The sequence below is a fragment of the Aestuariivirga sp. genome (assembly GCF_044239095.1).
In the GTDB taxonomy this organism is placed as follows: domain Bacteria; phylum Pseudomonadota; class Alphaproteobacteria; order Rhizobiales; family Aestuariivirgaceae; genus Aestuariivirga.
The window spans coordinates 1-47,632 of record NZ_JBIICB010000003.1; the positions used below are offsets into that span (position 1 = coordinate 1).

Here is a 47,632-nt window from a genome sequence, read left to right on the forward strand (position 1 = left end):
CGAAGGGAATGGCGAGGCTCTCGAAGCCGCCCCAGCTATAGCCCATGCCGAACAGGCTGAGGCGGTCGAGGAAGGCTTCGGCGGCCGGCGTGCCGCAGGGCTTCAGCACGATCGAGAACAGGCCCGACGCGCCGCGGAAGTCGCGCTTCCACAATTCATGGCCCGGCGCGTTGGAAAGTGCGGGGTAGAGCACGGTCTCGACCTCGTCACGGCCGCGCAGCCATTCGGCCACGTCGATCGCGTTCTTCATGTGGCGCTCGAGGCGGACGTCCAGCGTGCGGATGCCGCGCAGCGTCAGGTACATGTCGTCGGGGCCGGCGAACTGGCCCATCTCCTCGTAGGCGTTCTTGAACCGCTCCCAGGCGGGCTCGCTGCAGGTGACGGTGCCCATCATCGCATCCGAATGGCCGACGAGGTATTTGGTGGCCGCCTGGATCGAGACATCGGCGCCATGCGCGAAGGCCTTGAAATAATGGCCCGCGCCCCAGGTGTTGTCGATCATCAGCAGGGCTCCGGCCTTGTGCGCGGCCTCGGCGATGGCGGGAATGTCCTGCACCTCCATGGTCTGGGAGCCGGGGGATTCGGCATAGACCACGCGGGTGTTGGGGCGGATCAGGTCCGCGATGCCGCGGCCGATCAGCGGGTCGTAGTAGCTGGTTGAAATGCCAAGCTTTTTCAGCAGCCCGTCGCAGAGTTGGCGGGCGGGCTGGTAGACGGTATCCACCATCAGCAGATGGTCGCCCGCCGCGAGGAAGGCGAGGAGGGCGGTGCTGATCGCTGCCATGCCGGATGGCGTCATCTTGGCCCGGTAGCCGCCCTCGACCATGGCGACGGCCTCCTCGACCGCGCGCGAGGTGGGTGTGCCCCGCCGGCCGTAGACATAGGGCTGGGAGCGGTCATGCAGCGATTGGGCAGTGGGGAACAGCACGGTCGAGCCGTGGTAGACGGCCGGATTGACGAAGCCGTGCTCCGCATAGCCGCGCCCCGCCGTCACAAGGCGCGTTTCGGGCGAGAGGGCGGAGGGATCGGGTTTGGATTTCGACATGATGGACAACCAGTGTTAAGCTGCAGCGGTAGCATGGGGAGGCCCGGTGGGGAACCCCGCAGAGGGAGCGGCATGTCACCCATCGGGTACATCGTGCTGAAGATATTGCGTGGCGGGGCACTGGCCTCGGCCGGGTTCGTCGTGCTGGTGATCGCCATCGAGTTCTGGAAGCACGGGGGCGACGTGACGGCGCTGACCCCCGGGTTCATGGTGCTTCTGGTGCTGGTGCTGGCGGGCGCGCTGTGGCTTGCCCGCGCCATCGGCCGGGAGCTGGCCCGGAACGGCTCTTGAACCGCCGCCGCCGAGTGGCTACCAAGGCGCCAGTTCTGAGGTGAAGAGCATGATGGAATCTGCGAAGCGCGTGGCCGAGAAGAAGGACTGGATCAAGGGCGCCACCGGCGACTGGGAGATCGTCCTGGGGCTTGAGGTCCATGCCCAGGTGCTGGCCAAGTCCAAGCTGTTCTCGGGCGCGTCCGCCGAATTCGGCGGCGAGCCCAATGACCATGTCTCCCTCGTCGATGCCGCCATGCCGGGCATGCTGCCCGTGATCAATGAATTCTGCGTGGAGCAGGCGGTGCGCACGGGGTTGGGCCTCAAGGCCGCAATCAACCGCCGCTCGGTGTTTGACCGGAAAAACTATTTCTACCCGGACCTGCCGCAGGGTTACCAGATCTCGCAGTACAAGCAGCCGGTGGTGGGCGAGGGGTCTGTGCACGTTGACGTTGATGGCCGCTCCGTCGAGGTCGGCATCGAGCGGCTGCACCTCGAGCAGGACGCGGGCAAGTCGCTGCACGACCAGCACCCCAGCATGAGCTTCGTGGACCTTAACCGCTCCGGCTGCGCGCTAATGGAGATCGTGTCGAAGCCCGACATGCGCTCGGCGGACGAGGCCAAGGCCTATGTGACGAAGCTGCGCCAGATCATGCGCTATCTCGGCACCTGTGACGGCAACATGGAGCAGGGGTCGCTGCGCGCCGACATCAACGTCTCCGTCCGCCGCCCGGGCGGCGACTTCGGCACCCGCTGCGAGATCAAGAACGTGAACTCGATCCGCTTCATGGGCCAGGCCATCGAATACGAGGCACGCCGCCAGATCGGCATTCTGGAGGACGGCGGCTCGATCGACCAGGAAACCCGCCTGTACGACGCAAAGAAGGGCGAGACCCGCTCCATGCGCTCCAAGGAAGAGGCGCATGACTACCGCTATTTCCCGGACCCCGACCTGCTGCCGCTGGAGCTGGACGAGGCCTGGATCGGCGGCATCAAGGCGGCCCTGCCGGAACTGCCGGACGAGAAGATCGCCCGCTTCATGAAGGACTATGGGCTGACCGCCTATGACGCCCAGGTGCTGACCTCCGAGCGCGCCTCGGCCGATTTCTTCGAGCAGGTCGCCAAGGGCCGGGACGGCAAGATGGCCGCCAACTGGGTCATCAACGAGCTGTTCGGCCGCCTCAACAAGGAAGGCAAGAGCGTTGAAACGACACCGGTTTCCGCCGCGCAGCTGGGCGAGATCGTCGACCTGATCGCCGAGGGCACGATTTCCGGCAAGATCGCCAAGGACGTGTTCGAGATCGCCTGGAGCGAGGGCGGCTCGCCCCGCGCCATCGTCGATGCCCGGGGCATGAAGCAGGTGACCGATACCGGCGCTATCGAGAAGGCCGTGATGGACATCATCGCCGCCAATCCGGACAAGGTGGAGCAGGTCAAGGCCAAGCCGACCATGCTGGGCTGGTTCGTGGGCCAGGTGATGAAGGTGACCGGCGGCAAGGCCAACCCGCAGGCAGTCAGCGACTTGCTGAAGGACAGGCTGGGAATCTGACGGGCAGGGGTTTAGTCGAAAAATCAATGTGTTACATGTTTATCCTGGTGTCTTTGATGAACATCACCCGGATGGTTTGACTGGCGCCCCTCAGCCGGTTTCTGGCGAATTTCCAGTTTCATCAGGCATTTAGTTTCAGTCTTCCTTTCCGGAAATTCTCCGCTATAGTCCGTACCCGGAACTTTTTGATTGAGCGCCGGGAGGGGCACAAGCATGGCGAAGACAGCCAAAAAGGCTGCGAAAAAGCCTGTCGTGAAGAAAGCTGTGAAACCGGTTGCGGCAAAACCGGCGGCCAAGCCTGCCGTGGTGAGCAAGAAGCCCGTGGCCAACGCCGCGCCTGTTGCCGACAAGCAGCGCTTCACCCTTTACGGCATGCTGGGCTCGGGCCCGACCTACACCATCGGGTTGATGCTCTCGCTGTCGCGCCATCCCTTTTCCTACATCCACGTCAACCTGCGCGAGGGCCAGCACAAGCAGCCCGACTACCTGGTGAAGAACCGCTACGGCCAGGTGCCGGCCCTGCGCGACGGGCAGGCCTATTTCGTGCAGTCCGCCGCCATCCTCCAGCACCTCGCGGATGAATTGCACCGGTTCGACGGCAAGACCGATCAGGAGAAGAACCGCATCCGCGAATGGCTGTTCTGGCAGTGGGACAAGCTGGCGATCCCGGTTTTCCGCCTCCGGGCCAGGGCGCGCGGACTGCGCCAGTTCGGCGATGAGGTGCGCATCATGTATGACACCGAGGCCAAGGCGGCCCTGGCGCTGCTGGAGAACGAGCTGGGCCGGGTCGAGTGGATCGCCACCAAGCGCCCGACCATCGCCGACATCGGTATCTATGGGGTGCTGCGCTATGCGGCGGAAGCCAATATCGACCTCACGCCCTATCCGAATGTCACGGCCTGGAAGAAGCGTTTCGAGGCGCTGCCAGGCTTTGGCGCGCCCGAGCAGATCCTGCCCATGGAGAGCAGGCTGCTCTGACCTGAACCCCTGAACCGGAGCGGAGTTGCCCAAGCGTTCTGACAGGGAGGTGCTGACCGGCAAGGCTCAGCCAGACCCGAAGGCACCGCGGAAACTCCGCCGTGCCGCGGGTGAAATCGAATGCATTCTCGGCGTGATGCTGGGCGTGTCGGGCCTCATCCTGTCCAGGGCCGGGCATCTCTGGATCGGGTTCGATGTCTTTTCGCAATTCACGCTGCATTTCGCGCTCATCACCGGGGCCTTTCTGATCGGCCTGCTGATCCGGCGCGCCCGGCTGCCGGTGGCCATGCTTGTGGTTCTGGCCGGGCTGGTGGCAATCGGCGCCTGGCCGCATGTCGAGAGCCGCAGCCCGCGCGCGCTCGCCTCCGTGAGCGGCGGCGAGCGGGCGCTGCGGGTGGCAAGCTTCAACACCTCCTGGCTCAATGAGGATGCAGACAAGGTCCGCGCAGAAATCGAGCGCATCGACGCCGACGTCATTGCGCTGATCGAAGTAAACCCCGCGGCGCGGCGGATCCTGGCGGAGCTGAGGCGGCGCTATCCCCACCAGGCAGACTGCTTTGCGATCAGCAATTGCAATCATGCGATCCTGTCGAAGCTGCCGATCCTCGCCAGCGAGGCCCGTGGCCAGTGGGGCGGGCCGCCCTTTATTCTGGCGAGGCTCGGGCCCGAGGCGGGCGGGCTCAGCGTCTTAGGCGTTCACACCAGCCGGTTTCCCTACGCGCGGGAGCAGTTCCGGCAGGTCAACGCGATCGCTGGCTTGCTCGAAAAGCTGCCCGGCCACAAGCTCGTGATGGGTGACTTCAACGCAACACCGTTCTCCCGCATGCTCGCGGTGATCGAGGCGGGGGCCAATCTTCGCCGCATCAGCTTCCTGCCCACATGGCCCGCTCAGGCGAACCTTCCGCAGATCGCCATCGATCACATCTTCCTGTCTCCCGGCCTCCGCCTGCTCGAGGCGGCGCGCATCGGCGAGGCGGCAGGCTCAGATCACTACCCCATCACCGCCCGCATCGCCGTTCCCTTGCAGCCGTAAACACGGGATTCACCCTGTTTCTTTACGCGGTCTTGTCGCTGTCCAGGGCAGAGTGAACCGGATCCTGGGATGGAGTTGAGGGGAGTGCCGCGTATGGAAGCTTTTTCTTTGGCTGAGGCCCGTGCGGCCGGCCGTTCTCCGCATTCAGCCAGCGCGGAGGAGCTCTTCCATCTGGGTCTGATCCACTCCCTGGGGATCGACGGTCCGCCGGACCTGATTGCCGCGCAGACCTGGCTGAACCTCGCCGCCATGAAGGGGAGCGCCCAGGCGCGGATCTGCCGGCGCGAACTCGCTGCCGAAATGTCGCCAGAGCAAATGGCCGAGGCGCAACGCCAGGCCAGCCTGTGGATCGCCCCGCACCCATGAAAAAAGGGCCGGATTACCGGCCCTTCCGCATATCATTCAGGTCTGCAACCGGTCAGTAGTCGAGGAACTCGTCGCCGATGTTGCGGGGCTCGGTCTGGTAGTGGTTGAGCCGCGTATCAAAGCGCTTCTCGCGCAGGTCGCGCACGTAGTTCTCGGTCTGGTAAATGTCGAGCTGCGCGTTGATCCGGTCCTGCTCGCTGCCGATCGGCGGTATCTGGTCATCACCCGGCGCATAGTTCTGGCCAAGCGGAATGAAGTTCTCCATCGCCAGGACGGGCGCTGAAGACAGGGCGAGAACGGCACAACCGAGAATCAGAAAACGCATGGTCAACTCCAATATCGCTAACTATAGAACACGACCGAGGTTAAGGCACCAATAATCCGCGCCGCCAAAAGGAAACGGCCCCGCGCGGGGGCCGTTCCGGTTGTGCGAGCCTCGTGGCTGCACAATCAGTCGTTGAAGCCGACCTCATCGATCAGCTTGGCGGCGGCTGGCTCATGCTTGGCCACTTCGGCGACGTTCAGCTTGTCCGGCGTGAAACTGCCCCATGACTTGACAATCGGGTCCAGTCCCACGGCCGGGTTGACGGGATACTCATAATTGCCCTGCGCATAGAGCATCTGCGCCTCGTCGCCCGCGAGGAACTCCATAAGCTTCAGCGCATTGTCCTTGTTGGGGGCATGTGCCGTCAGCATCATGCCGGAGATGTTGACGTGGGTGCCGAACTGGGGCGAGGAGGGGAACACGATCTTCACGGCCTCAGCCCATTTCTTTTGTTCGGGCTCCTCGGTGTTGGTCAGCATCTTGCCCATGTAATAGGTGTTGGCCAGCGCGAGGTCGCATTCACCTGCGAACACGCTCTTGGCCTGGGCGCGGTCATTGCCGCTGGGCTTGATGGCGAGATTGGCCTTCACACCCTTCAGCCACTCGCGCGTCGCGTCCTCGCCCTTGTGGGCAATCATCGCGGCGAACAGGGCGATGTTGTAAGGGTGGTTGCCCGGGCGCATGCAGAGCTTGCCCTGCCATTTCGGGTCGGCCAGTTCCTCATAGGTGATCGCGGTGATCGGCGCGCGCTCGGTCGAAGCATAGATCACGCGGGCGCGCATGGTGAGGCCGAACCACTGGTTGGCTTCGTCGCGCAAATTGGCGGGTATCTTGTCGCGTATCGCCGGAGAGGTGACGGGCTGCGCCAGACCCCGGTTTGCGGCCTCCACGAGGCGGCCCGCATCCGCCGTCAGCAGTAGATCGGCCGGGCTGTTGGGGCCCTCCTGGGCCAGTCTCTCGACCAGGCCGTTCTCGGCGAACACCACCCGCACCTGGATGCCCGTCTTCGCGGTGAAGGCTTCGAACAGCGGATTGATCAGCGCAGGCTGCCGGTAGGTGTAGACATTCACCTCACCATCGGCGAGGGCAGGAGCGGCGGCAGCGCCCGTCAAAAGAAGGGACAGGCAAAAGCCTGCCACACTGCGGCGGGTGATCGGCATGGGCGGAACTCCTCGTTTTCTGTCGTCGATGAAACTTTCTATGCAGCAGGTGCCGGAGGTTGGTCAACAAAAACCGACAAAAATACTCGGAATTAGAACTGCTCTAAACTGGCGGTGGCCCGCAGGACGGTCTATCCTGCCTGAGGGACGCGGCGCGGAAAGGTCAAGACATGGCATTCGAGGAACTGAAGGCGCAAATCGGCCTGCTGCTGGGCGAAATGAACGAGCAGCCAAAGGACCTGCACGAACTCTACCAGCAGATCCACCAGGAACTGAACCAGCTTCGCGCCACCGGCATGGCCCTTCCGGCGGATCTCGTGGCGCTGGAGGAGCGGCTGCTAAAGGAGTTCCCGGTGCCGCCGCAAAAGGACTGACTTCCCCGCTACGGCAGGCTTGCATCGCCCGTCAATTCGCGGCAAAAGCCCCCGCAGCAGGAGACGTGGCCGAGTGGCTGAAGGCAACGGTTTGCTAAATCGTCATACGCTGTCAAGGCGTATCGAGGGTTCGAATCCCTCCGTCTCCGCCACTTAGCCCTCGGGCAAATCTCTCTCCCCGAAATTTGAGCGTCGAAAATCCCCAGTATTTGCGGGCTTCTTTGCGAAAAGCTCCTGACTGCCGGAATGGCCGCCAGGCCGATTTTCGTCTCTCTCGGCCCCGCGTTCTCCAAAGCTCCTGACTGCCCGAAAAAAGTACGGCGGCGATAAACCGTTGAAATACAGTAGTTTTCCCGTAGACTTGTCGCCGTACTTTGCGTCTTTCATTCGGTACGCGCAAGGCTCCCTGATCAAACCAGCGATAATGCGGATCTACAGTATTAAAAGTGGGGAAACTACTCTGCCGCGGCAGACTACGATGTAGGTGGCGCTGCAACCTCAGGGAGGTGACCTCACGATAGCCAGGGCGGAAGCTCGAAGGGTTGTTCGACAAATGGTTCCGGGGCGATAAGCGCAGCAGGTTCATCGGCCCCTCGGAGCTGATAAAATAGATGTGGGAGGCCCAGCGATGGATCCTGTGTTGCGTCCGGATAGGGCACCGCCGCCTGCCAGTTGGGATGATAGCGGATCATGCCGGCCACACTGCGATAGGGAATGTCCAGCAGAGCCTTGGCGATACGGCGGTTGGTCTTCATGTCGCCGGGCTCGCCCACGCCACCCGCCACGGCTGCGGCGATCGCGTAGTGATGGAGGGAACAATAGGGCTGGCAGCCGATCTCCGGCGTTGACTGTGGCCCGAAGCGGGCGCGGTAGCTTGCGGCAAATCTCCTGCCGAGCTCATCGCGAGGCAAGCCGATCACGGTGCAGGTGATGACGCCGCGGCCCTTTTCTCCGGTGATCTCCGAGAACACCCGGTGCAAGGCGCCGTATTGTAGATAGAGCAGGCTGTTGAGCGGCCGCTCCATGAATTGGAGATGAAACCGCGCCAGGTCGCCCGCATGGAAATGGGTCATCGCCAACACGGCGGGATCATGGTGGCGTATTCCGTCAAGCACGCTGCACCAGTCACTGTTGACGGGGTGGATCTGCGGCGGATGCGGAAGCTCCCAGCCGAACTTCGTGGCCGCACCCGCCATGGCATTAGCGATTACGATGCTATAGGGCTTGGGGCCCGATAGGATCGCGATGCGCCGGTTGCGAGGCCGCCAGCGGCCGCTGTCGCGCAGCCAGGAAAGGAACTTGATGAAGCCTGGGCCATACCAGTATTCGGCAGGGTCGCTCATGAAGCAGCCAAAATAGCGGCGCGGGTCGCTGGCTATCGTATCGTGGTGCTGCACCAGCGTGTTGTGATGCATGTAGATGATGCCTGCGTCGGCAATGGGCTCATATTCCGCATTCTGCGGGCCGATGTTGTAGCCATTGATGATAGCCGACACGCGATGGCGGGAGATAAGCTGCCGGGCTGCGCGCACTACCTCTCCCGCCGTTTGGTTGCCGGTATCGACGAACACGGTCTCAAGCGGGCGGCCGAGGATGCCGCCTCTGGCATTCACCTCCTCGATGGCGAGGATCAGGCCGTTGCGGAACTCCCTGCCGTCATTCGCCGAGGATCCGGTGAGAGGAACCATGCTTCCGATCATGATCGGTGCAGCACTGGACATGTTCTAGGGAACCTCGCCCATCAGCTCAGGCTCGAACAGCAGATTGTGCATGACGACCCGCAGAGACGGCGGGCTCACAGGCTTGATGAGAAGGGGGAAGCCCTGTGACTTGATGCTGCCCACCACGTCAGGCGCGGTTTCTGCCGTCATGACCAGGGCAGGGCAAGGCTTCTCGAGAACGTCGTTGATCTGCCCGACAAGATCCGTGCCCTGGATGCGGCCGCGCAGACGGTAGTCGGTGAGGATGATGTCCGGCTGTTCCGGCAGCGCCATGACGGCCTTGGCCGCATTGTCGAAATCGTCGATCGTCACGACGCTTAAGCCCCAGCGTTCCAGCATCGCCGTCAACGCCTCGCGGAGCATCTTGTCGTCCTCGAGGACGAGGCAGCAAAGCCCCGCGAATTCGCCGCCTATCCGCTCGCTGATCTCGGGTTCGCCCGTGCCGCTGTGCCAGACGTTGCCGATGGGCGCATCGATGAAGAAAGTCGTGCCATGTCCCAGCGCACTGTCGAGGCCCATTGGATGGCCAAGTATGTCCGACAGGCGGCGCGCGATATTGAGGCCCAGGCCCAGGCTATGGCTGGCATTGGGCTGGCTGTCGCTGACGCGGTAGAACTCCTCGAAGATCGCCTGATGGTGTTCGGGCGCGATGCCGATTCCTGTATCCGCCACTATGATGCGCAGGTGCCGCCCGCGCCGCCTGCAGCCGACCAGCACGCGACCGACATCCGTATAGCGGATGGCATTGCCCACGAGATTGGAGAGGATGCGTTCCAGCAGCACCCTGTCGCTCACAACAGCAAGCTTTGACGGCACGATGCGCAGGTCCAGCCCCTTCTCGCGCGCCCGGTGCGCGAACTGGATGTTGAGCCGCGACAAGACGGAGGAAACCTGGAAGGTGCCGATGGATGGCTCGATCTTGCCAGCGTCGAGCTGCCCGATGTTGAGGAGCGAACCGAGCAGGTCCTCCATTATTGCAACCGACACCTCCATTGCGTGAAGGGCGTGCTTGCGCTCTTCCTCGCTCTCGGTCACGAGGCAGGAGTAGACTAGGATCTTGAGCGAGGCGAGAGGCTGGCGCAGGTCATGGTTCGCGGCCCTGAGAAAGCGCGACTTGCTCTGGTCCGCCGCGGCGGCCTTGTCGCGGGCTTGGGTCAAAGCCTGCAGCGTGCGCCGGAACTCGGTCACATCCTTGAGCAACGAGACTGCGCCGCCCTCCGCAACGGGCGAATCGACGGCCGCGAGAACACGGCCGTCGGAACACACGAGGTGCAGGCCGCCCAGCGTTGCAAGTGGCTTTGCCTTCACGGGGCCTGAACCCAGCTCCCAGCCGATCAGGGCGCCGTGGCGCTGGGCCTTCTCAAGCAAATCAGCGGCCTTCAGTCCCATGATGGACTCGGCGGGAAGACCGAGGTCATGCGCAAAAGCCATGTTGCAGGTGATGACCCGTCCATCGTCCGACCACAGGCAGACGCCCTGCTGCAGATGGCGCATGGCGATGGCGTCAGGGTTCATGTCGCGGGGGGACGGAAGCTCCGCGCCGGTCGCCATCAGCTGCCGCCGGCCTGTCCGTAGCGCCGTGAGGCATAGAGAATCGCAGCCTCGCGGTTGCGCAGCCCGAGCTTTCGCATGGCATTGCCAAGATGCACGCGCGCCGTCTGTGCCGTGATGCCCATTGCCTCCGCGATCTCGGCGACGGCGTGGCCGCTGCCCAGGAGCTTCATCACCTCGTCTTCACGCTCACTGAGGCGCGGGCCATCCGCTTCCGTTCCCTCGTCGGCGGCCTGTTCGGAGGCTCTGAGCCAGGAGCGCGTGAGCAGGTCGCGCGGGAAATAGACTTCGCCGTCGAAGATGCGGGTCAGCGCGCGGCGGATTTCCTCGGCATTGGCCGATTTCGGAATGTATCCGATCACGCCATTCTGGATCGCCTGCCGCACATAGTCCGGATCTTCGTGGATCGAGATAACGGCCACGGGAATATTGGGGAAGCGGCGGCGCAGGAGCTCGAGTCCCTCGAAGTCCTTCACGCCCGGCATCACGAGATCGATGAGGATCAGGTTGACCGGCGCAGGGCTGTCGAGGATCGTCACGGCCTCCTCGAGTGTCGCTGCTTCCTTGATCTCGACGCTCGCATCGATGCCGCGCGCCACCTGCTTCAGCGATTCTCGAACCACCCAGTGATCGTCGGCAATGAGGATGGTCATCGCCAGAGTTGGCTTGCGGAGGGGTGCGGTCATCGGAGGCTCACTCATCGGAGGTTCGCGGACGGAGGCTCTCTAAAAAAGATTAGGTCTGTTCACTAGTGCCACTCATGGACACGGTCAGGAAATCCATGCCTGATTTTGTAACAATATAGCTAAAACTAAAGCGCGCGTCTAGACGAAACCATATGGAGGTCGATCAGCGTCCCGTAGGGGTTACCGCTTGGAGACTATTGTTAACCAAGGGAAAATACTCGAAAATTCACAGTCTTTTCGGCGTTCCCTTGAGGACTGCCCACAACCGCGCACCTTCAAGATGCTTGACAAGGTTGTTGTGCGCAGTTTTATTGGACGAAAAGTCGTAAGTCAACTCGCGGCACGCTCTAACGTAAGCTCTAGATTTTTCATCTAGAAGTGGAGCGATAAAACAGAGGAAACGGATATGACGCGCAAGACCAGAAGGGATTCCAAATTGTTTACCGGCACGTCGCTGACGCGGCGGTCGGCTCTCAAGGTTGCCTTGGGCGGAGCGGCGATGACGCTCGCTGCACCGAAGGTGATCGCATCTGGCAATGACAAGATTCTGATCGGCGTGCCCTCGTCGCTGTCGACCCCCTATGGCGTCGCGGACGACACTGATCACCTGAACGGCACCACCCTGGCGGTGGAGGAGATCAACGCAGCGGGCGGTGTGCTCGGCCGCGAGATTGAACTCTTTGTGCCGGACGTCGACAAGCTCAACCCCGAGAGCTGCCGTGCGGCGATCGCCGCCTGCATCGACAAGAAGGTGCATGCCATCTCGAACGCCTTTGTCTTCGCGCCGATCCCGGCGATGGACGAGTCCGTCAAGTACAAGGCGCCCTACCTTCAGGGCAACACGCAGCGCAGCGCGACGGAGGCCTTCAAGGCCGATCCCATCAAGTACAGCCACGTCTTCCAGACCGATCCTTCCGAAGTCAACTACGGCTGGACCTATCCCATCTGGCTGAAGAAGATGGAAGATACCGGCGTGTGGAAGCCGAAGAATCGCAAGATCCACATCGTGGCCGAACAGGTGGGTTACTGCCAGACCATCCTCAAGGCGGCCAGGGAGGCCATTCCCAAGTCGGACTTCGAACTTGCCGAGGTCACCGATATCCAGTACCCGGTCAATGACTGGGGCCCGGTGATCCAGAAACTCAAGGAAGTCGATGCCGGCGCGATCATGATCGACCACTGGGTCGCCGCCGAATATGCCGCCTTCTGCAAGGAGTTTATCAACGATCCCGTCGAAGGCTCGCTGGTCTATTTGCAGTATGGCCCGTCGCAGCCGGAGTTTCTGGCGCTTGGCGGCAGCGCCACCGAAGGCTTCTGCTGGAGCACCGTGCTTGGCGTCTATGGCGACAAGATCGGCCAGGAGTTCCGCGAGAAATACGTCAAGCGCTTCCCCAAGTTCGAAGGTAACATGGGCCTCGTCTACACCGGCAACGGCTATGACATCGTCCAGTATCTGAAGCGCGCCTGGGAAGCCACCAAGAACCCGGAGGACTTCGCCGCCAACTGCAAGTGGATCCGCGAGAACCCCTACCGCGGTGTCTGCGGTCTGATGGATATGAACAACGAATACCAGGAAGCCCTTCACTTCCCGGACAACGGCTTCGGCAACCAGGCTGCCGAACTCGAAAAGGGCATGGGCCAGCTCTTCGTGCAGGTCCAGGACGGCGCCCACAAGATCATCTGGCCGGACGAGACAGCGGAATCGAAGCTGCGTCCCTCGCCTTGGTGGTAATGCGAGTGGTGATCTGAAAGATGCCGTACGACGCGTCCGGCCCGATCTTTTCCTGCAGCGACGTCTCGCTCGATCTTGGTGGGCGGGAGGTCCTGCGGGACATCGGCTTCGACCTCAAGGCTGGTGAAGTGCTTGGCATCATCGGGCCCAACGGTGCCGGCAAGACAAGCCTGCTTGAGATACTGTCCGGGCGCTATGTGCCGAAGACTGGCCGCATCACCTACCGCGGCGAGGACATTTCGAAGCTGCCGCTGTTCGCCCGGGCGCGCCTCGGCATTGGGCGAACCTACCAGACACCTATCGTTCCGGAAGACCTGACGGTCGGCGAGACTCTCAAGGCCGCCCGCCAGGCCTTCAAACCCTGGCTCACCCGCTTCGATGCAGAGTACGGCGCCAATCTGGTGCATTTCAGGGCGCCTTACGACAAGCCGAATTCGTCGTTAAAGACCTTCGAGCGCCGCAAGCTGCTGCTGTCCTGCCTGTTGATGCGCAGGCCCCAAGTGCTGCTGATGGACGAGCCCGCCGCTGGTCTGATCAATGCTGAGATCGACGAGATCGACCAGATCCTCCGCATGCTGTCGAAGGAGATGAACGTCGCGGTGCTGATTGTCGAGCACCGCATCGAGCTTCTCGAATCCATCGCCGACCGCGTGATCGTCATGGATGCGGGTGAGGTCATCGCTCAGGGCGAGCTTGCCGACATCATCAACAGCCCCGCAGTGCGCGCTGCCTATTTCGAGGCGCATTAAATGCGAGGAACGCGATGACCGAAATCCTCAAGGTTGAAGGCCTCTCAGCCGGCTATGGCCCCCTGCGCGTACTGCACGATCTCGACCTCGTCATACATCCGGGCGAACGCGTGGGCATCGTGGGCCTCAACGGCCATGGCAAGACCACGCTGTTCTATGCCATCGCCGGTCTTACCGGCTGGCAGCGCGGCTCGATCATCCTCAACGGCAATCAGATCGGGCGCACGCGCAGCCAGGGGCCGGGTCGCTACACACACCAGATCGTGCGGCAGGGGCTAGCTATCATGCCGCAGGGTGACGAGATCTTCACCGGTCTCACGGTGGAGGAGCATCTCGACTCCGGTGCCTTCACGCCCGAGGCCTGGCGCACACGCAAGGAGCGTAAGGAGCGGGTTCTCACCATCTTCGATCCGCTGCGCAAGCTGATGAAGACCCCCGTCGGCCGTTTGTCGGGCGGCGAGCGGCGCATGGTATCCATCGGCCGCGGGTTGATGACGGATGCCAAGCTCTATCTCGCCGATGAGCCGACACTTGGCCTCGCACCAAAGATCGGAATGTCCGTGATGTCGGCACTGCTTGCCATCGACCTTAAAGACAGCGCCATGTTCATCGCCGAACAGAACGTGGCTCTTCTCGAAGGCAAGGTGGACAGGATCATCGGCATGCACGCCGGCAAACTCAAGGGCGAGGCATCCTCCTCGTTCCGGATCAGCGGAAGCGCGTGAGGGCTTTCGCGGAAACGAACTTGGCAACGGAGAGACTGGATTGGATATCGCCTTTCTCCTGACGAACGCCATCGTGGTGGCCAGCATCTATGGCCTGATCGCGATTGCCGTGTCGATCACCTGGTCCAGCCTCGGCCTGGTCAACCTCGGCTATGGCTTCATATTCTCACTCGCGGGTTATGCCGCGTGGCTGGTGGCAGACAATTTCTCTCACAACCCCGTGCTAATCGCGGGAGCAGGTATCCTGGGCGGCGCGCTGACAGGTGTACTGATCTGCATCATCGTGTTCATTCCGCTGCATGACAAGCCGGCCTTCACCAGTCGCGGCATGATCGCGACGCTCGCCATCAGCCTCATCGGCAGTCAAATCCTGCTGATGATATTCGGACCCACGGCCAAGTCGCTCCCAGAACTGTTCGGTCGCTGGAAGCTGAAATTCTCTGGCATCACCTTGAGCGCCGACAAAATCGGTATCGTAGTCTGTTCCGTGCTGATGCTGGCCCTGGTCGTGATGTGGATGCGAAGCAGTCGTCGCGGCCTTGAGATCCGTGCGATGATGATGAACCCGCACGCCGCCTCGATCGTCGGCATCGGCATCCGCCGTACAGGCATCTATGTCATGGCGCTTACGGGCGCCATGGCGGGCCTTGCGGCGGTGCTGCTGTCTCAGACCTATTACATCTCTCCCTTCTCAGGCCTGACGCCGCTCATCAAGGGGGTATCAATTGCGCTCTGCGGCGGCCTGGGCTCGGTGCAGGGCGCGGTCATCGCGGCGATCCTGCTGGGCCTCGTCGAGGCTATGACTAACAAGTATCTGGGCGGACAATATGTGCTGATCACCCAGTTCCTCGTCATCATCCTGGTTCTCATCGTAAGGCCTCGTGGTATCGCGGGCCTGCTTGACAAGGCGCGCGAGCAATGAAGGACACTAACCAAGAGACCCAGGCAGACTCCGCGTCTTCCTACACATGGACAAATCCCCTCGCGGCTTGGGGCACCGCCACGGTGAACGAGAAGGTGCCGTCGATCCACGTTCCCGATCCTGCGGATGTGTGGCGCCAGACAACCGCGTTCAAGGTGAAAACCTATCTTGTCGGCCGCCTCAAGTATTTCATCGTGTGGCCGACCCATCGCAAGCGTACCTGGAACAGGCTGCGCTGGTGGCCCACACGCCGCAACATCCTGAACATCCGTGCGCATTACAATCCGAAGACGGACGTTTCGGAAAAGAAGATCCTTGACCGGCGGCCGATCTACTGGCTCTTTGCGCTGATTGCCATGCTCGTAGGTCCCCTGGTGTTTCCGGACAACCAGATGAACGCGCTGCTCACTGCGGGCGCCACCTTCGGCATCTTCGCGGCGATAAACATCTGCTGGACACTGATCATCGGTACGGCGGGCATCTTCTCTCTCGCCTCCTATGCGGTGGTGGGAACGGCGGCCTTTGTTACCTCACTGCTGTCGGTTCAATATGGCGTGCCATGGTTTGCGCTGCCCTTCATCGGGGCCGTCATCGGACTGCTCTTCGGCGGTCTCATCGCCTTACCAGCACTGCGGCTTGACGGCTTCTACTTCGCGCTGCTGACTCTCGGCCTCAACGAGCTCTTCCGAGTATTCTTCACGACGTCTAAGCAATTTGGCTCCGCCTCGGGCGGCCTTTACGGCGCCGACTCCTTCATCAGCGAGGCGTGGTCGCCTATGACGCAGTCAGTTGTGGCCTATTACAGTTCTTTCCTGCTGATGTTTGCCACGCTGTTCCTGTTCCGCTTCATAAATGGTAAGCAGCTGGGCCGCGTGCTACGCATGGCGCCCGAGAAGCGTGAGGCCTTTGCCGCCGCCTGTGGCGTCGACTATCGGCGGGCGCGCATCACCATCTTCATGCTTACCTCGATTGCGTTGGGCTTCATTGGCGGCTTCTACGCAGCGCAGTATCGCGGTGTCGCCTATGCGATCTTTGATTTCAATACGGTGCTGCTGGGCCTTGCCATGATCACTATCGGCGGCATCGGTAAGGCAGAGGGTGCGGTGCTGGGCACGCTGATCGTTATTTTCATGCGCGACGTGTTGATCGAGTGGGGCCCTTGGCGCTATGTCGGCATAGGCATGGCTATGCTGCTGGTCGTGCTCTTTCTCAACAATGGCTATTTCGGCATCCGCAAGCAGTTCAATGCTTGGCGCGCCAAGAAGCGGGGTGAGTGGCGCTCGGTGCGCGCGGAGAAGGGCGGCGAGGTCCTGCCTGAGGAAGCAACCGAGATCCGCGACAAGGATTCGATATATTTCCGCCGCTTCGACAAGATGCAGCGCGACTATCTCAAGACGCTGATCTCGCCGCAAATCATCGAGGAGCATCGCCGCCAACCGCTGGGCCAGCACAGTGAGGCGCTGGAGCGCGTGCTGCTCTACTTCCGCCGCGCCAAGATGGACGATAAATATGCGCTCCACCGTGCAGGCCCCAACGGACCCTACAAGATCATCGCCTTCTCCGGTTCGCGTGGCGTGTCCCCGCGCCTCGTCGATGACCGGGAGTTCCCGACGTTGGACGAGGCTTATCACGGCATCTTCATGCGCCGCGTCCACGACTTGATGGAGTCGTAAACATGGCCGAGGTGAAGCGAGGGCCGTTGCAGCGCCCGGACCAGGACCAGGAGGCGCGCGAGATGTGGGACCGGATCACGCGGGACTACCTCCGCAGTGTCGTCAGCCCTGAACTCATTGCCGAGCATCGCCGCAGCCCAACCGGCCACCACAGCGAGCCCTTGGCGCGGCTTCTCGCCTGGTGCCAGCGCCGTCCTCTGTCCGAGCAATATGCGGTGAGAGCGGAGTCCGATGGCACATTCCGCATCGTGTCGATGACGGGCCGCCGCGGCGTTGCGCCCAAGTACATCGGCGAGGCGCGATTCGCCTCTTTGGAGGAGGCACGCCATGGCGTGCTGCTCCAGCACATTAGCGATCTTACAGGAAAGTAGACATGGCCCAGCAGAAGATATTCGGATACGCCGATCGCCTCTCAGTCCGCCCGGGCGAGGAGATCGCATTCCATGTCAATGCCGATGGCACGAACGAGGCGACCGCACAGCTAGTGCGGCTGATCCACGGCGACACTCACCCTGCAGGCCCCGGCCACATCGAGCAGGAGATCGACCATCCGATAAACGGCAAGTGGGTGGTGAAGAAGCAGTTCACGCAGCTCGGCAGCTATCTCGAGGTGAACGATCCCAAGAACGTGCTGGCAGAAGAGGGTCCCATCACGCTTATGGCCTATGTGTGGCCGACGCTGTCACAGAACGGTCGACGCCAGACCATCATGGGCCGTTGGGACACGCTCAGGAACAAGGGCTATGCGCTGGGCATAAACCCGTCCGGCAATCTGGAATTCTGGGTGGGCGATGGTCAGGAGGTCGATTACGTTTCGGGCGAACTGCCGATCCTGCCGCATGTCTGGTACTTCGTCGCGGCGTCCTATGATCCGAAGACGGGGCGGGCGGAGTTGTACCAGGAAGGTACGGTCAACCGGTATAACTCGCTCTATGGCCGCGTCGTGCCGGACGACTATGCCACCCATGTGGTACAGCACTTCCGCTTCCGCCACGTGAACGGCGAGGGTATTCCTTTCCTTATCGCCGGCGCGCTCGACGCGCATGAGATGCGAGGCACCTTCGTCAACGACATGTATGCCGGCAAGGTGGACCGCCCTGCCATCTGCAAGGGCACCATGACCCGCGAGCAGCTGGACGAGTGCTGGAAGGGTGCAATGCCGCCTGCCGAGGCAATCCTCGCCTATTGGGATACGACCGCTGGCTACACCGCGAATGGCATCGGCCATCTGGTGAAGGATATCGGTCCGCATGGCCTTCATGCCAAGGGCGTGAACCACCCGGTTCGCGCCATGACGGGCCATAACTGGAACGGCAAGGACGATTGCTTCCGCATCTCGCCGGAGCAGTATGGCGGTATCGAATTCCACCCCGACACCGTCACCGACTGCCGCTGGGAGGTCACCAACAAGATGGTGATCCCGGACAATCTCAAGAGCGGCATATATGCCATCAGGCTGCGCGTCGGGCCCGGTGTGAGTATTGCCGAGGAATACATAGTCTTCGTGGTGCGCGCAGCGAAACCAGGTGGCCAGCTCTGCTTCCTTGTCCCCACCGCAAGCTATCTCGCCTATGCCAACGAGAGCCTTAGCTTCGATGCACACATCGTGCAGCCAATGACGGGCCAGCCGCCGGTCGTTACCGATCTCGACGTCGAAACCTACGAACATCGTGAGTATGGCTTGTCTACCTATGACAGCTACGAGGATGGCGCCGGCGTTTGCTACACCTCCTTCCGCCGTCCCATCGTCAACATGCGGCCCAAGTATCGCATGTCGAGCATGGGCATCACCTGGCAGTTCCCGGCTGATCTCTCGATTGTCGCCTGGATTGACAAGATGGGCTACGAATGTGATTTCGTCACCGACGAGGACCTGCACCGAGAGGGGCTCGATGCGATCAGCCCCTATGCTTGCCTGATGACGGGCACACACCCCGAATATGTATCTGAGCGCATGCTAGACGCGCAGGAGGACTACGTCGCGCAGGGAGGCCGCCTAATCTACATGGGTGGCAACGGCTATTACTGGGTCATCGGCTTCGATCCCGAAGACACGGCCTGCATGGAAGTGCGAAAGCTCGACTCCGGTATGCGCGCCTGGGCCGCGAAGCCCGGCGAACATTACCTGCAGACGACGGGTGAGAAGAGCGGCCTCTGGCGCAACCGCGGCCGCGCGCCGCAGAAACTCACCGGCGTCGGCTTCATAGCGGAGGGTTTCGAGACCTCCACACCTTACCGCAAGATGCCGGATGCCTGGCACCGCACGGTTTCCTGGATCACTGAGGGTGTCGAGGGCGAGATCATCGGAGATGTGGGTCTCGCCTATGGTGGCGCCGCCGGTATTGAGCTTGACCGCTATGACCTGAGCCTCGGCACGCCCCCGCACACACGCATCATCGCCTCGTCGGGCGGCCACTCGGACAATTACGTGCTGGTCACAGAGGAACTGCTCTATGCCTATGCTGGCCTCGTGGGTTCGCTCGACTACCGCATCCGCGGCGACATGACCTATTTCCCCGCACCCAACAACGGCGCGGTGTTCTGCACCGGCTCCATCGCCTATGGCCAGGCGCTGCCCGCCAACAACTTCAACAGTAGTGCTTCGCGGGTTCTGCAGAATGTTGTCGATGCCTTCCTCATACGGGGCAAGTTGCCTGGCGGGCAGTGGACCGTCGACGAGAAGCAGTGGCGCTAGCAACGACACGGTCAGAGGCAATATAGATTTCCGGCAAACCGCCGGGGCTATGTTGTCGCCTGTGAGCAATTTCCAAGCCGTTGGTTTCAGACTCTGATCGGGTCGCTCGAAGTCGTTGATTTTGCGGGAAAGCGGGCCGTGGGCTCTGGTTTCCTCGCAAATTCATTTCTCGGTTCACGGCTGCTGCAAGGCGTGATCCACTCTGCCGGGAGATCGGTGGAGGATTCGGTGATGAAGCCATGTGCCCGTCTCAACGCAAAAAGACGCATCGACCTCGCCATCGTCAGCCCCTCCGGCTGCCGCCCTGCCAGTATCGCCTCTACGATTTCCGGCGCCATCAGCGTCATTCCAAGCACCCGGCTGACGTAGGACGGGTTGATGTTCTCAGCCTTGGCGATTTCCGGGATGGTCGAGAAGTCGCCGGTTTCCAGCAGATTGCGCCAGCGGAAGCCGCGCGCCAGTGCCTTGAGGAGGGCGCTGTCAATGTGCGTCCTCGACATCGGTTCCGTTGTAGTGCCATCCGGCGTTACGATGAGCTCTTTGCGAAGGTGACCTCGAAGGTAACCATCCGAACGCTGTCATGCGGGCGACTCTCTGATCTGCCATTACCGTTGTCGAACTACATAACCGTTTTCATCAGCTGGCAAAGAAAAGATGAACGTGAATTCTAGGTCCAATCAGATCGGGTCGGTCAAGGGTGTGAAGTCTGGCTGCGATCGCTAGACTACACGAAACTTCGCAAGAGCCTCCTCGTTGACGGAGATGCCCAAACCAGGCCCAGTTGGCGGTGGTATCCTGCCGTCAACCACGGCCAGTTCCGTACTGCACAAGTCCCGCCTCAATGCCGAGTCGGCGAGCTCCTTGGGCAAGAACTCGATAAAGGTACAGGTGGGCGAAACCGCCGCAAGATGCGCGGAAGCCGCAATACCGATTGCCGACTTCCAACAATGCGGAACGACTGCGAGACCCCGGTCGCGTGCATGAAGCCCCACGCGCTTGGCCTCAGTGAGACCTCCTACCCGGCCGACGTCCGGTTGGACGACATCGACGGCACGGGCATTCATGAACTCAAGAAACTCGAAACGGGTGTTCTGCCACTCGCCGAGCGCGATCTTGACGGGCGAGGCATGGCAAAGCTTTGCGTAGCCTTCCACGTCGTCGGATGGCAACGGAGTCTCGACGAAGTAGATGTCCTGGTCAGCAAACATCTCGATCGCCCGCAGCGCTTCCTTCCAGTCTGGCCAGGCGTAGGCGACGTCGACCATCAGTGTCATGTCGGGGCCCACCGCCTTGCGCACGTCTTGCACCATGCGGGCGCATTCCCGGTCGTCCGGGATTTGCAGCGAGTTGTGGGAGTAGGGCCCCTTCAGGCAGATCTCGAGTTTGGCCGCACGGAAGCCGAGCTTCTGGGCTGCTAGTGCACGCTCCCGCAGCACACGGCCATAGGTCTCGAGGTCGTCGCCCTCGGGGAGGAGCGAAGCATAGGGGACGATGTTGCGGTTGGTGGCGCCGCCCATCAGCTGCCAGCATGGCTTCTCCTCGATCTTGCCGACGAGATCCCACAGGGCCATGTCGAGGGCGCCGATCGCACAAATGCCGAGGCCACGGCGCCCGGTCATGGCGGAACCGCGGTACATCTTCTCCCAAAGGCCCTCGACGTCGCGCGGGTCTTCACCGATCAGCATCTCGGTGAGGCCGAGGCCCATGATGTGCGTTCCCGGCGCTTCGATCATCGCGCGCGCCACCCAGGGGTTGGTGTCGGTCTCGCCGATCCCTACATGGCCCTCGTTGTCATGGATCCGGACCACCAGATTGTCCTGCGCGGACGAGCAGGCATCGGCCCGGTAGTCGGGCACCAGCAGGACAAAGCATTCGACCTTGGTGATCTTCATGGGGATCCCTCTCCTCTATGGGCGGGCATGGTGGCCAGCCTTTGCAGTTCATCGATTGAATGATGGCAACGGATCCGGAGCCGCGTGCCCGTCTCGCGCCAAAGCGGCGGGGTGGTGCGGCAGAGGCCGGCTATCTCCACAGCGCAGCGACCCGCATACGCACAGCCGCCGTTGTTCTCCGCCGCCGGAAGTTCAGCCCTGCGTGGGGACTGCGGCTTCTTGAGCGGCGTGGGAACCGCCTCAAGCAGCGATTGCGTATAGGGATGGAAGGGTGGGGCGAACACCGCCTCGCGCGTGCCGATCTCCATGATTTCGCCGCGGAACAGTACGCAGACGCGGTCCGCCAGCATCCGCACGACCGCAAGATCGTGCGAGATGAACAGCATGGCGACTCCCAGTTCAGACTTGAGGCGCTGCAAAAGCTCGAGAATGCTGGCCTGGACGGAAACGTCGAGCGCCGAGAGCACCTCGTCGCAGAGCAGGAGGTCGGGCTCGGCGATGAGGGCGCGAGCAATCGCCACGCGCTGGCGCTCGCCACCCGAGAGCTGGTCCGGATAGCGCGCGGCATAGCCCGCATCAAGGCGGACCTCTGCAAGCGCTGCGATGACTTTCTCGGCCTTGCCTGCCTCCTGCTCCGGAAAGTAGAAAGCGAGGGGCCTTGCGAGGCTCCGCCCGATCGTGGCGCGCGGGTTGAGCGAAGCGTCCGGGTTCTGGAAAATGTACTGGACGAGGCGGCGCTGCTCCGGCTTCCTGTCCCGCACCAGCCCCTCGAGCGCCACCCCTCGGAGGCGGATCTCGCCATTGGCGGGAGCGAGCATGCCGGCGATAGCCCTTGCTAGCGTGGACTTGCCGCTTCCCGACTCTCCGACGAGCGCTACCGTCTCACGCTTGTTCACGCTTAGGTACACGTCCTTCAGCGCTTCGAAGCTGCGCTTGCCGGAGCCATAGCGCACGCTGAGACCCTCGACCGCCAGCAGCGGCTCGGCCTCCCTCTTCTGTGCTGCGGGCGGCAGGCCGGATGCCACGGGGTTTGTGTCAACGGGAAGCTCGCCGATCCGCCAGCAGGCCACTTCATGAGCGGGACCTGCGGGGCTCAGCGCCTGTACCTCCTCGAAGCAGCGCGGAAGAGCGAAGTCGCAACGTTGTGCGAACGGGCAGCCCTTCGGAAGGCTGTCCCGATGCAGCAGTCCGCGCAGCGGCTTGACGTTCCGGCCATCGCCGTCGATCCGTGGCAGTGCCCCAATCAGCCCGCGCGTATAGGGATGGCGAGGTTTGGAGAACAGCTCCACCGTCGGCGCGATCTCCACCATGTGACCGGCGTACATGACGCCGATCCGGTCCGCGATCTGCGATAGCAGCCCCAGATCATGGGTGACATAGAGCATCGACATGCCAAGCCGGCCGCGGAGGTCCACTAGCAGATCGACGATCTGCTCCTGCGTGGTGACATCGAGCCCCGTCGTCGGCTCGTCGAGCACAACGAAACGGGGCTCGCATGCTAGCGCCATCGCGATGCAGACGCGTTGCTGCTGGCCGCCCGAGAGCTGGTGCGGGTAGCGCCGCAGGAAGGTATCGTTACTAGGCAGTCCCACGAGCCCGAAGAGCTCGCGCGTCCTGCCTCCGGTGCTTCGTCCGTGCGCGGTGAGTATCTCCTCGATCTGCACTCCCACTCGCATGCCGGGGTTGAGGGCCGTGGTGGGGTTCTGCGGCACGAAGCTCACTTCTGCGCCGCGCAGCGCGTCGAGACCGGCGCGGTTGAGGCCCAGCACGTCCGTGCTGCCGAGCCTGATCCTGCCAGCGTCGGTCCTGAGCGATCCATGGCGAAAGCCGAGGAGTTGTAGCGCCACCGTGGACTTTCCGCAGCCCGACTCCCCGACGAGCCCTAGAACCTCGCCGCGGCGGACGTCGAAGCTGACGCCCTCTACCACGCGGCGCCACCCGAGGCCCTGCCGGTAGGAGACGGAAAGATCCGACACCTGGAGGAGGACGTCGCTCATCGGGTCCCCAGTTTCACTGTTCTGCCGAGTACCCGTGCCAGGCCCTCAGTGAACAGGTTCAATCCTACGACGAGCGAGGCGAGCGCGAGCCCTGGGCCGAGAACGGTCGCCGGCGAGACGATGATCAGCGCCCGGTTCTCGCTGATCATCAGGCCCCATTCGGGCGTGGGCGGACGCAAGCCGAAGCCCAGGAAGCCGAGCGAGCCGATGAGTACTGGAGCATAGCCCGCCCGGAGTGCGAACTCGACGAGGAGCACGCTCGTGGCGTTCGGTAGAAGCTCCCAGCGCATGACCGACCAGGCCTTCTCCCCTCTGAGGCGCGCTACTGTAACGTAATCACGCGTCGCAATGTCGATTGCCGCGGCTCTAGCCATGCGCGCGATGCGTGGCGCATAGACCAGGGCCACGACCATGACGATGAGGAAGGGGTTTCCCGAATACTCCGTGCCGGCCGCCGCGATGGCGATGAGCGCCAGGACGAGAAAGGGAATGCTGATCAGCGCCTCCAGCACGCGCTGCATGATCTCGTCCACCCAGCCCCCGACATAGCCAGAGAGCAGCCCCAAGATGGCGCCAACCACGGTACCGAGCAGCGTGCCGGCAAGAGACAGCGAGATAACGATCCAGCTGCCGTGGACGACGCGGCTGAACACGTCGCGGCCAAGTTGGTCGATGCCGAAGGGATGAGCAAGGCTCATGCCGGAGAGCGGCGCCCCGGCGCCCATCTGGGAATAGCCATAGGGCGCCCAGTATGGCCCGGTGACGGCGACCGCCAGGTGAGTGAGGAGGATGATGCTGCCGATTCTGAAGCTCAGCGGCATCTGCTGCCACAGGGATAGCCAGTTCCGTTTCTGTTGCGGCGGTGCCGTGATGCCAATGTCAATATCGCTCATGGCTCAGTTCGTCCTCAGCCGCGGGTTGAGGAGGATGGCGCCAATGTCCGCCACTAGGTTTGCACCGACATAGACGAGGGCAGCGATCATAACCGTGGCCTCAATCACCGGTAGGTCGCGCAGCTGCAGGGAATCGACCAGCAGCGTCCCAAAGCCTGGGTAGGAGAACACCTTCTCCACCACTACCACACCGCCGATAAGATATGCGAGGTTCAGCGCCGTGACGTTGAGGGTTGGCACCAGTGCATTGGGGAGGGCATGACGCAGCAGCACCCGCAACCGTGACAGGCCTTTCAATTCCGCCATCCGGACATAGTCCGAGTCGAGTACCTCGATCAGGTTGTCGCGTAGCATGCGCACTGCGTAGACGGCCATAACGATCGCCAGCGTCAGGGCCGGCAGTGTCATCGCACTCATGTACTCTGCGAAGCTTGAGCTTTCGTCGACCAGGGAAATGGCCGGCAGCACCGGGATCCACAGTACGAACATCAGCAGAAGTATTGTGGCGAGCAGGAAATCTGGCATGGAGAGCAGGACCAGGGTCACGACTGACAGCGCCTGGTCAGCCGCACGGTCGCGGTTCAGCGCTTGGATGACGGCGGGAATGATGGTGAGCGGCAGATAGAGCACGAAAGCATAGAGCGACAGAGCCAGGGTATTGAAGATACGCGGTGCCAGGATTTCGGAAACTGAGCGGTTGGAGACAAGCGATTGACCGAAATCACCTGTCAGAAGACCGCCCAGCCAGGTGAGGTAACGGACGAGGACGGGTTGGTTGAGGCCAAGCTGTTCGCGCAGCACTTGGAGCGAATCCGGGGTCGCGTCACGGCCGAGGATCCGCGTGGCGACGTCGCCCGGCAGAACCTCAAGAACGAAGAACACGAAGGCTGAGACGAGCAGCAGAGTCGCGGCCGAGAGCAGCAGGCGCCGGGTGATCAACAGCCAGATCTGCAATCATGCCTCCAAGGGATGAGCGGGGCGAGGCGGCCTCGCCCCGCTGTGTCCATCAGTTGCGGACCAGCTGTTTTACTTGCAGCTCAGGTTCTCGAAGTTGAGGTTGAAGTTCTGCGCCCGTGGCTCGTAGCCTTCGCAACCCTTGCGCAGCGCCAACACTTGATGGACGAACATGGGTAGGATGAGCCCCCCTTCTGACGCCAGAAGCTGGCCTACCTGCTGGAACAGCTTGTTACGTTCGGCCTCGTCCACGGTTGTGTTGGCCTTCTGCAGCAGGGCATCGTAATCCGGACGCTCCCACCGTGTCTCTTTCCACTTGGCATTCTGCGTGTAGGCGACAGCGAGGCCTTCGCCCGGCGGCCGCATTGACCACGCCGAGGTGACAATCGGCTTCTTCAGCCAGACATCATCCCAGTAGCTTTCGGCAGGGGTCACCACGACGTTGATGTCGAATCCCGCAGGTTTGGCCATTTCGGCAAAGACCTGCGCCATGCGTACCATACCAGGCACGCCCTCGGCGGTATAGAGGTCGAACTTCAGTCCGTCATTGTGGCCTGCCTCGGCCAGAAGCTGCTTTGCTTTCTCGATGTCCTGCTTCGGCGCTTCCTTGGTGAAGGACGCAGGGTTGCTGACCGGCACCGGGTTATCTGCGCCCGGCTGGCCGAAACCCAGCAGCACGGTGTCGACCATCGCCTGGCGGTCGACGACCAGCTTTAGCGCCTCCCGGACCTTGACGTTGTCAAAGGGCGGCGTGTCTACCCACATCGAGACCGTCATCGAGTTTGAAGCGCCGGTTTCCAGCAACTGCACATTGGGATCGTCCTTGACGGAGGCGATTACGGCGGGATCGACGTTAAGCATCAGGTCGACTTGACCCGCCTTCATAGCAGTGACGGCCGCTACCGCTTCCTGGGCCACGGTGATCCTCAGGCATTCGGCCTTGGGCTTTCCGGTATCCCAGTAATTCGGATTCTTGCGCAGGATTCGCACCGGAGCGTTTGGTGTAAACTGCTCCTGCATGAAAGGCCCGGTGCCGTCGCCTTTCAGGCGTAAGTCGTCCGCCTTGGCGCCGTCCGGCACGATGTTGGTGAACTTGTTGGAGATCAGAACCGGCAGTTGGACGACCGGCTGCTTGGTGGTGAACACCACGGTCTGGGCATCGGGCGCGGTAATGCCGTCGGGATCGAGGAACTCGAGGACAGCGCGGGCGCCCGAGCCAGTCTTCTCGTCGAGAAGCCGCTTGAAGGTGTACACGACATCGGCGGAGGAGAAGTCCTTGCCCGAATGGAACTTGACGCCGGAGCGCAGCTTGAAGGTCCATGTCAGGCCATCGGGCGACACCGACCATTCGGTCGCGAGCTCGGGGAGCACATTGAAATTGTCATCGATGTCGACGAGGCGGTTGTACACGGCGAAGGTGTGGTATGCGTCGTCACCCGAGTGCATGTCGGCGGGGTCCATCGACTGCTTCTCGCCGCTCCACTCATAACCCAGGATCTTCACGCACTCGTCGCCCGCCGCAGCAAGTGCGGGCGTGGCTGCGGCAAGTCCGATCACGGCAACAGCCGCGCCAGACAACCATCTGTTCACTTTCATTGGCGTTTTCCTCCAGTTATTTTCTTATCCGAGCACGAATTCCGAAATGCCGGACATTTGTGCAGCTTGCCAGACGGAATTTGAACTGCAATGGATTGACAGTCAAGTGAACTTGGCTGGAGTCCGCGGTAGATTGGGAGCGCGAATGGCAAAGATCAGGCTCAACGGTATGACGTGGGACCATCGCCGCGCTGTCGACCCGCTGCTCGCGATGCAGCAAGCATTTGAGCGGGAATGCCCGGATATCGAAATCGCGTGGCACGCCCGCTCGCTGAGCGGCTTCGAATGCACGCCCATCGATGAGTTGGCCAGTGAATACGACCTGATCGTGCTCGATCATCCCTTCATGGGTTTCGCTGCGCGGAGCGGTTGCCTTCTTGAGCTTGACTCGCTTGGGCTCGCAGATGGCGATTTCGTCGGGCCTTCGCTTGCGACCTACCGCATGGAGGGGAAGCTCTGGGCGGTTCCGATCGATGCGGCCTGCCAAGTTGCGGTGTCGCGCCCCGATCTCATGGCGCGGATCGGAGCGGCGCCGCCGCGCGACTGGTTGGAACTCATCCGGCTCGCTCAGGTGTCCAAGGGGCAGGGCCTCCGCCTAGCGATCGGCCTCAAGGGTGTCCACAGCCTCATGACGTTCTTTACCCTCATGGCCAATCTCGGGACGCCCTGCGCCATACAGCAGGACGCTGCACTCTTCGAGCCAGCGGCGGCGCGGTATGCGCTGGGCCTGATGCGCGATCTCCTCTCCGGCTGCCCACCTGAGGTGCTGGACTGGAATAGCATCGCGCTGCATGACCAAATGGCGTCAAGGAGCGATCTGGTGTTCTGCCCGGCGGTCTATTGCTATGCCACCTATGCTGAAGCGGACCACGTCCATTCACTTCGCTTTCATGATTTTCCGGGGCCTTCGGGGCCGCGCGGCTCGACCATCGGCGGTACCGGGCTCGCGGTCTCGGCGGCGAGTTACCAGCGCGAGGCGGCGCTCGCTTATGCCCGTTTCGCGGCGAGGCTATCGACCCAGACGGGGTTTGCGCATCATCACGGACAGCCGGCGCGGCGCGAGTGCTGGGAAGACGAGGCGATCAACGCGCGCTTCGGCGGCTGCTACCACGACACGCGCGCCACCATCGAGCAATGCTGGATCAGGCCGCGCTATGATGGTTACCTCGCCTTCCAGGAGACGGGTGGCGACCTGATCGAGTCACATCTGCGCGGAGCGCTGAGCGAGGACTATCTGCTCGACCGGCTGGCGCGCCTGCACGTCGGCGCGTCGACCTAGCCCAGCCGGCGCGACAGGCGTTCGGCTGCGGCCGTTACGCTGGTGATGAGGCGGTCGCGATCTGGCTTCGTCAGACGTTGTTCCGGCACCACAACGCTGATCGCTGCGATGCAGCGGCCGGAAGCGTCGACGATGGGTGCGGCGATGCATCCGGCATGTTCATTCGCCTCGTTCAGCTCGGTGGCATACCCGAGTCGCCTGGACTTGCGGATCTGCGCGATGAGCTTGCTCACGTCCATGATCGCCTTGTCCGTGGGCGACTGGCGGATGGTGGCCTTGAGGAGTTGCTCCAGTTCTTCGTCCGGCTGGTCCGACACCAGAAGCCGCCCCGCTGCCGCCCAGTTCACCGGTACGCGCGTTCCGACATTGCTGATGATCCGCAGGTGCCCGCGGCCTTCCTCCTTGAGGACCACCATCATCATCTGGTTGTCGAGCACTGAGAGCTGCGTCGTCTCGCCTGTCTCGTCGCGCAGTTCCTCGACGATCTGGGCGCCGTCGCGAAGGAGATCGACGTGGTTCCGGTAGGCCATTCCCAGCTCGTAGAGCTTCCGGCCGATGAATAGTCCAGCACCTCGGCTGGCCGGGGCGACATAGTCGGCGTCACTCAGCGTGCGCACCAGTTCATAGGCGGTCGATTTCGGAATGCCGAGTTCCGCGATGATTTGTGCGACGGTTACCGGCCCGCCCCGCACCAGCATCAGCGAGAGTATGTCCATCGCCCGCCTCACGCTGCGCGATCCCTCGCCGCCCTCGTCTCCCGGCGCCTGTGTCAGTTTCCGCTTGCGGGGCCGCTCCGAAGTCATTGTGTCCATGTTCATTTCCGATATTCTAGACATTGGCCCACCATTTTGAAATAACGAGTTCGGCCTTTTGGGGAGGCAAGGGACCGCATGAGGATCACCGATGTCGAGGTCATCGAACTGCGCGTTCCGGGCTGGACCGGGGAGACCTTCGACGGCTCCTATGACAATTGCCTGGTCCTTGTCCACACCGACGAGGGTCTGACCGGCATCGCCGAAGTGGACAGCGTGCCCGCAGTCATCCGGGCGATAGTCGAGGCGCCGCGCTCGCACACCCACGCCATGGGACTGAAGCAGGTGCTGCTCGGCACCGATCCCTCGGACGTTGAGGGCCTGTGGGAAAGGATGTACGATTTGACGAGCTATTACGGCCGGCGCGGCGTCGTGATCCACGCCATCTCGGCCGTCGACATCGCGCTTTGGGACCTGCGCGGCAAGGCTCTCGGCAAGAGTGTCGGCCATCTCCTAGGCGAGCGCCGGCGCGATCGTGTGCTGGCTTACGGCACCGTTTATCCGCTCGGAAAAGAACCGGACGAGGTCCGGAAGAACATCGACCGTGGGTTGGCGCTGGGACTCAGGGCCATCAAGATCGTCGCCGATCCCTTCTGGCGCAAAGACATCGATAAGACGGCGCGCCTTATCCGCACCGCGCGCGAGCATGTGGGACGGGACATCCGCCTGATGGTCGACGCCGCCACGGCCTGGTCGGTGGCGGAGGAGGGGCTGCCGCTGATGCCGATCTTCAAGGAGAATGACTTCAGCTGGGTGGAAGCGCCGCTCCCCATTGACGATCTGGACGGGCATGCGCGTTTCCAGGGCTTCGGCATCCCGATCGGCGGCGGCGATCTCGGTCTCACCACCCGCTTCGAATACGAAGAGGCGTTCCGGCGCGGCCGGATCGACATCGCGCAACCCGACGTCACCATGGCCGGCGGGCTGACGGAGTTGATGCGGATATCGGCCCTGGCGAAGGGTCTCGGGCGCCGCGTCGTCACCCACGGCTACAAGTCGAACATCACCATCGCGGCCAACCTCGCCTTTCTGTCGCAACACTGGATGGACGAGCCACTGGAGTATTCGACCAGCCAGTCGCCTATACGCTGGACGCTCGCCAACGAGGCGTTTCCGATCGGTCCCGACGGGCGCGTTGCGGTGCCGGACAGGCCGGGGCTCGGCGTGTCCCTCAATCCGGAAACCGTCAGCAGATTCACCGTCGCGAGATGAGGGCAGCAGATGACCAGCCGTATCGCACGCATTGAAGTGATCCCCGTCTATTCGCCAGCAAACTCCGCCAACGACCTTGATGGCACGGCCGATACAGTGATCGTCAAGGTCCATGACGAGGACGGCCGCTACGGCTTCGGCGAGGCGGATGCGCCGCCCTCCGTGGTCAAGGCCTTCATTGAGATGCCGACCGCCCATCTGTGGAGCCGCAGTGCCGGCGAGATCCTTATCGGCGAGGACCCCGTCGAGATAGCGAGCCTCTGGCAGAAGCTCTATGACGGCACCTTCTGGCCCGGCCGCCGCGGCCTCGGCATCCATGCGCTCTCGGCAATCGACATCGCGCTCCACGATCTTGCCGGAAAGCAGCTGGGGCTTCCGGCCTACAAGTTGATGGGTGGCGCGCGGCGGGAAAAGCTTCGTCCCTATTGCACGATCTACCCTGGTCTCGCCCAGGGCCGAAGTGTGGGCGAACTCATGACGGAGATCGGCCGCCAGTTCGAAGCGGCGCTCAAGGTAGGCTTTCGGGCGGTCAAGATGGAAGTCCTGTTCTATGACCTCGTCAGCGACCGCGAGCTTGTGCGGCTGATCGGCCAGGGCCGCCGCATGCTGGGCGAGGACATCCTGATGGCCATTGATTTCGGTTACCGCTGGCACAATTGGCATGACGCGCTGTCCGTCCTCGAGAGGATTGCCGAGCATGACATCTTCTTCGCCGAGGCAACGCTCCAACATGACGACATTGAAGGTCACGCGCGGCTTTCTGAGCGGAGCGTCATCCGTATCTGCGGCGGCGAGGCAGCTGCCACCCGATTCGAGATCCGCGAATGGATCACCGCGGGCAAGGTCGGTGTTGTACAGCCCAACATCGGTCGTGGCGGCGGTCTCACCGAGATCCGGCGTATCGCGGATTTCTGCGAATTGATGGGAGCTGAGGTCGTCCCGCATGGCTGGAAGACAGGTATCACTTCCGCCGTTGGCCGCCACTTCCAGGCGGCGTGCCCTGCGGCGCCGGTCTTCGAATACGTATCTCCACATGTGTTCGACAGTCCCATGCGGCGCGAACTGGTATCGCCCGAGCCGGCCGTAGTGGAGGGCTTCATGGCGCTACCGGAGGGACCTGGTCTCGGCATTGAACTGAACGAGGAATTGGTAAGGCTGTGGCAACGCGAAGTGTGACGCCGCGTGCCGCGGATCGCTGTGATTGCAAGCCTACCATCTGTGTTGTGCGACCGATTATCTGAATTCAGGAGCGGCAAATATCTTGACTACAACGAGACGCTCATGATGCGGTGGGACGGCGCGGTACGTCCCTGTGAAGTCAAATGAATTCTTGACGCTTCCACTCCACCGGAAACGGCTGCATCGCCCTTGCCATCATCAGCCCCTCTGGATGCCGCCCTGCCAAAATCGCCTCCACGATCTCCGGCGCGAGCAGCGTCATGCGCAGCACCCGGCTGACGTAGGATGAGTTGATGTTCTCGGCGTCAGCGATTTCCTCGATGGTAGCGAAGTCGCTGGTCTCCAGCAGCCTTCGCCACCGGAAGCCGCGCGCTAGGGCCTTGAGCAGGGCGCTATCGATCCGTACCCTTGGTGCCGGCGTCGACGCGGTGCCGTCCGGCGTGATGACAAGCTTCCGTCCGCCACGCTTGCGGATGGCGAACGGCACCGTGACGGTCACGGTCTGATCATTCATGCCGCCTCCCTCCGGCTCTTGCCAGTCATGATGCCGACCTGAGCCACCATCTGCGCCAGCCCCTTGTCCCGGAACATCAGCTTCAGCCCGTCAGCGCCGATGTCCACGCGCTCAATCAGCAACTGGATGATGCGCGCCTGCTCGGCGGGGAAGAGTTCCGTCCACAGCGGATCAAGAGCCGCCAGCGCCGCGCGCACCTTGTCCTCGGCCAATCCTTCACATTCGGGCTGGGCGGCGCGCCACGTGGCCACGACCACCTCCGGCGCGCGCAGCATGCCGCGAATCTGGTCGATGACGGCGGCCTCGATTTCGGCGGCGGGAACACGCGCGACGGCGCATTTGCCAGCGCCATGCTTCAGGACCGTCTGGCTGACATAGTAGCGGTAGAGCCTGTCGCCCTTGCGGGTGTGGGTCGGTGAGAAGGCAGCGCCGTCCGGTCCGAAAAGAAGACCTTTCAGTAGGGCTGGCGTCTCGGCGCGCGTATTGCTGGCGCGGAGGCGGGGGCTTTGTTGCAGGATGGACTGAACCTGTTCCCATGTCCGCTGGTCGATCAGACGCTCGTGCTCTCCAGCATAGCCGGTGCCCTTGTGGACAGCTTCCCCAATGTAGGCGCGGTTGTTCAGCATCCGGTAGAGGAAGTTCTTGCTCATGGCATTGCCGCGCGGCGTGCGGATGCCTCTTCTCGCAACCTCCCGCGCAAGTTCTGTGGCGGAGCCAATCTCCAGGAAGCGGGAGAAGATCCAGCGGATATTCTTCGCCTCCGCCTCGTCGATAACCAGTTTCCTATCCTTCGGCTTGTAGCCGTAGGGCGGAGTGCCGCCCATGAAGATGCCCTTCATCCGACTGGCCTTGACCTTGTCGCGAATACGCTCGGCCGTCACCTCGCGCTCGAACTGCGCGAAGGACAGCAGGATGTTGAGGGTGAGGCGGCCCATGGACGTGGTGGTGTTGAAGCTCTGGGTGACAGACACGAAGGTGACGTTGTTGCGGTCGAAGACTTCCACCAGCTTGGAAAAGTCCATCAAAGAGCGCGACAGGCGGTCGATCTTGTAGACCACCACCACATCGATCAAGCCGTCCTCGATGTCGGAGAGAAGCCGCTGGAGGGCAGGGCGCTCCAGCGTGCCGCCGGAGATACCGCCGTCATCATACTGGTCGCGCACCACGACCCAGCCTTCTGAGCGTTGGCTCGCGATATAGGCCTCGCAGGCCTCGCGCTGCGCGTCGAGCGAATTGAATTCCTGCTCCAAGCCTTCCTCGGAGGATTTGCGAGTGTACACGGCGCAGCGGAGCTTGCGGGTAGCTGGCTTGTTCATGCTTGCTTCCTCGCCCCAGACTTGATGCCGAAAAAGGTCAGCCCATTCCATTGCGTGCCCGTAATGGCGCGCGCAATCGCGGAGAGCGACTTGTAAGGCCGCCCCTGATATTCGAAGTCGTCATCTCGCACCGTGACGCAGTGCTCGACGCCCTGATATTCGCGGATGAGCCGCGTTCCGGCGATGGGCCGCATGTCAGCGCGCGTCTGCCGCTTCGCCTTGCTGCCGCCGTCCAATTCCTCGCCGAGTTTTTCCAGCCGCCGCACCGTCTCCGGCTTCAGGCCGCCATAAGCGAGTTCCTGGATCCGGTAGGCGAGGCGGCTTTCAAGGTAGCGGCGGTTGAATGCCGGGGGCTCGCTCTCGAATAATTGCCGCCATTGCTCCTTGAGTTGTGGCGTCGGGGTGGTCTTCAGCGCCGTCAATCTTGCTAGTATTGCGTCCGTCATCGAGTCATGCCTCCTGAGTTGCGGGTTGCATGACCGCTCTGGTGCGCCTCTAAGTCGACGGAACATTCTCCCCGGTCAGCAGATAACTCACTGGACTTGTTGGCATTTAGACGAATGAGGCCGGCCGCGAGCAGGCGGCCGAGTTCAGCCAGCCTTTCAGCGGGCGTCATGCGGGCGGGGTCGAGAGGGTTCGGGCTTTTCATCTGTCGGGCGCTGCTGCTTGTGTACACACAGACCGAAAAGCCAGCTTGGACCCCGGGTTGGGACACGGCAGACGAGGAGATGTGGAAAACGGAACAATCCGCGAACATTTCTCTTGCGGCCAAGCTTCAACCTCCCGATCATCGAAGGTTGATGTCTCCAAACTGGTGAGGTGGGTTCGTGCCGCGCAAGTCGCTCCCCGTTGGTCCCCATGCCCTAGCAGTGCTTGAAGGCGCCCGGATTGATCTGGCCCGCGCGGTCCTTGTCGTGAGGGACGGCGAGAACGAACCTAATTTTGGGCTGCCAGAGGTGCCACATGCACCGGCGAGCGGTGAAGAGGCCGATGCCATTCGGACAAAGATCACGGAGATGCTATCCGAATTCGCTGCGGACGAACTGCAGCCGGCAGAGCAGCGCTGTCGCAGGATACGGTCCTTGGCGGAGGGAAAGGGCGTCACCTCCCTCGCCACGATTGCCGGGAAGCAGTTGAGCCCTTCGCAGTCGGATGAACTCGACAAGCAGCCCGATCACCTGTGCCGCAGTATCTGGGTGTTTCTCAACGCGCGTCAGACCTTCGAGGACGCCGAGAGTTTCTATTTCGCGCGACAGTTCCGCGACTATGGAAAGATGTATGACGCCTTCGAGGTCGAGCTTGAGAAGGCAGCGTTTCTTCATGCCGCGTCGGTCGATGAAACTGCGCTGGCCGCGAGGATCACGAAGGTACTGCAGCTCAAGAAGAACTGCACCGTGAAGGCGCTCGACTTGCCACCGACTGCTGCTCATCCCGCTTCGATCATGCTGATCGTGCGTCACGGCGGACCGCTTTCAAGTGTCTACGATCATCGCGACGATGGGCGGAGAGGAACCATCTATTTCCGTCCTCCCAACGAGGCTACCCTTATCTATACGCCATCCCTGAGGCAGATCGAGGTCTGCGCCGACAGTCCGGCGGTTCGGCAGGAAGTTGCGGGGTCGTTTGCCGACGTGGCTCTCGGTCACAATGTTTCCGAGAAGCCGCTGAACTGGAAGCACTACAATCTGTCGAGGTTCCGCTCGTCGTTGCGCCTCGAGACGCCGCATATTCCCGGCTACGAGATCAAGTTCGCCCGTGTTCTCGAAGCCGAGATCCGTCTTGGGAACTGGAAGCGGAAGCTGCTTCTCAAGGTGGCTATCGACGATGATATCGAGGAAGTTGCCGAAACCTTCCTCAAACCGAACAACGTCTTCCGGCGGGCGGACGGCTTCAGCCGCATCAGCATCGCCGTCGCCTACAACCGCGGCGGGGATGACAAGGAACGCACGCTTAACATCACCATATCGGGATCGAAGAGTTGCAATCTGCAGAGCAACAGGGATCCCGAGGAGCGCAATCTCGGTTTTGCACTTCTCAAGGAGTGGGGAATTCTCAGTGCCTTCGAGCAAATAGACACCACCGACATTCGTGCGATGTTCCCGAACCTGGTGAGGCTCCACGACAGGTCGGATGACACGTTGAGCGGAGCGGACCTCCGTGAGCTTGGCCTTGATCCTGACCGCTTGATAAGGGGTGGTCTGCTTGGCCGCTGCGGCCGGCAGGACATTGTCTTGCTCGAAAGTGAGGGTTTTGACTGGGAAGCGGAGATAAAGCCATCGACGACAGAAGGAATGGTTCGTGCCGTCGGTTCCTTTGGGGAGGATGCAGGCAGGATCCCTTCCGCCGACGTGGAGCTTTTCGAAATCAACCGCCGGTACCTGCATGAGACCCTGCTGGGCACCATCAAGCCGCTGCTGACCAAGAGTGCCTCACAGGTTATTGACACCGACCTGACGCTTGCGGGCACCATTGCGATCGACGGCACTGACGCGCCCGTTTATCTCGCGCGCCGCCTGGATGACGTGACTGTCATCGGAAACCTGGATCTCGCTCTTCGCTCACGCCACAGGGCAGGGCCGGGCGTTGTGCTGTCTTCCAGCGCGGAGGCACCTATCTGCCTCGGTCCGAATGTCGTTGTACCGATTCTGTCGAATCTGTCGCCCGCCGGCACGGAGCCGATAGTATCGCGGGACGGGATAGAGCTTGCCTATCGCAGCAATTCATCGCTTGCGCGGGGCGGTTCCATACCGCGGGTCATTCGCTCCGATACTCAACTGGCTACACTGCACGTTCCGGGCAAGGACCCTCTGTCACTGACGGGCAATGATCAGGCCACAATCTTCGAACGTCTGGCGAACGCTCATAATTCTGGCAGCCAGGACATGCATGTGAAGGATGTCATGAAAGGGTTCACGGCCCGAAGCCCGCAGCAGGCGTTCCGCTCGCAAATCTGGGACAGTATCTACGGCTTCTATATCGGAAAGGGAGCGAAGCGGGGCTATTGGCGCCTTATTGTCTAAAGAATTCAGGTCTCTAGCCCGTCTAACAAGCGTCTAACATACGGCGCGGGACGGTCTAACGAATCCCGGCTTACTGGAGGTGCTCCATAGCAGAGGAGCACTTCCATGCCGACTCCCTTCCCCTCGCACCGCGCAGCCACCACGAGCTGGAGCGGTGGTCCGAGTCCGAAGCCCCCGTCTTCTGGCGGCGAGTGGCGCTGCACGCAATGCGACAAGCTGCTTGGCGTCTGCCGTGACGGCCAGATGCACCTGCGCTTCGCCCGCGGCCATGAATATTTCGTGGGCTTCCCGGTCGTAGCGACCTGTCGCGGCTGCGGCACGCTGAACAAGGCGGAAGCCCCGGTGCGCTGAGACTCACCTCAAGCCAAATCCAAAATCCCAAATCGCAGAGACGCACGACGTCCTGACCTGGCCAAGAGAAGGCGCCGGACGCCTGGCCGCAAGGCAGGCGTCCGATGTCTCTCGCGTGGAACGCGATCCGTGACAATCTCGTCCATTCCTCCCGTGCTCTCACCTTCCAGCGTCGCTTCGACCTCATCCGGCAGAAGTCTGCGATCATCGCGCCGTTTCGCGATCCTGCGGCGCTGCTCGATATGCTCCACCGCCGGTCTGGCAGTGCAGATGACAAGAACGAGTGCCTCAAGGCGCTCGTGCGGGAAGCCCAAGGTCGCGGCCCCGAAGCCGACACTGCGCTCACCTTGTTGCTGCTCGCGATGTGGCCGGGGCTCGATGCCGTCCGGCGGCGGTCTCTCGGACTCAGACTTGGGACAACCTCCGACATCACATCCGAAATCCTTTCCCGCGCCACGGAAGCACTCCGCGGGCTGGATCTTGGCCGCGTGAAACGGATCGCGGCGACTGTCATCCAGAACATCCAGCGGGACATGATCCGTGCGTGCCGCGGCGAAGCCCGTCGCCAGCGCGTCACTTCCAGCACCGTTCCCGAGGATCTGCCCGACCCCCGTGAAGCACGCCGTGATCACCTGGGCGCCAGCCTTCTGCATGCGGATGTTGAAAAGATCATCGGGGAGGACGCGTTCCTGGTCATTCGCGTTGCGGTGCAGGGCTTCACCCAGGCCGAAGTCGCCGTGGAACTCGGTATTTCCGAAGAGGCCACACGCAAGCGCTATCAGCGCGCAGCGCCGAAGCTCCGCAAGGCCTTCGGAGAAAATGCGTGAGCCCCTGTCCCATTCGGCGAAGGCGCCCGGCTTTTCCAATTCAGACGCCCCGTTGCGTCCCACTCAAATGGAAAGCCTGCCGATATGAACCCTTCCCCCGAACACCTTTCCGGAGAGCTGCGGCGCCTCCCCGGCCTCTACCGCCGCTGGGAACTGACTGAAGTTCTCGAGCAGCACCGCAACTGCCAGATCGAGGACGCCGGCGCTCACGCAGACGGAACCCCGCTCGTGGCCGTGTTCTTCGGCGAGCCTGACGCCGGCTCTTCTGCCGGCAGGCTCTCAGATGACTATCCGGACCGCCTCGTGCGCACACCCATCGGCGAGATTGCAGCACTTCCTGCGGGCGAACTGGCCCGCCTTCAGCGTGAGGTGGACGAGACGCTGCGCAAGGCGAAGCTCGCGGCTGCATGGCTCGATGGGGCGCTGTCCCTGCGTTATTCCGCCAGAGCCCATCAGGCACGCGCCGCGGAACTCAAGGATACGGGAACCGTCCGCTTCGATGACAACGGCGTCACGGTCGTGGCCGACCTCCCGAAGAAAATCGATTGGGATCAGGACGCCCTCAGCGGAGTTGTGGAACTCCTGACCGCTGAAGGCGAAGACCCCCGTCATTATGTGGAAATCACCTTCAAGGTCTCCGAGTGCAGATACGCAGCCTGGCCGCCGCAAATTCGCAGGGTGTTCGAACCGGCGCGCACGGTCCGCACGGGCAAGGAGTCCTTCCAGCTGATGGCAGGTGACGCGTGAGCGTCCCCGCTATCATCGAACAGGCCGGCTCCAGCCTGCCACAGCTCGTGGACCATGCGGCGGCGGCCCTGGCCAATGCCCGGTCCGCCGCAGAGGTGCTCGAGGCCAAGGATTATGCTGCCTTCGCCTACGATACCGCGAAGCGCGCGGCCCGGCTGGCCAAGGCCAAGGGTGCACACGATGAGCTGATTGCCGCTGCGCACCGGGCCCAGGCTGATGCCCTCGAAATCGAGGCGCAGGCCAAGCGCCGCCTCGCCGACGAATACGACAGCGCCCAGGAACTGGGCGATGTCCAGGCTCACGGGCGTCCGAAAAACCTTCCAGACGGGAAGGATTTCCAGCCGGTGACCGCTGCTGATCTCGGCCTCTCTCACAAGGACATCCACGAAGCCCGCGTGCTGCGGGATGCCGAGAATGCCGATCCGGGAGTCGTGCGCCGCACGCTCGATGAAAGACTGGCCCGGGGCGAGGAACCGACTCGGACGGCGCTGCGCAAGATGGTCGTCGACGCGGCCATGCGGGGACTGCGTCCCCAGCGCAAGGCCAGCCGGCGGAACCCGCTCTACGTCCCGCCAACGCCGGAACAGGCAGCCTGGCAGCATGTCACCGGCACGTTCCGCGCCTTCGCCGAATGGGCCACGGACGACAACCTTGCCATCGCCCGCGAAGGCATGCGTGAGGCCAGGGCGGGTCCGTTTCACCACCTCGACGTCAAGGCCATCGCCCAGGGGGCGGAATGTTTCATCAAAATCAAGGAGTGGTTCGATGCTTGATCATCAGTCAGCGGCATTTGCCGAGCGCGTCTGGGACGTTGCGTCCCAGCTTGGCAACAATGCCCCGAAAATCGCCGATGACATCATGGAGGCCGCTTTCCCGCTGACCTGTTCGCAGGCCCGCGCGGAAGGGGCGATGCGGATGCTGCGCACCGGGATCATTTCCGAGGTGAAGCGGATCCTGCGCAACCGCCGGGACCTGGAGCGCCAGACGGATTTTGCCGACCGGTGCGACGCCTTTGCGCCCCTCGTCAGCGATCTGCGCTCGAAGTCGTACTTCGTCGAAAGCGCCCAAGAATACGTCGCGGTCCCTGATCTCATCGCGGAGCCCGACCTCCTCGACGACGCGCGCCGGTTCATGCGGCGCAAGGGACTGGAATGCCTGGCCGAGGCCAATCGCCTCGATGCGCTCTACACGGCCGTGACCGGCAACCTGGCCGATGGCGAGCTGACCGGTGAGGTGCTGGCATGACCGGCAAGCTCCCCATCATCTCCGTCGAACAGTGTCTGGCAGAGCGCCGGGACATCGTTGTCCGCATCTTTGGAAAGAAGGGTGCCGGCAAGACCTCCCGGATCTCGGGATTGGCGAGTTCGCTGCCGCCCATCGTGTTTCTGCCACTCGACGCCGATGACGAGTCATCCGAGCCGGAGGTGCGCTCATGATGCGGGGCCTTCCCATCATCTCCGCCGAGCAGCGCCTTGCCGAGCATCGTGGCGTCAAGGCCGCCATCTTCGGCAAGCCGGGCTCAGGCAAGACCTGGCTGCTGAGGACACTGATGAGCAGCACCACGCTGTTCTTCGATCTTGAGGCGGGCGACCTGGCGATCGGCGATCTTGCCATCGACACGATCCGCCCGCGCACATGGCAGGAATGCCGGGACTTCGCCGCCTTCATCGGCGGGCCGAACCCGGCGCTCCGCGACGACCAGCCCTATAGTCAGGCGCATTACGACGCGGTCTGCCAGAAGTTCGGCGACCCCCGTGCGCTTGATCGCTACGAGACGGTGTTCATCGACTCCGTCACCGTCGCGGGCCGTCTCTGCTTCCAGTGGTGCGGCGGGCAGCCCGAGGCTGTCTCCGACAAGACCGGCAAGCCCGATCTTCGGGGCACCTACGGCCTGCATGGCCGCGAGATGATCGCCTGGCTCGTCCACCTCCAGCACACCCGCGCCAAGAACATCGTCTTCGTCGGCGTGCTCGACGAGAAGCTCGATGACTTCAACCGCAAGATCTACGTGCCCCAGATCGAGGGCACGAAGACCGGGCTCGAACTGCCCGGGATCGTCGATGAGGTCCTGACCCTCACCGAGATCAAGGACGAGGAAGGCAAGTCCTACCGCGCCTTCGTCTGCCACACGTTCAACCCATACGGCCTTCCCGCGAAGGACCGTTCGGGCCGCCTCGACATGATCGAGGAGCCCCATCTCGGCCGCCTGTTCGCGAAGATCGGCGGCCCCGCGAAACCGGCAACCGGGAGGGTGGAGTTTGGCCGCCCCGCCTCACCGGCTGCCGCCCCCCTCAACCATCAAATGACGACAGAGGAGTAAGCCACCATGACCAATGCGTGGAACGATTTCAATGACGCCCGGCAGAATACCAACCTGATCCCGAAGGGCACCATCGCCAAGGTTCGCCTCACGATCCGCCCCGGCGGCTTCAGCGATCCGGCGCAGGGCTGGACCGGAGGCTACGCCAAGCGAGGCGCCAGCGGCGCAGTGTATCTGGATGTCGAGTACACGGTGCTCGAGGGCCAGTACGCGAAGCGCAAGATCTGGTCGATGATCGGGCTCTACAGCCCGAAGGGCCCTGACTGGGGCAACATGGGCCGTGGCTTCATGCGCGGCGTCCTGAATTCGTCGCGCGCGCTGTCCGACAAGGACAACTCGCCTGAGGCCCAGAATGCCCGCCGCATCTCCAGCTTCGCCGACATCGATGGAATCGAGTTCGTCGCCCGCATCGATGTGGGTACCGACAGCAATGGCCAGGACAGGAACGACATCCGCCAGGCCCTGACCCGCGACCACAAGGAATATGCGGTCGTGATGGGTGGCATGATGGGTGGCAGGATGACCTCCATGGGCTACTCACCGGCGCAGCCCGCCTATGCCGCGCCGGCCCAGCAGCCTGCATATGCACACGCAGCACCCCAGCCGCTTCCGCCGCAAGGCTATGCCGCGCCGCAGTCGCAGGAAGGCTACGCCCCGCCCATGCAGCAGGGCTTTGCGCCCGCCGCGCCGCAGGCCCCGCAGCCTGCCTATCACCAGCCCCAGCCTGCGCCGGCTCCGGTGCAGTCCGGCGGCGTGCGTCCCACCTGGGCGAAGTGAGGCTACCATCATGATGCTTCGCCCCCGCCAGAAACTCTTCGTCGAGCGCAGTCTTGCTGCGCTTGACACCCACAACAACACCCTTGGTGTGGCGCCCACCGGCTGCCACGCCGCAGGCACCGCCATCCTGATGTTCGACGGTTCGATCCGCGCGGTCGAAACCATCGCGGTGGGCGACCTCCTCATGGGACCCGGCGGCACGCCGCGCCGCGTCCGGGAACTGCACCGCGGGCGCGACCGGATGGTCGAGATTCGGCCGCTGAAGGGCGACCCCTTCACCGTGAACCTCGGGCACATCCTCACCCTGGTTCGCACCAACGAAGGCGAGCTCGTCGACATCAGCGTGGCCGACTGGCTGGCGGCATCCCACGACTTCCGCCATCTTCACAAGCTGCTCCGCATGCCGGTCGATTTTCCCGGCAGGCCGTCGCGCAGGATGAAGAAGAACGTACTTCGCTGCGGCTTCACCGTTCACCCGGTGGGCGAGGGTGAATATTTCGGGTTCACGGTCGACGGCGACCATCGCTACCTGATGGGCGATTTCACGGTCACCCACAACTCCGGAAAGACCGTCATGCTCTCCGCCGTGACGGGGGCCTTCCTGACGGCCCCCGACGCCAGGGCCTGCGTCCTCGCCCACCGGGACGAGCTGACCGAGCAGAACCGCGCCAAGTTCTCCCGCATCAATCCCGGCATCTCCACCTCCGTGGTGGATGCCAGCGTGAAGTCGTGGGATGCCCAGGCGACCTTCGCCATGGTGCCCACCCTGTCGCGCAAGGCCAATCTCGACGATATGCCGGACCTCGATCTCCTGGTGATCGATGAGGCCCATCACGCGGTTGCCGACAGCTACCGCCGCATCATCGAGCGCGCCAGGACGCGCAATCCCGCGCTGAAGATCTTTGGCGTCACCGCCACGCCGAACCGGGGCGACCGCCAGGGCCTGCGCGAGATCTTCGACAATGTCGCGGACCAGATCCGCATGGCCGAGCAGGTGCTGGGAGGGCACCTCGTGAAGCCCCGCACCTTCGTCATCAATGTCGGCGTCCAGGAGGCCCTGAAGAAGGTGCGCCGTGTTGCCTCCGACTTCGACATGAATGCCGTGGCCGAGATCATGGACAAGTCGCCGGTGACGGATGCGGTGATCTCTCACTGGAAGGAAAAGGCGGGCGAGCGGCAGACCGTGGTGTTCTGCTCGACCGTCGAGCATGCGCAGAATGTCGCCGCCGCGTTCCGCGCCCATGGCATCGCGGCCACGACCGTTCACGGCGAGATGAGCGATGCCGAGCGCAAGGCAACCCTCGGGGCCTATGCCAAGGGCAGGATCCAGGTCATCACCAATGTCGCGGTGCTGACCGAGGGCTGGGATCATCCGCCGACCTCCTGCGTCGTGCTGCTCAGGCCCTCTTCCTACAAGTCCACCATGATTCAGATGGTGGGACGGGGCCTCCGCACAGTCAATCCGGAAGAGTATCCCGGCGTCGTCAAGACCGACTGTATCATCCTGGATTTCGGCACCTCCAGCCTGATCCATGGCTCCCTCGAGCAGGATGTGAACCTGAAGGGCTACGACTCGACGGAGGATTCGACCCAGACCTGTCACAACTGCTCTGCCGTCATTCCTCTGTCCTGCACCGAATGCCCGATCTGCGGCGAGATGCTCCTCGCCGATGTGCGGAACGAGGAGGGTGACGGTCCGGAGCAGCAGCGTGCCCTGCTGTCGGGCTTCGACATGACGGAGATCGATCTCCTCGCGCGCTCGAGCTTCGAGTGGGTCGACCTGTTCGGCGATGGCGCCTCGCTCGTTGCCAACGGCTTCAACGCCTGGGCCGGGATCTTCGCCCACAACGGCCGCTGGTACGGCGTGGGTGGCGCCCAGCACAAGCGGTCACGGCTTCTCGCCATGGGCGAGGAGCTCGTCTGCCTCGCCGCTGCTGACGACTGGCTCAACACCAACGAGACCAATGAAAGCGCCCACAAGACGAGGGGCTGGCTCAACCAGCCGCCGACCGAAAAGCAGCTTGCCTGGCTGCCCGAGAAGTTCCGGCTGGATTACGGCCTGACACGTTACCGGGCCTCAGCGCTTCTCACCTTCAGATTCAACAAGAGCCGCATCCAGGAGCTGATCATGGATGCCGCCGAAGCGGCTGTTGCCGAGGCCGCGTGATGGAGCACCCTCATGTCACAAGCAACACCCGCCACGGCGCGCGAGCGCTTCGTACGCTGGCAGCCACGCTTCGAACTCTGTGCCGTCTGCCGGAGGCCCACGCATGGCGTCGGCTGGCAGGAGCCGCAGCGCATGCGCAAGCCGCGGCCACCCGCATGGTTCTGCTCCATGGCCTGCCAGACCTTCTTCTGGGAACGCGCCCGGAGGTCCTCCGCCATGGTTGATCTGACCGATGAGGAAAAATCCGCCCTGCGTCACGCCATGCAGATGGCGGCGGAGATCATGGAGGAGATCGGCTGGAACACCCGCCTTTCCGATCTCACCGAGCAGCAGGTGCTCACCCTCATGGAGGCCGCCGTCGGCGGCTTCCAGGACGCGATGCGCGACATCGCCGCCGCCAACAAGCAATCACCGGAGGTACCCTTCTGATGCTGGACTATAATCATACGCGCAGTTTCGCGGACATGCTCAACACTGTGGTTGACGCGGCGCTGACCACGGAAAATTCCACACGTGCTCCGCGCGACTATCTCGGCGGTTCCCGTGTCGGCCACGCCTGCGAGCGCGCCCTGCAGTTCGAGTTTGCCCAGGCCCCGAAGGATGACGGCGCGGATTTCTCAGGGCGCACGCTGCGCATCTTCGCCATCGGTCATGCGCTTGAGGATCTCGCAATCAAGTGGCTCCGCGCCGCTGGGGTCGATCTCTACACGCGCAAGGGTAACGACCCCGACGGCCAGCAGTTCGGCTTCTCGGTGGCCGACGGACGCATCCGCGGCCATGTGGACGGCATCATTGCCGGCGGCCCTGAGGCGCTGAAGCTCGGCGTTCCCGCGCTGTGGGAATGCAAGACCATGAATGCGAAGAACTGGCGCGAAACGGTAAAGTCCGGTGTTGCCGTGGCCAAGCCCATCTACGCCGCCCAGATTGCGTTGTATCAGGCCTACATGGACGCCAGCATTCCTGGGCTCGCGCAAAACCCAGCGCTGTTCACCGCAATCAACAAGGATACCGCCGAGCTCCATCACGAGCTGGTGCCGTTCAACGCTGAGCTGGCCCAGCGCATGAGCGACAGGGCGGTGCGCATCCTCCGCGCCACCGATGCGGGCGAACTGCTGCCGCGGGTGGCGTGGGAGCGGGATCATTTCGAATGCCGCATGTGCGCTTACGCCAACCGCTGCTGGAGCCTCGCCCAATGACCGACCATACCGATGATACGACCGGCGCGGGCGAAGGCCATGAGCCTGAGCAGAAGCCGACCGGTGAAGTGATCCACTTCAACCCGTGGCGCGACTTCAATGACGCGCCACTGCAGGAAGATCCGTTCGGCATTGAGCCGGACCCGGAGCAACTTGCTACGTTTCTGGATGTCGTGTTCGGCTATTGCGAGGGCCTCATCCCCGTCCGCGGCTTTGTGGACAAGGGGCAGGGCCGGGATGGCAAGCCCAACAACATCTGGATCGACGCGGACGGTTCTGCCTTCGACAAGCTGAAGACCTTCGCCACCTGGGCGTGGCGCGAGGGGGCTGCCCTCTATGTCATCCCCGGCACCGTTGCTGCACAGGGGCAGGCGCGCGCCCATGAGGTGCTCCAGATGCAGGCCGTGGTGGTGGACCTCGACGCCGGGGACATTCTCGCCAAGCTCACGCACCTCGTCCACCATCTGGGCACGCCCACGCTGATTGTCGAAAGCGGCGGCCGCACGCCGGAAGGCGCGCTGAAGCTGCATGTGTGGTGGAAACTCACCGAGGCCGCCACTGGCGATGACCTCGCCACCCTGTGCCGCCTGCGCGGTGACATTGCCATGAAGGTCGCGGGCGACACGCATTTCCGCTCGGCCCACCAGCCGATCCGCGTGGCGGGCTCCGTTTACCACAAGGGCGGTTTCCAGCGGCTCGTGCAGATTCGCGAGCACAATGCCATCGAGGTGGACCTTGGCGATTTCGCTGAGCGGGTTGCCGCCATGCCGTTCATTCCCGGCATGGGCGCGGAGCCGTCGCCGGAAGGCCACACCAAGCCCTCCCTCGACGCCATTCTCACCACCCCCGTGCATGAGGGCGGCCAGGACGCATGGACCCGCTTCGAGGGCGCCAGCGCCGCCATCGGTCACTATGTCCGCATGGTGCATCAGGGCAAGCTCAGCCCGAACGACGGCTGGGAGGCCATCTGCCAGTACAACGCCGCCATGCTCCGCCCCGCATGGCCGGAGGAGCGGCTCAAGCAGGAATCCGAGCGGCTCTGGGCCCTGCACGTCAAGAAGAATGGCCCGGCGCTGCTGCGCAATGAGGCGGAGATTGCCTCCGACGCGCCGGTGAGCATGACCGCCTTTAAGCTTCGCCACCTTCTGGCCGACAAGTCGCCCATGCCACCGGACATCATTGCGCCGCGCGTGCTGACGCCCGGCGGGCTGCTTGTCCTGGGCGGCGCGCCCAAGGTCGGCAAGAGCGATTTCCTCATCAGCATGCTTGTTCACATGGCGGCGGGTGTCCCTTTCCTGGGCTTCCAGCCGCCGGCTGCCCTGCGCGTCTATTACCTTCAGGCGGAAATCCAGTACCACTATCTCCGTGAGCGCCTGCAGCAGATCCGTCTGGATGCAGAAATCATCATGGCCGCGCTCGATAATCTGGTTGCCACGCCCAAGCTGCGCCTCCTGCTCGATGAAAAGGGTCTCGCACTCGCCGCCGCCTCGATTCAGGAGCACTTCCCCGACGCGCCGCCGGACATCATCTGTCTCGACCCGATCCGCAACCTGTTCGACGGCGGCGAGGACGGCGGCGGCGAGAACGACAACAACGCCATGATGTTCTTCCTGACCGAGCGTGTCGAGCGGTTGCGCGAGGCCGTGGCCCCGGACTGCGGCGTTATTCTCGCACACCACACCAAGAAGATGAACCGGAAGGCCGTGACGGAGGATCCCTTCCAGGCCCTGTCCGGCGCCAGCGCGCTGCGTGGCTTCTACACCTCAGGTCTTCTGATGCACCGCCCCGACGAGGATAGCACCATGCGCAAGCTGGAGATCGAGCTCCGCAACGGCCCGGCGCTGCAGCCAAAGCTCATCGACAAGGAGAATGGCCGCTGGGTCGAGATCAACCTGATGAACGAGCGTCTCGTGCGCAAGGAAGTCGGCGCAAAGCATGACGCGGAGCGTGAGCGCAAGGGTGGCGTGATCGTGGACATGATCGCTGCCCAGGCCGCGCAGGGCAAGATGTTCACCCTCAGCCAGTTCGCCGCAAAGTTCGAGAACAAGGGGAGCCTCGGCGGCGAGACCAGCATCCGCAACCGGATCCATGTCCTCGCCACGAAGGGCTACATCAAGTTCGTGCGCGGTGAAGAAGCAGAGCGCCTCGGCCTGCCCCGGGCAAGCATGAAGTACGGCTACCTGTGTGTGAAGGACATGCTGTTCCAGACCCCCGCCGAGGAGCTGGACGCGGAGACCGGGGAGATCGAGCCGGTCGTCGTGAGAGTGCGGCCGACCGACTTCATGTGCCCCCAAACCGGTGCGCTGCTGACCGTCGAGAACCCTGATGTGTGGGTCGATCAGGAGGAGGTTTGAACGATGCTTTTGGCCACCGAATGGACCACGTATCAAACGCAACCGCACGAACCGCAACGACCGCAACTTTTCGGTTTGCGCTTTTGCGGTTCCCAAAAGACCAGCAAGATCAACAGGTTACACGGACCGCAAAAGCGCAACTTGATCAGTGTGCTGATCAAATCTGCGGTTTGCAATTCGCGTAATAAAATCAACTACTTGAACAAAGCGCAAAAGCGCAAATTTTCCTCCCTAAAGGGAAGGTGCCACCCGCAGAAGCGGGGTGTGGCACCTTCTCGGGAACCTATCTGGTGGGACGATGGATAACTGATGCCATTGCCACCCAAGTCAGACGGACGGCAGCCAGTACCGCCAAGCACGAGGCTGCCGCCGTCCTCCACCACAACGACCTTCCATCCTGACAATGGAGACCATCATGGTACCCGCGACTCTGCCTGCCCCTGCGGCAAAGGCAACCCCGACGATTCCATCCATCCTCGCCCTCGACCTGGGCACCACCACCGGCTGGGCTGTGCGCAACAGCCGCTGCCGGATCCTGCATGGCACCGCCGAGTTCCGGCCCAGCCGCTTTGAAGGTGGCGGCATGCGCTACCTCCGCTTCGGCAAGTGGCTCGATCAGACGCTGGATATCACCGGCGGCATCAACGCCGTTTACTTCGAAGAGGTGCGCCGGCA

The 47,632-nt window shown here is 62.7% G+C and carries 45 protein-coding genes, 1 tRNA gene and 1 pseudogene; 31 read left to right on the forward strand and 16 right to left on the reverse strand.

The window, feature by feature from the left end:
- On the reverse strand, positions 1–1,045 hold a 1,045-nt coding region (metC, locus tag ACILRA_RS00500), incomplete at its 3' end, for a cystathionine beta-lyase (protein ID WP_395660125.1).
- 72 nt (positions 1,046–1,117) lie between these two features.
- Between metC and ACILRA_RS00505 the strand changes: the two genes are divergently transcribed.
- The 5 genes from ACILRA_RS00505 to ACILRA_RS00525 all read left to right on the forward strand — a co-directional run bounded on the left by ACILRA_RS00505 (position 1,118) and on the right by ACILRA_RS00525 (position 5,241).
- On the forward strand, positions 1,118–1,336 hold the full coding sequence (locus ACILRA_RS00505) for a hypothetical protein (RefSeq protein WP_395660126.1): 219 nt from the start codon (positions 1,118–1,120) through the stop codon (positions 1,334–1,336).
- A 49-nt stretch (positions 1,337–1,385) separates the two neighbouring features.
- Positions 1,386–2,864 carry an Asp-tRNA(Asn)/Glu-tRNA(Gln) amidotransferase subunit GatB gene (gene gatB / locus ACILRA_RS00510; protein WP_395660127.1) on the forward strand — a complete coding sequence of 493 codons (1,479 nt, stop codon included), beginning with the start codon at positions 1,386–1,388 and terminating at the stop codon, positions 2,862–2,864.
- Positions 2,865–3,077: 213 nt separating this feature from the next.
- Positions 3,078–3,842 (forward strand): glutathione S-transferase family protein, encoded by a 765-nt coding sequence (locus ACILRA_RS00515; RefSeq protein WP_395660128.1) that lies wholly within the window; start codon positions 3,078–3,080, stop codon positions 3,840–3,842.
- Between the two features lie 25 nt (positions 3,843–3,867).
- A complete protein-coding gene (locus ACILRA_RS00520; RefSeq protein ID WP_395660129.1) occupies positions 3,868–4,875 on the forward strand; it encodes an endonuclease/exonuclease/phosphatase family protein in 1,008 nt (335 codons plus the stop codon).
- An 84-nt stretch (positions 4,876–4,959) separates the two neighbouring features.
- Complete coding sequence (locus ACILRA_RS00525; RefSeq protein WP_395660130.1) at positions 4,960–5,241, forward strand: hypothetical protein; 282 nt, start codon at positions 4,960–4,962, stop codon at positions 5,239–5,241.
- Positions 5,242–5,293: 52 nt separating this feature from the next.
- On the opposite strand, the gene ACILRA_RS00530 is transcribed toward ACILRA_RS00525, so the two are convergent.
- Both ACILRA_RS00530 and ACILRA_RS00535 read right to left on the reverse strand, forming a co-directional pair.
- Entirely contained in the window at positions 5,294–5,566 is a 273-nt protein-coding gene (locus ACILRA_RS00530; protein WP_395660131.1) for a hypothetical protein, read from the reverse strand.
- A gap of 125 nt (positions 5,567–5,691) precedes the next feature.
- Positions 5,692–6,726: a Fe(3+) ABC transporter substrate-binding protein gene (locus tag ACILRA_RS00535; protein ID WP_395660132.1), complete on the reverse strand. Its 1,035-nt coding sequence runs from the start codon at positions 6,724–6,726 to the stop codon at positions 5,692–5,694.
- Between the two features lie 170 nt (positions 6,727–6,896).
- Here ACILRA_RS00535 and ACILRA_RS00540 point away from each other — a divergent pair, with 170 nt between their 5' ends.
- Entirely contained in the window at positions 6,897–7,100 is a 204-nt protein-coding gene (locus ACILRA_RS00540) for a hypothetical protein (protein WP_395660133.1), read from the forward strand.
- A 59-nt stretch (positions 7,101–7,159) separates the two neighbouring features.
- Positions 7,160–7,252: transfer RNA gene (locus ACILRA_RS00545), tRNA-Ser, on the forward strand.
- A gap of 360 nt (positions 7,253–7,612) precedes the next feature.
- Here the strand turns inward: ACILRA_RS00545 and ACILRA_RS00550 are convergent.
- From ACILRA_RS00550 to ACILRA_RS00560, 3 genes are read right to left on the reverse strand one after another with little or no spacing between them, the layout of a single operon-like run.
- Positions 7,613–8,821, reverse strand: a complete 1,209-nt coding sequence (locus ACILRA_RS00550) for an ABC transporter substrate-binding protein (protein WP_395660134.1) — start codon at positions 8,819–8,821, stop codon at positions 7,613–7,615.
- A 3-nt stretch (positions 8,822–8,824) separates the two neighbouring features.
- Entirely contained in the window at positions 8,825–10,372 is a 1,548-nt protein-coding gene (locus ACILRA_RS00555) for a hybrid sensor histidine kinase/response regulator (protein ID WP_395660135.1), read from the reverse strand.
- Complete coding sequence (locus ACILRA_RS00560; RefSeq protein ID WP_395660136.1) at positions 10,372–11,058, reverse strand: response regulator; 687 nt, start codon at positions 11,056–11,058, stop codon at positions 10,372–10,374. The genes ACILRA_RS00555 and ACILRA_RS00560 overlap by 1 nt, the downstream gene beginning before the upstream one ends.
- A 406-nt stretch (positions 11,059–11,464) precedes the next feature.
- On the opposite strand from ACILRA_RS00560, the gene ACILRA_RS00565 reads away from it, so the two are divergent.
- The 7 genes from ACILRA_RS00565 to ACILRA_RS00595 are packed head-to-tail and all read left to right on the forward strand — an operon-like array spanning position 11,465 to position 19,554.
- Entirely contained in the window at positions 11,465–12,790 is a 1,326-nt protein-coding gene (locus ACILRA_RS00565; protein ID WP_395660137.1) for an ABC transporter substrate-binding protein, read from the forward strand.
- A gap of 20 nt (positions 12,791–12,810) precedes the next feature.
- Positions 12,811–13,539, forward strand: coding sequence for an ABC transporter ATP-binding protein (locus ACILRA_RS00570; RefSeq protein ID WP_395660138.1), 729 nt, complete (start codon positions 12,811–12,813; stop codon positions 13,537–13,539).
- A 14-nt stretch (positions 13,540–13,553) separates the two neighbouring features.
- A complete protein-coding gene (locus ACILRA_RS00575) occupies positions 13,554–14,264 on the forward strand; it encodes an ABC transporter ATP-binding protein (protein ID WP_395660139.1) in 711 nt (236 codons plus the stop codon).
- Positions 14,265–14,304: 40 nt separating this feature from the next.
- A complete protein-coding gene (locus tag ACILRA_RS00580) occupies positions 14,305–15,186 on the forward strand; it encodes a branched-chain amino acid ABC transporter permease (protein WP_395660140.1) in 882 nt (293 codons plus the stop codon).
- Positions 15,183–16,859 carry a branched-chain amino acid ABC transporter permease gene (locus ACILRA_RS00585; RefSeq protein ID WP_395660141.1) on the forward strand — a complete coding sequence of 559 codons (1,677 nt, stop codon included), beginning with the start codon at positions 15,183–15,185 and terminating at the stop codon, positions 16,857–16,859. Before ACILRA_RS00580 ends, ACILRA_RS00585 begins: the two co-directional genes overlap by 4 nt.
- A gap of 2 nt (positions 16,860–16,861) precedes the next feature.
- Positions 16,862–17,230 carry a hypothetical protein gene (locus tag ACILRA_RS00590; RefSeq protein WP_395660142.1) on the forward strand — a complete coding sequence of 123 codons (369 nt, stop codon included), beginning with the start codon at positions 16,862–16,864 and terminating at the stop codon, positions 17,228–17,230.
- Between the two features lie 2 nt (positions 17,231–17,232).
- Positions 17,233–19,554: a N,N-dimethylformamidase beta subunit family domain-containing protein gene (locus tag ACILRA_RS00595; protein ID WP_395660143.1), complete on the forward strand. Its 2,322-nt coding sequence runs from the start codon at positions 17,233–17,235 to the stop codon at positions 19,552–19,554.
- Between the two features lie 86 nt (positions 19,555–19,640).
- Here the strand turns inward: ACILRA_RS00595 and ACILRA_RS00600 are convergent, their stop codons facing one another.
- From ACILRA_RS00600 to ACILRA_RS00625, 6 genes are all read right to left on the reverse strand, one after another.
- The gene (locus ACILRA_RS00600; protein ID WP_395660144.1) at positions 19,641–20,054 is read right to left on the reverse strand and encodes a hypothetical protein; all 414 of its coding nucleotides are present in this window, start codon (positions 20,052–20,054) and stop codon (positions 19,641–19,643) included.
- Positions 20,055–20,273: 219 nt separating this feature from the next.
- The gene (locus ACILRA_RS00605; RefSeq protein WP_395660145.1) at positions 20,274–21,446 is read right to left on the reverse strand and encodes a mandelate racemase/muconate lactonizing enzyme family protein; all 1,173 of its coding nucleotides are present in this window, start codon (positions 21,444–21,446) and stop codon (positions 20,274–20,276) included.
- On the reverse strand, positions 21,443–23,443 hold the full coding sequence (locus ACILRA_RS00610; protein WP_395660146.1) for a dipeptide ABC transporter ATP-binding protein: 2,001 nt from the start codon (positions 23,441–23,443) through the stop codon (positions 21,443–21,445). Before ACILRA_RS00610 ends, ACILRA_RS00605 begins: the two co-directional genes overlap by 4 nt.
- On the reverse strand, positions 23,440–24,336 hold the full coding sequence (locus ACILRA_RS00615) for an ABC transporter permease (protein WP_395660147.1): 897 nt from the start codon (positions 24,334–24,336) through the stop codon (positions 23,440–23,442). Before ACILRA_RS00615 ends, ACILRA_RS00610 begins: the two co-directional genes overlap by 4 nt.
- Positions 24,337–24,339: 3 nt before the next feature.
- A complete protein-coding gene (locus tag ACILRA_RS00620; RefSeq protein WP_395660148.1) occupies positions 24,340–25,290 on the reverse strand; it encodes an ABC transporter permease in 951 nt (316 codons plus the stop codon).
- Between the two features lie 72 nt (positions 25,291–25,362).
- Positions 25,363–26,886, reverse strand: coding sequence for an ABC transporter substrate-binding protein (locus ACILRA_RS00625; RefSeq protein WP_395660149.1), 1,524 nt, complete (start codon positions 26,884–26,886; stop codon positions 25,363–25,365).
- A gap of 145 nt (positions 26,887–27,031) precedes the next feature.
- On the opposite strand from ACILRA_RS00625, the gene ACILRA_RS00630 reads away from it, so the two are divergent.
- The gene (locus tag ACILRA_RS00630; RefSeq protein ID WP_395660150.1) at positions 27,032–28,165 is read left to right on the forward strand and encodes an extracellular solute-binding protein; all 1,134 of its coding nucleotides are present in this window, start codon (positions 27,032–27,034) and stop codon (positions 28,163–28,165) included.
- Here ACILRA_RS00630 and ACILRA_RS00635 read toward each other — a convergent pair.
- Entirely contained in the window at positions 28,162–28,977 is an 816-nt protein-coding gene (locus tag ACILRA_RS00635) for an IclR family transcriptional regulator (RefSeq protein WP_395660151.1), read from the reverse strand. The two genes, ACILRA_RS00630 and ACILRA_RS00635, sit on opposite strands and share 4 nt — an antisense overlap.
- A gap of 78 nt (positions 28,978–29,055) precedes the next feature.
- Between ACILRA_RS00635 and ACILRA_RS00640 the strand changes: the two genes are divergently transcribed.
- Positions 29,056–30,189, forward strand: a complete 1,134-nt coding sequence (locus tag ACILRA_RS00640; protein ID WP_395660152.1) for a mandelate racemase/muconate lactonizing enzyme family protein — start codon at positions 29,056–29,058, stop codon at positions 30,187–30,189.
- 9 nt (positions 30,190–30,198) lie between these two features.
- The gene (locus tag ACILRA_RS00645; protein WP_395660153.1) at positions 30,199–31,365 is read left to right on the forward strand and encodes a mandelate racemase/muconate lactonizing enzyme family protein; all 1,167 of its coding nucleotides are present in this window, start codon (positions 30,199–30,201) and stop codon (positions 31,363–31,365) included.
- 142 nt (positions 31,366–31,507) lie between these two features.
- On the opposite strand, the gene ACILRA_RS00650 is transcribed toward ACILRA_RS00645, so the two are convergent.
- From ACILRA_RS00650 to ACILRA_RS00660, 3 genes are read right to left on the reverse strand one after another with little or no spacing between them, the layout of a single operon-like run.
- Positions 31,508–31,882 carry a hypothetical protein gene (locus ACILRA_RS00650; protein ID WP_395660154.1) on the reverse strand — a complete coding sequence of 125 codons (375 nt, stop codon included), beginning with the start codon at positions 31,880–31,882 and terminating at the stop codon, positions 31,508–31,510.
- Positions 31,879–33,198: a recombinase family protein gene (locus ACILRA_RS00655; protein WP_395660155.1), complete on the reverse strand. Its 1,320-nt coding sequence runs from the start codon at positions 33,196–33,198 to the stop codon at positions 31,879–31,881. The genes ACILRA_RS00650 and ACILRA_RS00655 overlap by 4 nt, the downstream gene beginning before the upstream one ends.
- Positions 33,195–33,644, reverse strand: a complete 450-nt coding sequence (locus ACILRA_RS00660; RefSeq protein WP_395660156.1) for a DUF2924 domain-containing protein — start codon at positions 33,642–33,644, stop codon at positions 33,195–33,197. Before ACILRA_RS00660 ends, ACILRA_RS00655 begins: the two co-directional genes overlap by 4 nt.
- A gap of 381 nt (positions 33,645–34,025) precedes the next feature.
- Here ACILRA_RS00660 and ACILRA_RS00665 point away from each other — a divergent pair, with 381 nt between their 5' ends.
- The 14 genes and pseudogenes from ACILRA_RS00665 to ACILRA_RS00730 form a co-directional block, all read left to right on the forward strand.
- Positions 34,026–36,218, forward strand: coding sequence for a hypothetical protein (locus ACILRA_RS00665; RefSeq protein ID WP_395660157.1), 2,193 nt, complete (start codon positions 34,026–34,028; stop codon positions 36,216–36,218).
- A 105-nt stretch (positions 36,219–36,323) separates the two neighbouring features.
- Positions 36,324–36,569: a hypothetical protein gene (locus ACILRA_RS00670; RefSeq protein WP_395660158.1), complete on the forward strand. Its 246-nt coding sequence runs from the start codon at positions 36,324–36,326 to the stop codon at positions 36,567–36,569.
- Between the two features lie 104 nt (positions 36,570–36,673).
- Positions 36,674–37,396, forward strand: coding sequence for an RNA polymerase sigma factor (locus ACILRA_RS00675; RefSeq protein ID WP_395660159.1), 723 nt, complete (start codon positions 36,674–36,676; stop codon positions 37,394–37,396).
- Positions 37,397–37,480: 84 nt separating this feature from the next.
- Positions 37,481–38,143 (forward strand): hypothetical protein, encoded by a 663-nt coding sequence (locus ACILRA_RS00680; protein WP_395660160.1) that lies wholly within the window; start codon positions 37,481–37,483, stop codon positions 38,141–38,143.
- On the forward strand, positions 38,140–38,916 hold the full coding sequence (locus ACILRA_RS00685; RefSeq protein WP_395660161.1) for a hypothetical protein: 777 nt from the start codon (positions 38,140–38,142) through the stop codon (positions 38,914–38,916). Before ACILRA_RS00680 ends, ACILRA_RS00685 begins: the two co-directional genes overlap by 4 nt.
- A complete protein-coding gene (locus ACILRA_RS00690; RefSeq protein WP_395660162.1) occupies positions 38,909–39,388 on the forward strand; it encodes a hypothetical protein in 480 nt (159 codons plus the stop codon). The genes ACILRA_RS00685 and ACILRA_RS00690 overlap by 8 nt, the downstream gene beginning before the upstream one ends.
- Positions 39,385–39,579 carry a hypothetical protein gene (locus tag ACILRA_RS00695; protein ID WP_395660163.1) on the forward strand — a complete coding sequence of 65 codons (195 nt, stop codon included), beginning with the start codon at positions 39,385–39,387 and terminating at the stop codon, positions 39,577–39,579. Before ACILRA_RS00690 ends, ACILRA_RS00695 begins: the two co-directional genes overlap by 4 nt.
- Complete coding sequence (locus ACILRA_RS00700) at positions 39,576–40,463, forward strand: ATP-binding protein (protein ID WP_395660164.1); 888 nt, start codon at positions 39,576–39,578, stop codon at positions 40,461–40,463. Before ACILRA_RS00695 ends, ACILRA_RS00700 begins: the two co-directional genes overlap by 4 nt.
- Before the next feature lie 6 nt (positions 40,464–40,469).
- Positions 40,470–41,240 (forward strand): hypothetical protein, encoded by a 771-nt coding sequence (locus ACILRA_RS00705; protein WP_395660165.1) that lies wholly within the window; start codon positions 40,470–40,472, stop codon positions 41,238–41,240.
- 10 nt (positions 41,241–41,250) lie between these two features.
- Positions 41,251–43,407, forward strand: a complete 2,157-nt coding sequence (locus ACILRA_RS00710; RefSeq protein ID WP_395660166.1) for a Hint domain-containing homing endonuclease — start codon at positions 41,251–41,253, stop codon at positions 43,405–43,407.
- 12 nt (positions 43,408–43,419) lie between these two features.
- Positions 43,420–43,836, forward strand: a complete 417-nt coding sequence (locus ACILRA_RS00715) for a DUF6511 domain-containing protein (protein WP_395660167.1) — start codon at positions 43,420–43,422, stop codon at positions 43,834–43,836.
- Positions 43,836–44,603 (forward strand): PD-(D/E)XK nuclease family protein, encoded by a 768-nt coding sequence (locus ACILRA_RS00720; RefSeq protein ID WP_395660168.1) that lies wholly within the window; start codon positions 43,836–43,838, stop codon positions 44,601–44,603. Before ACILRA_RS00715 ends, ACILRA_RS00720 begins: the two co-directional genes overlap by 1 nt.
- The gene (locus ACILRA_RS00725) at positions 44,600–46,957 is read left to right on the forward strand and encodes an AAA family ATPase (RefSeq protein WP_395660169.1); all 2,358 of its coding nucleotides are present in this window, start codon (positions 44,600–44,602) and stop codon (positions 46,955–46,957) included. The genes ACILRA_RS00720 and ACILRA_RS00725 overlap by 4 nt, the downstream gene beginning before the upstream one ends.
- Before the next feature lie 415 nt (positions 46,958–47,372).
- Positions 47,373–47,632 (forward strand): annotated as a pseudogene (locus ACILRA_RS00730) (hypothetical protein); the annotation flags it as partial.

Bases quoted from the DNA above. Each gene is read 5' to 3' on its own strand.
- ACILRA_RS00560 (WP_395660136.1), bottom strand. From the start codon at position 11,058: ATGACCGCACCCCTCCGCAAGCCAACTCTGGCGATGACCATCCTCATT.
- gatB (WP_395660127.1), top strand. From the start codon at position 1,386: ATGATGGAATCTGCGAAGCGCGTGGCCGAGAAGAAGGACTGGATCAAG.
- ACILRA_RS00670 (WP_395660158.1), top strand. From the start codon at position 36,324: ATGCCGACTCCCTTCCCCTCGCACCGCGCAGCCACCACGAGCTGGAGC.
- ACILRA_RS00535 (WP_395660132.1), bottom strand. From the start codon at position 6,726: ATGCCGATCACCCGCCGCAGTGTGGCAGGCTTTTGCCTGTCCCTTCTT.
- ACILRA_RS00715 (WP_395660167.1), top strand. From the start codon at position 43,420: ATGTCACAAGCAACACCCGCCACGGCGCGCGAGCGCTTCGTACGCTGG.
- ACILRA_RS00725 (WP_395660169.1), top strand. From the start codon at position 44,600: ATGACCGACCATACCGATGATACGACCGGCGCGGGCGAAGGCCATGAG.
- ACILRA_RS00690 (WP_395660162.1), top strand. From the start codon at position 38,909: ATGCTTGATCATCAGTCAGCGGCATTTGCCGAGCGCGTCTGGGACGTT.
- ACILRA_RS00650 (WP_395660154.1), bottom strand. From the start codon at position 31,882: ATGAATGATCAGACCGTGACCGTCACGGTGCCGTTCGCCATCCGCAAG.
- ACILRA_RS00595 (WP_395660143.1), top strand. From the start codon at position 17,233: ATGGCCCAGCAGAAGATATTCGGATACGCCGATCGCCTCTCAGTCCGC.
- ACILRA_RS00625 (WP_395660149.1), bottom strand. From the start codon at position 26,886: ATGAAAGTGAACAGATGGTTGTCTGGCGCGGCTGTTGCCGTGATCGGA.
- ACILRA_RS00705 (WP_395660165.1), top strand. From the start codon at position 40,470: ATGACCAATGCGTGGAACGATTTCAATGACGCCCGGCAGAATACCAAC.
- ACILRA_RS00640 (WP_395660152.1), top strand. From the start codon at position 29,056: ATGAGGATCACCGATGTCGAGGTCATCGAACTGCGCGTTCCGGGCTGG.
- ACILRA_RS00660 (WP_395660156.1), bottom strand. From the start codon at position 33,644: ATGACGGACGCAATACTAGCAAGATTGACGGCGCTGAAGACCACCCCG.
- ACILRA_RS00645 (WP_395660153.1), top strand. From the start codon at position 30,199: ATGACCAGCCGTATCGCACGCATTGAAGTGATCCCCGTCTATTCGCCA.
- ACILRA_RS00585 (WP_395660141.1), top strand. From the start codon at position 15,183: ATGAAGGACACTAACCAAGAGACCCAGGCAGACTCCGCGTCTTCCTAC.
- ACILRA_RS00630 (WP_395660150.1), top strand. From the start codon at position 27,032: ATGGCAAAGATCAGGCTCAACGGTATGACGTGGGACCATCGCCGCGCT.
- ACILRA_RS00615 (WP_395660147.1), bottom strand. From the start codon at position 24,336: ATGAGCGATATTGACATTGGCATCACGGCACCGCCGCAACAGAAACGG.
- ACILRA_RS00565 (WP_395660137.1), top strand. From the start codon at position 11,465: ATGACGCGCAAGACCAGAAGGGATTCCAAATTGTTTACCGGCACGTCG.
- ACILRA_RS00700 (WP_395660164.1), top strand. From the start codon at position 39,576: ATGATGCGGGGCCTTCCCATCATCTCCGCCGAGCAGCGCCTTGCCGAG.
- ACILRA_RS00570 (WP_395660138.1), top strand. From the start codon at position 12,811: ATGCCGTACGACGCGTCCGGCCCGATCTTTTCCTGCAGCGACGTCTCG.
- ACILRA_RS00600 (WP_395660144.1), bottom strand. From the start codon at position 20,054: ATGTCGAGGACGCACATTGACAGCGCCCTCCTCAAGGCACTGGCGCGC.
- ACILRA_RS00590 (WP_395660142.1), top strand. From the start codon at position 16,862: ATGGCCGAGGTGAAGCGAGGGCCGTTGCAGCGCCCGGACCAGGACCAG.
- ACILRA_RS00505 (WP_395660126.1), top strand. From the start codon at position 1,118: ATGTCACCCATCGGGTACATCGTGCTGAAGATATTGCGTGGCGGGGCA.
- ACILRA_RS00655 (WP_395660155.1), bottom strand. From the start codon at position 33,198: ATGAACAAGCCAGCTACCCGCAAGCTCCGCTGCGCCGTGTACACTCGC.
- ACILRA_RS00695 (WP_395660163.1), top strand. From the start codon at position 39,385: ATGACCGGCAAGCTCCCCATCATCTCCGTCGAACAGTGTCTGGCAGAG.
- ACILRA_RS00680 (WP_395660160.1), top strand. From the start codon at position 37,481: ATGAACCCTTCCCCCGAACACCTTTCCGGAGAGCTGCGGCGCCTCCCC.
- ACILRA_RS00530 (WP_395660131.1), bottom strand. From the start codon at position 5,566: ATGCGTTTTCTGATTCTCGGTTGTGCCGTTCTCGCCCTGTCTTCAGCG.
- ACILRA_RS00610 (WP_395660146.1), bottom strand. From the start codon at position 23,443: ATGAGCGACGTCCTCCTCCAGGTGTCGGATCTTTCCGTCTCCTACCGG.
- ACILRA_RS00550 (WP_395660134.1), bottom strand. From the start codon at position 8,821: ATGTCCAGTGCTGCACCGATCATGATCGGAAGCATGGTTCCTCTCACC.
- ACILRA_RS00515 (WP_395660128.1), top strand. From the start codon at position 3,078: ATGGCGAAGACAGCCAAAAAGGCTGCGAAAAAGCCTGTCGTGAAGAAA.
- ACILRA_RS00635 (WP_395660151.1), bottom strand. From the start codon at position 28,977: ATGGACACAATGACTTCGGAGCGGCCCCGCAAGCGGAAACTGACACAG.
- ACILRA_RS00575 (WP_395660139.1), top strand. From the start codon at position 13,554: ATGACCGAAATCCTCAAGGTTGAAGGCCTCTCAGCCGGCTATGGCCCC.
- ACILRA_RS00605 (WP_395660145.1), bottom strand. From the start codon at position 21,446: ATGAAGATCACCAAGGTCGAATGCTTTGTCCTGCTGGTGCCCGACTAC.
- ACILRA_RS00675 (WP_395660159.1), top strand. From the start codon at position 36,674: ATGTCTCTCGCGTGGAACGCGATCCGTGACAATCTCGTCCATTCCTCC.
- ACILRA_RS00540 (WP_395660133.1), top strand. From the start codon at position 6,897: ATGGCATTCGAGGAACTGAAGGCGCAAATCGGCCTGCTGCTGGGCGAA.
- ACILRA_RS00720 (WP_395660168.1), top strand. From the start codon at position 43,836: ATGCTGGACTATAATCATACGCGCAGTTTCGCGGACATGCTCAACACT.
- ACILRA_RS00710 (WP_395660166.1), top strand. From the start codon at position 41,251: ATGATGCTTCGCCCCCGCCAGAAACTCTTCGTCGAGCGCAGTCTTGCT.
- ACILRA_RS00555 (WP_395660135.1), bottom strand. From the start codon at position 10,372: ATGGCGACCGGCGCGGAGCTTCCGTCCCCCCGCGACATGAACCCTGAC.